The organism is Pseudoalteromonas sp. SR45-6 (genome assembly GCF_014163545.1).
Lineage (GTDB): Bacteria > Pseudomonadota > Gammaproteobacteria > Enterobacterales > Alteromonadaceae > Pseudoalteromonas > Pseudoalteromonas rhizosphaerae.
In genome coordinates this window covers 1-57671 of the sequence record NZ_JACJDM010000030.1, presented here as the reverse complement: position 1 = coordinate 57671, position 57671 = coordinate 1, and the positions used below count along the sequence as shown (strand labels likewise).

49 protein-coding genes (1 of these 49 running past the window's edge) are annotated in these 57671 nt (G+C 40.6%); 19 read left to right on the top strand and 30 right to left on the bottom strand.

The window, feature by feature from the left end:
- A protein-coding gene (locus H5158_RS13655) for a hypothetical protein (RefSeq protein ID WP_182740245.1) crosses the window boundary here: on the top strand, nt 1–1368 show its 3' portion. 387 nt of this gene lie to the left of the window's left edge; only the last 1368 of its 1755 coding nucleotides appear in the window; its start codon lies off the left edge, out of view; the stop codon is at nt 1366–1368.
- A gap of 198 nt (nt 1369–1566) precedes the next feature.
- Here the strand turns inward: H5158_RS13655 and H5158_RS13650 are convergent, their stop codons facing one another.
- From H5158_RS13650 to H5158_RS13635, 4 genes are all read right to left on the bottom strand, one after another.
- Complete coding sequence (locus H5158_RS13650; protein WP_182718565.1) at nt 1567–2841, bottom strand: leucine-rich repeat-containing protein kinase family protein; 1275 nt, start codon at nt 2839–2841, stop codon at nt 1567–1569.
- An 88-nt stretch (nt 2842–2929) separates the two neighbouring features.
- Nucleotides 2930–3643, bottom strand: coding sequence for a YebC/PmpR family DNA-binding transcriptional regulator (locus tag H5158_RS13645; protein ID WP_145233481.1), 714 nt, complete (start codon nt 3641–3643; stop codon nt 2930–2932).
- A gap of 179 nt (nt 3644–3822) precedes the next feature.
- Entirely contained in the window at nt 3823–5892 is a 2070-nt protein-coding gene (locus H5158_RS13640) for a M13 family metallopeptidase (RefSeq protein ID WP_182718566.1), read from the bottom strand.
- 173 nt (nt 5893–6065) lie between these two features.
- Nucleotides 6066–7808, bottom strand: a complete 1743-nt coding sequence (locus H5158_RS13635; protein ID WP_182740248.1) for an ABC transporter ATP-binding protein/permease — start codon at nt 7806–7808, stop codon at nt 6066–6068.
- 222 nt (nt 7809–8030) lie between these two features.
- Between H5158_RS13635 and H5158_RS13630 the strand changes: the two genes are divergently transcribed.
- From H5158_RS13630 to secF, 4 genes are all read left to right on the top strand, one after another.
- Nucleotides 8031–9080, top strand: coding sequence for an NAD(P)-dependent alcohol dehydrogenase (locus H5158_RS13630; RefSeq protein ID WP_182718567.1), 1050 nt, complete (start codon nt 8031–8033; stop codon nt 9078–9080).
- A 127-nt stretch (nt 9081–9207) separates the two neighbouring features.
- On the top strand, nt 9208–9705 hold the full coding sequence (locus H5158_RS13625; RefSeq protein ID WP_182740244.1) for a hypothetical protein: 498 nt from the start codon (nt 9208–9210) through the stop codon (nt 9703–9705).
- 107 nt (nt 9706–9812) lie between these two features.
- On the top strand, nt 9813–11666 hold the full coding sequence (secD, locus tag H5158_RS13620; RefSeq protein ID WP_182740243.1) for a protein translocase subunit SecD: 1854 nt from the start codon (nt 9813–9815) through the stop codon (nt 11664–11666).
- The gene (gene secF, locus H5158_RS13615) at nt 11663–12589 is read left to right on the top strand and encodes a protein translocase subunit SecF (protein WP_149982401.1); all 927 of its coding nucleotides are present in this window, start codon (nt 11663–11665) and stop codon (nt 12587–12589) included. The genes secD and secF overlap by 4 nt, the downstream gene beginning before the upstream one ends.
- A 68-nt stretch (nt 12590–12657) precedes the next feature.
- Here the strand turns inward: secF and ttcA are convergent, their stop codons facing one another.
- From ttcA to ccoN, 11 genes are all read right to left on the bottom strand, one after another.
- Complete coding sequence (gene ttcA, locus H5158_RS13610; protein WP_182718570.1) at nt 12658–13563, bottom strand: tRNA 2-thiocytidine(32) synthetase TtcA; 906 nt, start codon at nt 13561–13563, stop codon at nt 12658–12660.
- A gap of 74 nt (nt 13564–13637) precedes the next feature.
- A complete protein-coding gene (uspE, locus tag H5158_RS13605) occupies nt 13638–14564 on the bottom strand; it encodes a universal stress protein UspE (RefSeq protein WP_182731414.1) in 927 nt (308 codons plus the stop codon).
- Between the two features lie 92 nt (nt 14565–14656).
- Entirely contained in the window at nt 14657–15391 is a 735-nt protein-coding gene (locus tag H5158_RS13600; RefSeq protein WP_145233499.1) for an FNR family transcription factor, read from the bottom strand.
- Nucleotides 15392–15432: 41 nt separating this feature from the next.
- Entirely contained in the window at nt 15433–16104 is a 672-nt protein-coding gene (locus H5158_RS13595) for a sulfite exporter TauE/SafE family protein (RefSeq protein ID WP_182740242.1), read from the bottom strand.
- Nucleotides 16097–16264 carry a cbb3-type cytochrome oxidase assembly protein CcoS gene (ccoS, locus tag H5158_RS13590; protein ID WP_145233504.1) on the bottom strand — a complete coding sequence of 56 codons (168 nt, stop codon included), beginning with the start codon at nt 16262–16264 and terminating at the stop codon, nt 16097–16099. Before ccoS ends, H5158_RS13595 begins: the two co-directional genes overlap by 8 nt.
- Nucleotides 16261–18636, bottom strand: a complete 2376-nt coding sequence (locus H5158_RS13585; protein ID WP_182740241.1) for a heavy metal translocating P-type ATPase — start codon at nt 18634–18636, stop codon at nt 16261–16263. The genes ccoS and H5158_RS13585 overlap by 4 nt, the downstream gene beginning before the upstream one ends.
- A gap of 10 nt (nt 18637–18646) precedes the next feature.
- Nucleotides 18647–19138 (bottom strand): FixH family protein, encoded by a 492-nt coding sequence (locus H5158_RS13580; RefSeq protein WP_182718574.1) that lies wholly within the window; start codon nt 19136–19138, stop codon nt 18647–18649.
- Nucleotides 19139–19286: 148 nt separating this feature from the next.
- A complete protein-coding gene (ccoP, locus tag H5158_RS13575; protein ID WP_182718575.1) occupies nt 19287–20252 on the bottom strand; it encodes a cytochrome-c oxidase, cbb3-type subunit III in 966 nt (321 codons plus the stop codon).
- The gene (locus tag H5158_RS13570; protein ID WP_064667100.1) at nt 20249–20434 is read right to left on the bottom strand and encodes a cbb3-type cytochrome c oxidase subunit 3; all 186 of its coding nucleotides are present in this window, start codon (nt 20432–20434) and stop codon (nt 20249–20251) included. The genes ccoP and H5158_RS13570 overlap by 4 nt, the downstream gene beginning before the upstream one ends.
- A 6-nt stretch (nt 20435–20440) precedes the next feature.
- Entirely contained in the window at nt 20441–21115 is a 675-nt protein-coding gene (ccoO, locus tag H5158_RS13565; RefSeq protein ID WP_149982438.1) for a cytochrome-c oxidase, cbb3-type subunit II, read from the bottom strand.
- Between the two features lie 12 nt (nt 21116–21127).
- Nucleotides 21128–22561 (bottom strand): cytochrome-c oxidase, cbb3-type subunit I, encoded by a 1434-nt coding sequence (gene ccoN / locus H5158_RS13560; protein WP_149982386.1) that lies wholly within the window; start codon nt 22559–22561, stop codon nt 21128–21130.
- A 339-nt stretch (nt 22562–22900) separates the two neighbouring features.
- Here ccoN and H5158_RS13555 point away from each other — a divergent pair, with 339 nt between their 5' ends.
- The 4 genes from H5158_RS13555 to H5158_RS13540 all read left to right on the top strand — a co-directional run bounded on the left by H5158_RS13555 (nt 22901) and on the right by H5158_RS13540 (nt 28927).
- Nucleotides 22901–23323: a hypothetical protein gene (locus tag H5158_RS13555; protein ID WP_259398507.1), complete on the top strand. Its 423-nt coding sequence runs from the start codon at nt 22901–22903 to the stop codon at nt 23321–23323.
- An 822-nt stretch (nt 23324–24145) separates the two neighbouring features.
- Nucleotides 24146–26836, top strand: coding sequence for a TonB-dependent receptor (locus H5158_RS13550; protein WP_182740240.1), 2691 nt, complete (start codon nt 24146–24148; stop codon nt 26834–26836).
- 116 nt (nt 26837–26952) lie between these two features.
- Nucleotides 26953–28308 (top strand): hypothetical protein, encoded by a 1356-nt coding sequence (locus H5158_RS13545; RefSeq protein WP_182740239.1) that lies wholly within the window; start codon nt 26953–26955, stop codon nt 28306–28308.
- Between the two features lie 70 nt (nt 28309–28378).
- Nucleotides 28379–28927, top strand: a complete 549-nt coding sequence (locus H5158_RS13540; RefSeq protein WP_149982382.1) for an HPP family protein — start codon at nt 28379–28381, stop codon at nt 28925–28927.
- A gap of 49 nt (nt 28928–28976) precedes the next feature.
- Here H5158_RS13540 and H5158_RS13535 read toward each other — a convergent pair whose 3' ends face one another.
- From H5158_RS13535 to H5158_RS13500, 8 genes are all read right to left on the bottom strand, one after another.
- A complete protein-coding gene (locus H5158_RS13535; protein WP_149982381.1) occupies nt 28977–29228 on the bottom strand; it encodes a DUF3862 domain-containing protein in 252 nt (83 codons plus the stop codon).
- Nucleotides 29229–29246: 18 nt separating this feature from the next.
- Complete coding sequence (locus H5158_RS13530) at nt 29247–30083, bottom strand: peptidoglycan binding protein CsiV (RefSeq protein ID WP_182740238.1); 837 nt, start codon at nt 30081–30083, stop codon at nt 29247–29249.
- A complete protein-coding gene (gene mfd, locus H5158_RS13525) occupies nt 30083–33556 on the bottom strand; it encodes a transcription-repair coupling factor (RefSeq protein WP_182718579.1) in 3474 nt (1157 codons plus the stop codon). Before mfd ends, H5158_RS13530 begins: the two co-directional genes overlap by 1 nt.
- Nucleotides 33557–33600: 44 nt before the next feature.
- Nucleotides 33601–34494: a carbon-nitrogen hydrolase gene (locus H5158_RS13520; RefSeq protein WP_182740237.1), complete on the bottom strand. Its 894-nt coding sequence runs from the start codon at nt 34492–34494 to the stop codon at nt 33601–33603.
- Nucleotides 34491–35546, bottom strand: a complete 1056-nt coding sequence (locus H5158_RS13515) for an agmatine/peptidylarginine deiminase (protein ID WP_182740236.1) — start codon at nt 35544–35546, stop codon at nt 34491–34493. The genes H5158_RS13520 and H5158_RS13515 overlap by 4 nt, the downstream gene beginning before the upstream one ends.
- Before the next feature lie 87 nt (nt 35547–35633).
- A complete protein-coding gene (locus H5158_RS13510; RefSeq protein WP_182740247.1) occupies nt 35634–36266 on the bottom strand; it encodes a PilZ domain-containing protein in 633 nt (210 codons plus the stop codon).
- Nucleotides 36267–36389: 123 nt separating this feature from the next.
- Nucleotides 36390–39563: an efflux RND transporter permease subunit gene (locus H5158_RS13505; protein WP_182740235.1), complete on the bottom strand. Its 3174-nt coding sequence runs from the start codon at nt 39561–39563 to the stop codon at nt 36390–36392.
- Between the two features lie 14 nt (nt 39564–39577).
- The gene (locus tag H5158_RS13500; protein WP_182740234.1) at nt 39578–40774 is read right to left on the bottom strand and encodes an efflux RND transporter periplasmic adaptor subunit; all 1197 of its coding nucleotides are present in this window, start codon (nt 40772–40774) and stop codon (nt 39578–39580) included.
- Nucleotides 40775–41258: 484 nt separating this feature from the next.
- Here H5158_RS13500 and H5158_RS13495 point away from each other — a divergent pair, with 484 nt between their 5' ends.
- The 3 genes from H5158_RS13495 to H5158_RS13485 are packed head-to-tail and all read left to right on the top strand — an operon-like array spanning nt 41259 to nt 45929.
- Nucleotides 41259–41816, top strand: a complete 558-nt coding sequence (locus H5158_RS13495) for an RNA polymerase sigma factor (protein WP_145233553.1) — start codon at nt 41259–41261, stop codon at nt 41814–41816.
- Nucleotides 41813–42889 (top strand): FecR family protein, encoded by a 1077-nt coding sequence (locus H5158_RS13490; RefSeq protein ID WP_145233555.1) that lies wholly within the window; start codon nt 41813–41815, stop codon nt 42887–42889. The genes H5158_RS13495 and H5158_RS13490 overlap by 4 nt, the downstream gene beginning before the upstream one ends.
- A 40-nt stretch (nt 42890–42929) precedes the next feature.
- The gene (locus H5158_RS13485) at nt 42930–45929 is read left to right on the top strand and encodes a TonB-dependent receptor plug domain-containing protein (RefSeq protein ID WP_409076821.1); all 3000 of its coding nucleotides are present in this window, start codon (nt 42930–42932) and stop codon (nt 45927–45929) included.
- Nucleotides 45930–45986: 57 nt separating this feature from the next.
- On the opposite strand, the gene H5158_RS13480 is transcribed toward H5158_RS13485, so the two are convergent.
- From H5158_RS13480 to H5158_RS13450, 7 genes are all read right to left on the bottom strand, one after another.
- The gene (locus H5158_RS13480) at nt 45987–46382 is read right to left on the bottom strand and encodes a biopolymer transporter ExbD (RefSeq protein ID WP_145233557.1); all 396 of its coding nucleotides are present in this window, start codon (nt 46380–46382) and stop codon (nt 45987–45989) included.
- Nucleotides 46383–46597: 215 nt separating this feature from the next.
- Nucleotides 46598–47041, bottom strand: a complete 444-nt coding sequence (locus H5158_RS13475) for a PA2169 family four-helix-bundle protein (protein ID WP_145233559.1) — start codon at nt 47039–47041, stop codon at nt 46598–46600.
- A gap of 167 nt (nt 47042–47208) precedes the next feature.
- On the bottom strand, nt 47209–48147 hold the full coding sequence (locus H5158_RS13470) for a LysR family transcriptional regulator (RefSeq protein ID WP_145233562.1): 939 nt from the start codon (nt 48145–48147) through the stop codon (nt 47209–47211).
- A gap of 15 nt (nt 48148–48162) precedes the next feature.
- On the bottom strand, nt 48163–49881 hold the full coding sequence (gene aceK / locus H5158_RS13465) for a bifunctional isocitrate dehydrogenase kinase/phosphatase (RefSeq protein ID WP_145233564.1): 1719 nt from the start codon (nt 49879–49881) through the stop codon (nt 48163–48165).
- Nucleotides 49882–49963: 82 nt separating this feature from the next.
- On the bottom strand, nt 49964–50440 hold the full coding sequence (locus H5158_RS13460; protein WP_182740233.1) for a DUF4124 domain-containing protein: 477 nt from the start codon (nt 50438–50440) through the stop codon (nt 49964–49966).
- 76 nt (nt 50441–50516) lie between these two features.
- Nucleotides 50517–52013: a DUF3413 domain-containing protein gene (locus H5158_RS13455; RefSeq protein ID WP_182718592.1), complete on the bottom strand. Its 1497-nt coding sequence runs from the start codon at nt 52011–52013 to the stop codon at nt 50517–50519.
- Nucleotides 52014–52018: 5 nt separating this feature from the next.
- On the bottom strand, nt 52019–52231 hold the full coding sequence (locus H5158_RS13450) for a DUF1414 domain-containing protein (protein WP_016707302.1): 213 nt from the start codon (nt 52229–52231) through the stop codon (nt 52019–52021).
- A 62-nt stretch (nt 52232–52293) separates the two neighbouring features.
- On the opposite strand from H5158_RS13450, the gene yejK reads away from it, so the two are divergent.
- The 7 genes from yejK to H5158_RS13415 all read left to right on the top strand — a co-directional run bounded on the left by yejK (nt 52294) and on the right by H5158_RS13415 (nt 57426).
- The gene (yejK, locus tag H5158_RS13445) at nt 52294–53307 is read left to right on the top strand and encodes a nucleoid-associated protein YejK (RefSeq protein WP_149982371.1); all 1014 of its coding nucleotides are present in this window, start codon (nt 52294–52296) and stop codon (nt 53305–53307) included.
- 298 nt (nt 53308–53605) lie between these two features.
- Nucleotides 53606–54397, top strand: coding sequence for an alpha/beta fold hydrolase (locus H5158_RS13440; protein ID WP_182740232.1), 792 nt, complete (start codon nt 53606–53608; stop codon nt 54395–54397).
- Between the two features lie 342 nt (nt 54398–54739).
- Nucleotides 54740–55087, top strand: a complete 348-nt coding sequence (locus H5158_RS13435; RefSeq protein WP_182740231.1) for a hypothetical protein — start codon at nt 54740–54742, stop codon at nt 55085–55087.
- 233 nt (nt 55088–55320) lie between these two features.
- The gene (locus H5158_RS13430; protein ID WP_182718594.1) at nt 55321–55623 is read left to right on the top strand and encodes a hypothetical protein; all 303 of its coding nucleotides are present in this window, start codon (nt 55321–55323) and stop codon (nt 55621–55623) included.
- A gap of 97 nt (nt 55624–55720) precedes the next feature.
- The gene (locus H5158_RS13425; RefSeq protein WP_182740230.1) at nt 55721–56137 is read left to right on the top strand and encodes an SMI1/KNR4 family protein; all 417 of its coding nucleotides are present in this window, start codon (nt 55721–55723) and stop codon (nt 56135–56137) included.
- A gap of 118 nt (nt 56138–56255) precedes the next feature.
- A complete protein-coding gene (locus H5158_RS13420) occupies nt 56256–56987 on the top strand; it encodes an alpha/beta fold hydrolase (RefSeq protein WP_182718596.1) in 732 nt (243 codons plus the stop codon).
- Nucleotides 56968–57426, top strand: coding sequence for a GFA family protein (locus H5158_RS13415; protein WP_182718597.1), 459 nt, complete (start codon nt 56968–56970; stop codon nt 57424–57426). The genes H5158_RS13420 and H5158_RS13415 overlap by 20 nt, the downstream gene beginning before the upstream one ends.
- The last annotated feature ends 245 nt before the right edge of the window (nt 57427–57671 follow it).

Here is a 57671-nt window from a genome sequence, read left to right as displayed (position 1 = left end):
TATGGCGAGCAAAGTATTCAGTTAAAAGACTCTCCAGTCTCGGTTCCACCACTTACAATGATTGAGCCTGAAATTACAGCGCTTGGCGGGCCACAGATTTGTGAAGTTGATGACTCCTCTAATCTTAAGTTTAAAGTAGCTTGCCGTCCTTATATTGTGGTGTATGAAAAACGTAAATTGTATTTGGTGTTTAGTGAACAAGAACAGCAATTATTGTTTGATAACCCCGACAAAGAGCGGTTAATTGAATCTGAATATTTATGGTTTGATGAGCAAGTTTGGTTTATTACTGAAGGCGCCTCTACGCAATACAAATTACACTCAGCCTCTTTTAATAATGGCCAATTAGGTAATTATAAAGTCCATGATATTAACGCTTCAAGTTTAGCTATTTCAGGCGGTAAACTATTTGCATTAACGTCTTTTCCTGATGGTGTTTATAGTTGGCAAAGTGGTAAATGGAAAGCTGTATCTAACCTAATCAACAATGGGGTTTTGAAAAGTGAATTTATTGCGAATAATCAAGACCTTTATCTAGCGCTTGAAGATAATAATGAGGTTTCATCAAAATCGTATATACAGATCATAAATGCTCAGATCCGAGGGAGAACTGTATTGAGTAAGCAGATCAGTACATTTAGTCATACACCATTTTTTGAATATGATGACATCACTTTTGGTCTAGGTTTTGGTACTGATGAGCAGTTGCTTATAAATGTAATGGACGTCATACCAAGTGCGCGCGATGACGCTGTGTTTTCATTGAATAATGTACGCAATGCTACTATTTGGCAAAATGGTAATAACCAGTTCTTATTTACAAACCAAGACAGTGGTATTGAACAGTTTAAATTCACACGAGAACAAGTAGAGACAAGTACTGCATTCGATTTAACCGCGTTAAGACAAACAACTCCTGATTGGATTGGCGGCGACTTAGATACTTTACTAGCGGGTGATTTTGTAGAGACAGCATCGATAAAATATGCCGTGCTTAAATATTTACGTAAGGCTGATACAGAGCAGTCTGAATTGCAGTTGCAATCACGGTTAAATACCACTCAACCGATCAGAGTTTATAATGAAACATGGCGCACAATTGCGAGTTATGCACGAAGTAATACTAAAAAAATAACTCCTATTGTGAGTGAACAAGGCTATATATTGGTTTATGTAGGTGATGCGTCATCTAATCAATCAACGGGGCAGCTGTGGGCCCTATCAGCGGATAAAGAGTATTTGCTCAAAGATGATGTGTCATGGGAAAGTTATTCAATGAAAGACTTTCATTTTGAGACTATTTCTGAAAAACACCTTGTGGTGTATAGCGAATTTGCCAACGAAGTCATTACAATAACGCTTGATTAACGCTATTTTATTAACCAACTGAGCTTTGGGTGAATTAGTTTGACCAAAGCTCAGTAAAGTTACTGATAGTATAAAAGCATACCAGACACGAAAGCCATATAAGTAGACCAAGGCTTATTTATATTCAGTTTTATTTTATAGCTATGTAGCAAAGCAAGGCGGTAAAGCACGACTCAGAGGTAGAGTCGCGCATAAAAGTTATAGTTTTTCTATTAGTGCTTTAAGAGTTGGTCGTTGGCTCATATCTTCATTCATACATTGTTGAGCAAGTGTTGTTAACTGTGTTGCATCGCTCGTAACTTCAGAACACACGCTCAGTAAATCATCAATTAAGCAGCCAATCGCTCTGACTTCAATACGCTGCATTTGTTGGCGCTGATAGTCGGTCAGAGAGTCTAAGTTAGTTGCTGCGCCAAAGTCACCAAACAATACTGTGTATTCATCGTTTATCATGGTGTTGTGCGCATATACATCGCCATGACTTACGTTATTGATATGTAAGTGGGCAAGGGTGCTGACCATTTGCTTAGCTATGTGTTTAATGGCGTGAGCAGTAAACTGTGTATGCTCAAAAAAGGTATCGCGGGTGCAAGTATCAAGTGACGGCGGTAAGCCGAGGTTTTGATAGTCCTTGCTGATAAGCTCCATAACCAGACCAAGTTGCTCTGGGTTATCGATATAGGCGAGAACGTTTATTAGGTTTTTATGTTCGCCCGCTTGCAAGCAACAGTTTACTTCATCAAGTGGATAGCCATCACTGGTGATCGCGCCTTTAAACAGTTTTAACGCCACATTATTGTGCTGCCACTGTGCTAAGTGAATAATCCCAGACGCACCTTCACCAATTTTTTCAACAAGTGAAAACTCGTTTAGTTGTACGGCTGCTAATTGAACTTGTTGTAAACTTTGTGCTTTATTAAAGTCATTGCCTGCAAAAGCCAGCCAACTGAGTTTTGGTAATTCAAACAGCCAGTCATTAACATCAGTTAAGTTATTCGCAGATAAACGCACGAGTTCAAGCGCTTGGCACTGCTGCATGCTGTGTGGCAAAGTCGTTAGTCGATTACCAGCAAGGGCAAGTTTACGCAGTTGCGTAAGTTCACCAAAAGAGTCTGGCAATTGTTCAATATGGTTGTCAGTTAAAATTAACCATTGTGTCGAAAGCGGCAAACTATGCTCGGCAAATTCACTGATTTTATTGCCTTTAAATGCAATCATAATAAGGGAAGGGCATTTTGCCAATACAGCAGGAATATGCTGGAACTGATTGAATGATAAAAACACCCGCTTTAATTTAGTTAAACTAGCAAATTCGTCGGGCAAATCAGATAAATTATTATTTGATAAATCGAGTACTTCGAGGGTATCTGCAAGGGTAAAAATTTCGTCTGGGAATGTGGTTAGCTCTTCAACTAGTTGTAAACGTTTAGTGCCAGCTAATTTACCACTACGAAGCTGTTCAACGGTATTCAAAATACAAATCCATTTATTTAGGGGTTTAACAATAAGAAAATAAAAAGGCCAATCAAGTTGGCCTTAGTCATAATTTTAGTCAATAAAATTAAAATTGTGCGTTGTGGTACACGTTTTGTACGTCGTCACAATCTTCAAGCATCGCTAAAAAGCGTTCCATTACTTCTACGTCTTCGCCTGCAATGGGTGCTTCAACTTGCGGCACAAAAGAGATCAAATCTTCATCAAACTCAGTAACGCCCATTTCTTCAAGTGCGGTACGGGTGTTGTTGTACTCAGTATGCGGAGCAAAAACAGTGACTTTGCCGGCTTCAACTTCTACGTCAGTAACATCAACGTCAGCCATCATTAGTGCTTCAAGCACGGCTTCGTCATCATCGCCATCAAATACAAAAATAGCTAAATGATCAAATAAGTGAGATACCGAGTTTTGTGCACCAATTTTAGCGTTTGCTTTAGTAAAACATACACGTACATCAGCAAAGGTACGTTTGTTGTTGTCAGTTAAGCAATCAACAATGATCATGCAGTTACCAGGGCCATAGCCTTCGTAACGAGTTGCTGAGTAGTCTTCACCGCCGCCGCCTTTGGCTTTATCAATTGCGCGGTCAATTACGTGTGCTGGTACTTGATCTTTTTTAGCGCGTTCAATTAAACGACGTAGCGATAGGTTGCCATCGGGATCAATACCACCATTTTTTGCGCAAATATAAATTTCTTTACCGTACTTTGAGTAAACTTTAGTTTTAGCACCCGCAGTCTTAGCCATTGAATCTTTTTTGTTTTGGTAAGCTCTTCCCATCTGCGTTTCGCCTTAAATATGTTTTTAAAAGTATAAATTTTGTAGTGCCGTATTCTATACCCAACTCGCTTGGAAATACAGAATTCAGTGGGAATTAAAGTTGCTTTGAGTGAGCAAGCAGCACAAAAAATATAACCCGCAGTTGCGGGTTATATTTTCAATCGAAATGTATCGGGTTATTACCAAATACGTACGCGTTGATCTTCTGGTAAATACAAGGCATCACCCGGTTGTACATTGAATGCTTTGTACCATGCATCGTGGTTACGTGGTGCTTGTGCTCTAAAGCGACCGGGTGCATGTGTGCCACCACGAAGCTGGTTTAACATGCTTTGCTCAGTGCGTTTTTCTTTCCATACTTGTGCCCAGGCTAGGAAGAACCGTTGATCGCCCGTAAGGCCGTCAATAATAGGCGCTTCTTTACCGTTTAGGCTGAGTTTGTAAGCGTGATAAGCCATTGCTAACCCACCCACGTCACCGATGTTTTCACCTAAGCTATTACGACCATTAACGAAGTTACCAGGGATTGGCTCGTATTGACTGTATTGTGCAGCAAGTTGGTCGGCTTTGGCATCAAATGCAGCACGATCGGCATCTGTCCACCAGTTACGTTGTACGCCGTTAGCATCTGATTTAGAGCCTTGATCGTCAAAACCATGGCCCATTTCATGACCAATCACGGCACCAATGCCACCATAGTTTACTGCCGGATCGGCATTAGGATCGAAAAATGGTGGTTGTAGAATTGCTGCAGGGAATACAATTTCGTTAAACGAACTGTTGTAGTAAGCGTTAACACGTTGTGGTGTCATGCCCCAGCGGTTACGGTCGGTTTTTTGCAATTCTTTTGCAGCGCTTTCAGCTCGGAAAAACTCGCGGGTATTTTTGATGTTGCCCATCAAATCATTGCTACTTATGCTTAAACCATCAAATGATTGCCATACATCGGGATAGCCAATTTTAGGCACAAACGCAGCGAGTTTAGCGCGGGCATTTACTTTCGTTTCTGCTCCCATCCAGTCTAGGTTGTCAATACGTTCGCCCAGAGCTGTTCGCAGGTTTTCTACCAATGCTGACATTTGTTGTTTTGATGATTCAGGGAAGTAGCGTGCTACATACACTTTACCAATGGCAAAACCTAATGAATCAGTGCTCGACATTTGGCTGATAGCGCGTTTCCAGCGTGGGCGAGGCTCTTGCTGGCCATTTAGCTCTTTTCCGTAAAATGCGAAGTTAGTATTGAATACATCTTCAGACAGTAGCTCTGCATTAGAGCTTAGTGCGTGATAGGTTAAGTAATCTTTCCATACAGTAACATCTTCTTGATTGATCAATGCAATCATGGCTTTGATCGGCTCTGGTTGCGATACATTTAACTGTGGTACTTGGTATCCTGTTTGTTCAAAATACAGATCCCAATTAAAATCAGGATAGCTAGAGCTCAGCTCGCTGCGTTCGATTTGATTTAGGGTAAGGTCGCGGTTACGACGTTTTTCTCGTGGCCACTGGCCTTGTGCTATTTTGGTTTCAAGGGCTAAAATTGCCTCAGCACGTTCAGTTGTATTGTCAACACCTGCAAATTTAAGCATGTCGGCAATATGGGCTACATAAGCAGTACGAGTTTTAACAAAACGTTCTGAATCTTCAAGGTAGTAAGAACGATCTGGTAAACCTAAGCCGCCAGCACCTAATGACATTTCATATTTATTTGGGTCTAAGCGGTTAAACCACATGCCACCACCAATAGGCGAGTTAACGCCCGTTAACCACGATTGGCCAAACAATTTGGTTAGATCATCGGTTGATGAAACGTTACTAATTTCCGTTAGTAGTGGTTTAATTGGCGACACACCAAGCTTATTAAGGGTATCGGTATCCATATACGCGTTATAGAAATCGGCAACTAACTTTTCTTCAGTATTTAAATCTTTTCGGGCTGCGATCTCTTCAATAATTGCCTTAACACGCTCTTCGCTGCGCTCTGCCAATCCTGCAAATGCACCGTAGCGAGTTTTATCGGCAGGCATAACGTAGTTGTCATACCATGTGCCACTGGCGTACATGAAAAAGTCATCACCTGGTTTTATGGCTTCATTACGGGCTGTTAAATCTACCCCAAAGCTACCTAATTCAGCTTTTGCTGTCTGGGTTTCGGCACTAGGCTGCTGTTGCGCTTGTGTTGTTTTAGGCTCTGAACAGCCGGTCAGAAATGTGGCAGCAAGTGTTGCTGCAATAAGTGTTTTCTTCATTGGATTTCCCTGAATGTAATTTAATTATTTTTATCTCACGTTTTTCTAACTCGGATTGTTATTGATAACCTAAAAACAGACAAACTTTTGAGGTGAATTACTTCTCAGTTAGGTGAAACAACAAGCAACGCGACATACAGTGTGTATCCCGCGCCGAAGATGAGTCTCCATGTTTATGCTGTTTTTTGTTGAAGTTCCCACATGCGCGCGTATTCACCATTGAGGGTAAGTAACTCATCATGTTTACCTTGCTCGATCAGCTGGCCCTCTTTGAGCACAATAATCGTATCTGCATCTGTTATTGTTGATAAGCGATGGGCAATAACTAAACTGGTATGATTAGAGGCTAGTGCAGACATGGCTTTTAATATTGCTTGCTCGGAATGAGAGTCTAGCGCTGATGTTGCTTCGTCAAAAATGATAATAGGGGAGCGTTTTAAAATGGCTCGGGCTATGGCAATGCGTTGTTTTTCACCGCCTGAAACTTTTAAACCTCGTTCACCAACGAGGGTTTGATCACCTTTATCTAAACTATCAATAAAGCTGCGTAAATGCGCCATATTAATAGCATTATCAATGTCTTGTGCTGTAGCATCTGGACGGCCATAAGCAATGTTGTCGCGAATGCTGGTATTAAATAACACAGTATCTTGTGGCACAATGGCAATCGCTTGTCGCAAGCTGTTGAGTGTGACGCTAGTAAGTTGTTGACCATCAATATGTATTTCACCGCTGTCAATATCATAAAAGCGATACAGTAAACGGGCTAGGGTGCTTTTTCCTGCACCGCTGGCGCCCACCACCGCGACTTTGCTGCCTGCTTTAATAGAAAAACTAAGCTGCTTAATGATAGGTCTTGATGGATGGTAGCCAAAGTTAACGTTTTTAAATTCTATATCAGCGTGTTGTATATTGAGCTGTTGTGCATTTGCTTTATCTGAAATGAGTGGTTTACGGGTTAATAGTCCGAGCATATTTTCAAGGTCGGTTAAGGCGCGGCGAATTTCTCGATAAACAAAGCCTAAAAAATTGAGCGGTAAAAATAATTGGATCATATAGGCGTTGATCATTACCAACTCACCAATAGAGAGTGTGCCTTTAACCACTTCAATACTAGCAAGCCACATTAAGGCGGTGATCGCTGCTGCTATGATCAAGGCTTGACCTGAATTAAGGGCAAGCAACGATAAGCGGTTTTTAAGCCGGGCTTGCTCCCAACTAGCTAAAAAACCATCATAAGTTTGTGCTTCATGCTTTTCATTATTAAAATATTTAACGGTTTCATAATTAAGTAAGCTGTCAATAGCACGGCTATTACTATTATTGTCGGCTTGGTTTGCTTCGCGAATAAAGCGGTTGCGCCACTGTGTTACAACAACCGTGAAGGTAATATATAAAGCCACTGCAAGCAGGGTAACTACGGCAAACCACGGCGAAAATAAAGTTGCAAAAATAATCGCAACTACGGCTATTTCAAATAAAGTTGGCACAATATTGAACATTAAAAAGCGCATTAAGAAGCTTAAGCCACTGGTGCCACGCTCTATATCACGGCTAATGCCGCCAGTTTGCCTATCAAGATGAAACGACAACTCAAGGCTGTGTAGGTGATTAAATACTTTTAGGCCAATATGGCGCATAGCATGTTCAGTTACACGACCAAACAACGCATCACGTACTTCACCAAAAAACACACTCGCAAAACGTAGTCCGCCATACAGTAACAGTAAAGCTATGGGTACGATGACTATATTTTGTAAACTTGGATCAACACTGTCGATTATTTCTTTCAGCGCCCATGGCATCAATAAAGTGGCACCCTTTGCGGCGATCAATGCCAGTGTTGCAAGTGTTACACGGCCTTTAAAAGCAACTAAGTAAGGCCACAAGGTGACAATGCTTTGCTTTAAATTCATCGCATCATGATGTTTTATTGCTTCTTGTTTACCCATTCCGCGCATATTTTCTCTAACTCTATTAAGTCTGCATTAAACTTTTTCTAGTAGCCTAGAGTATAAACTTTAACAGTTTGTATCTAGGGCTATACTACTAACAGCACATAGTACAGTTTAGGCAGCTTAAGACAATGTTTTAGAGTGGTTAATTAAACTCAGTTTTTAACAAAGAAGGGAAAGCAGATGAAAACTATCGGATACGCAGCAAATCAAGCTAATACGCCATTAGAGCCATTTCATTTTGAAAGACGCGATTTGCGCGATGAAGATGTTGCGATTGAAATCTTATATTGCGGGGTGTGCCATTCAGATCTACATACCGTAAATAATGATTGGGGTGGTACTAGTTACCCAATTATACCAGGACATGAGATTGTCGGTCGTGTCGATGAGGTTGGCAGCAAAGTGACTAAATACAAAGTTGGCGATAATGTAGCAGTTGGTTGTATGGTTGATAGCTGCCTTGAGTGTGACCAATGCCACAAAGGCGAAGAGCAATTTTGTCGCGAAGGCATGGTCGGAACTTATTCAGGAAAAGATCGTATCACTGGTGAATCAACCAAAGGTGGCTACGCCAAACACATTGTAGTGCGCGAAGAGTTTGTTTTAAACGTTCCAGAATCACTTGATCTTGCTAAGTGTGCGCCAATTTTATGCGCGGGTATTACCACTTATTCGCCGCTACGTACTTTTAATGTCGGGCCTGGAAGCCGAGTTGGCGTTATTGGCTTAGGTGGGTTAGGCCATATGGCAATTAAAATCGCAGCGGCAATGGGTGCCCATGTGACAGCTATTAGTCGATCAGATGATAAAAAACAGCAAGCGTTGGAATATGGTGCTGAAGGTTTACTGGTATCTAAAGACGAACAAGCCATGAAAGCATACGCTAATCAGTTTGATGTGATCATTAATACTATTCCAGTTAAGCATGACTTTACCCCTTATATGCCCCTATTAGATATTGATGGTACTCAAGTATTAGTCGGACAAGTGGGTGAGATGGCTGAATCAAACTCGGTGCCATTATTATTGGGGCGTCGCCGCGTGGCTGGCTCTTTGATTGGTGGTATTGCACAAACTCAAGAAATTCTTAATTTCTGTGCGCTGCATAATATTTTACCGGAAGTAGAGATGATCAACATGGCAGATATTAATCAGGCTTTTGAACGCTTAAAAGAAGGTGATTTGTCTCATCGTTATGTCATTGACATGTCCTCACTTGAAGTCGCTTAATTATCGACTGTGATTTTTGGCCGTAAGTAGTTTTACTTGCGGTTTTTTTTGTTCAATTGCAAATTAGCTATTGAAATAGGGCAATTACTCCCCATTTATAATACCAGCTTACTATTTAGATAATAAAATGATCCGTTTTCGCTTAGTCCTTACTGTATTACTGCTGTTTACTGCACTTTTTAGTGTGCAGGCTAATGCTGTGAGCAACGCTGAGACTAATGTGAGCCAGCCTACCGCTTTTTTTCAGTCGGCGATGTTATCTGATTTGAGTGTTTTAGAGGTTAAGGTATTTGATACTTCAGTATCAGATAGCACCCCTTTTATCAAGAAGATACCAATTACGGCGGCTGATCAACAAACAGAAGGCGCGGGGTTTGAGTCTTTACAGCCACGCTTTTCAGCGAGTAATTCATCGTTATTTCTGTATCAAAGCCAAGTTGAGCCAAGTTATGTGGCAATATTTGAGTTTTTTGTACCTAGCCTTGCGCGCCAACTTTACTTACAACCCCTTGAACCGCCAATAACATTACCTTGGTTTGTAGCCTACGAAGGTAAAAAATCACGGATTAGTGGTTGGAAAGACGCCAACTTACAATACCGTGCAGTACTTACTTACTTCAGTTAACTCTTCCTACTAATTTTTTCGATGTTTTAGTCATTCAACTAAAGCAAATAAATTACTGCGCCTATGAGGCGAGAAACCGATGCTTGCATTGGTTTAAAGGAAGCAATATGTTAAAAAATTCATCAAAAAAACCGCAGCTACAGCGTTTTAAAATAAGCTATATGGCGATGTTTTTGGCGCTGGTATTATTAGCTATCAGTGCCTTACCAAATTTATATCCAGCAAAATCGTGGCTGCATCTGAGTACAACGCAGAGCCAGCCACATTCACAGCAGTTACTAGCGAATACTCCTTCGCAAAAATCTGTTATTGATTTTTTAAATCAACATGGGTTTCTGGTTGAGCAATCAATTCAAGTGGCGCAAAACAGCCTTTCATTAAATGTGTTACTACAAGAGCCAACCAAAAGTGCCGCAGCGCAACAAGCGTTAAAAAGTGAATTTACGCAGTTGAATGCAAAAATAGTCACGCATCAAACAAGTCCCGATTGGTTACAAAGCTTAGGATTAGCACCTATAAAATTAGGTCTTGATCTTAATGGTGGTGTGTTATTTGTATTAGATGTTGATTTAGTGAAAGCGCAACAAGAGCAACTTGATAGTGCGTATGAACAAACTAAAACAATTATTCGTGATGAAAAAGCCAGAGGTGTTCGTGTACAAAAAAATGCCCATGGTTTTGAATTACACGCGTTGCCTGCTGCTAAAAGTGACTTAGCCGCAGTACAGGCGAATGTTCTAAAGCGTTTTGAGCGTTTAATGGCAACTGCGCATTCACAGGGTAATCTAACAACGGTTGCATTTAGTTTTAGTGAACAAGGTAGTAATGCGTTTGATAAAGAAGTAATGAGTCAAACCTTAACCACTTTAAGAGGCCGTATTGAAGAATTAGGCATTACTGAAGCAGTTACCCAGCGCCAAGGTAAACAACGTATTCGTATTGAGTTACCCGGTGTACAAGATCCAAGTGAAGCAAAACGTATTATAGGTGCAACAGCGTCGCTTGATTTTTATCAGCTTAAAGAAATCGGCGGAAAAACCTTTAACCTGCAAAATGGTGGCTCGATCAATTTAGACCCAATTGCTATTTTTTCGGGACAACACATCAATAATGCCCATGCAGGGCGCGATGAATGGGGCAAGCCGCTAGTGCAACTTAGCCTTGATAGCCAAGGTGGCGAGGCGATGTCAGCATTTTCAAAACGTAATATCGGTAAACCAATGGCAACGGTGTATTCTGAATATTATAAAAATGTCAAAGGTGAAGTAGTTAAAAAAAGTGAAGTGATTAATGTTGCCAATATAGCTCAACATTTGAGTAGCCAATTTAGTATTACTAATATGCAAAGTCCACAAGCGGCGCAGGATTTAGCATTGCTATTACGTGCAGGTTCATTAACTGCGCCGGTGACAATCGTACAAGAACAAACCATTGGGCCAAGCTTGGGCGCAGATAACATACATAATGGGCTCGCGGCCTTAATGTTGGGAATGGGTATTACATTAGCCTTTATGGCGCTGTGGTATCGCCGTTTAGGGCTGGTGGCAAATATTGCCTTATTATTGAATTTAACAGCTTTAGTAGGATTAATGTCACTGCTGCCTGGCGTGGTGCTAACTTTACCGGGCATCGCCGGGCTGGTACTGACAATCGGAATGGCTGTTGATACTAATGTTATTATTTTTGAGCGGATCAAAGAAGAGCGCCGTAAAGGCCGAGCACCATATCAAGCGATAGAGCAGGGCTACCAACAAGCATTTGCGACAATTTTTGATGCTAATATTACCACTATGATCACGGCAATTATTTTATATGGTATTGGCTATGGGCCAATCAAAGGCTTTGCAATTACGCTGGCGTTAGGGCTAATAACTAGCGTATTTACCGGGGTGTATGTTTCTAAGGCGTTGAGTCAGACTTTGTATTTAAAATTGGCAAATAAGCGAGGAGCTCGCGCATGAGCAATTCAAATGAAAAAATGAGCACCACAACCCGCTTACGTTTATCGGGGTTGGTTTTATCTATCCTACTAGTGCTGCTCTCTGTAATAGGGGTTGCTACAAAAGGATTGAATTTCGGCCTTGATTTTACTGGTGGCTATTTAACTGAGTTTACCACTGCAGTGCCAATTAGTGAGGCTGAGCTGGCGAAAAAAATTAGTTATTATCACCATGATGACTTTACCTTAAGCGCTCAATCTAGCCAGCACTTTCAGTTAAGAGAGGCAGAGCAAGCCAGTACATCGCCTTGGTTAGCAACGCTTACGCAAGATGAGACATTGGGTGCTGAAGTGTTGTCATCTTCTTACTTAGGCTCTCAAGTTGGCGATGAATTATTTGAACAAGGCTGTTTGGCATTATTTGCGGCAATGGTTGCCGTGATGATTTATTTAGCGCTACGCTTTGAGTGGCGTTTAGCGTTGGGATCGGTTGTGGCTTTAATGCATGACGTGGTGGTGGTAGTTGGTTTATTTGCATGGTTACAGCTTGATTTTAACTTAACCGTGTTAGCGAGTTTACTGGCAATCATTGGTTATTCATTAAATGATTCAATTATTGTCGGGGACAGGGTACGCGAGCTACTGCGCTTAGATTCCACAACACAACAAGCTAGCGTGAATACGGTGATCAATGAATCAATTAAGAGCACTTTGACCCGTACTTTGATCACCTCAGGCACTACTCTTGCAACAGTGGCGAGTGTGTGGTTATTGGCTGGTGCGCCGTTACAGGGGTTTTCTATCGCACTATTTGTAGGAATTGTTGTGGGAACATTATCGTCAATTTGTATTGCTGCAACGTTACCGCAGTTACTTGGTTTAAGACATGAAAACTATCAAGTTAAGGTCGATGAGCAAAGCCAAGCGTTGATGGATATGCCGTAACTGACTTTATCAACGAAAAACAAAAATGCCGCGATATACGCGGCATTGTTATTCTTTAAGTTAATTTGTTAACTTAAATTAATTGTCACAACATCAGCTGTTTCATCATCGTTAAGTACAGATTGTTTTGGTATGTCTGGTTTATCAAGCGCTATATCGCCGCCATCAATTACTTCACCGGTTTTTAAGTTGGTGAAATCAAATAACTCATTATCTGCTAGATGCGAAGGCACAACATTTTGCATTGCAGTAAAAATACTCTCAATACGACCAGGGTGCTCAATATCCCACTGTGCAAGCATCGCTTTGGTATGTTTGCGTTGCAGATTTTCTTGTGAGCCACACAGATTACATGGAATGATAGGGTATGCTTGGCTGATAGCATATTGTTCAATATCTGTTTCTTTACAGTAGGCTAATGGACGAATTACCATGTGCTCGCCGTTATCGCTCATTAATTTAGCTGGCATGCTTTTTAGTTTGCCACCATAAAACATATTTAAGAATAGGGTTTCGATCATATCGTCGCGATGATGACCTAAGGCGATTTTAGTGGCCCCCATTTCATTTGCGGTACGATATAAAATGCCGCGACGTAAGCGTGAGCATAGCGAACAGGTTGTTTTACCTTCAGGAATAATATCAGTCACTATACTGTAGGTGTCTTCTTCAACAATTTTGTATTCAATATTCTGAGTGTCTAAATATGCTGGCAATACATGTTCAGGAAAGCCTGGTTGCTTTTGATCAAGGTTAACAACAAACAAATCAAATTTAATAGGTGCAACACGCTGTAAATGCTGCAGCATGTCAAGTAGAGTATAACTGTCTTTTCCACCAGAGAGGCACACCATGATACGGTCGCCTTCTTCAATCATATTGAAGTCCATCACCGCTTGACCGGTTTGACGACGTAAGCGTTTTTGTAACTTAGATAAGCTATGTTGAGCTTTGGCTTGAACAGAATGCGACATTACGCCCCCTTTAGAACTATGGGTAAAATAAAGGGGCGTATTATATGCCTAAAGTTTCAATCAACAAAATTTATTTAATCTTTTGCCAGCGGGCTCACATAGCCATCGGGTTTTAAGGCTAATACGTCACAATCAAGGCTGTCAATGACATGCTCTGCGGTGTTACCTACTAAGGCTGCACTTAATCCAGTGCGGCCAACCGTACCAATTACCACTAATTCACTATTAAGGCGCTTTGCTACATCCGGGATCACGTCCTCTGGTAAACCTTCTTCTATGACACAGTTTTGCTGGGCGATTTGATGACTAGCTGCTAACTCATGGGTTGATTCTATATGGTGTTTTTTAACCGACTCGTTATAAATACTGGGGTTAAACTCAGGGATTTCAATTGCAATGTTTACCGGTGTCGCAGGATAGGCGTTAACGATACTAAGGCTTGCGTTAGCCAGTTCACATAAAAACTGCGCATCTTGAATAATACGATGGTTTAAATCAAGGTGCTGTTGGTTTTCACTTACAGCGTTAACAGCAGCTAAAATATTACCCTGCGAAGGCCAAGCGTGCTCTTTTACCAATAATACCGGGGCTGGGCATTTACGAATTAAATGCCAATCGGTTGGAGTAAAAATTACTGACTTAAGTGTATCGTGCTGGTGAGTTCCTTTTACAACCAAATCAAACTGTTGGTCTATTACCGTATCGATGATCGCTTCATAAGTGCGATTATGCCAAACCACTTGGCTGTTAATATCGACGTCTGGGTAATGTTGCAAAATTTCATCCAGCCATAACTGACGGTCTTTAACGACGGCATTGCGCATTGCCTCGCGCTCATCGCCAGAGAGCATGGTCGTCATCTCATAGGAAAAATCATAAATGCTCATAAAAGCGGTGATACTGGCACCGGACTTTTTGGCTAATTCGATAGAGCGAGATAAACCATGCTGAGACTCAGCGGTTGGATCAATAATGGCGAGTATTTGTTTGATGGTGTTCATAAGCTGCTCCTTTAACTACTTTATAGCTAGAGTGTAACGTATAACGTGAGTAGTTAAAGTAACAGCTAACAACTTGTTGCGCTAGATCAAGTTTATTTTGGGTGAATTGCTGCAGCTGCGGATAACCCATCACTATCTAGAATAGTGATAAATTTACCTTCCACTTTTATTAAAGCAGCTTTTTGAAAACGACTCAGTAAACGACTAATCGTTTCAACGGTTAAACCAAGGTAATTACCAATTTCACCCCGGGTCATGGTAAAGCGAAACTCTTTACGAGAAAACCCGCGTTCGCCAAAGCGATTTGACAAGTTGTAGATAAAACTAGCTAAGCGCTCTTCGGCTGATTTTTTATTCAGTGACAAAAACATTTCTTGGTCGTAGTTAATTTCACTGCTCATCAGGCGCATAATCTGCTGGCGTAGTTTTGGTAATTTACCCGCTAGATCATCAAGTGTTTCAAATGGAATTTCGCATACCATTGAGGTTTCGAGCGCTTGAGAAAAGCTTTGGTGTGCCATTTTATTTATTGCATCAAAGCCGATTAAATCTCCTGCGAGATGAAAGCCAGTAATTTGTTCGTCACCTTGCTCTGAAAGGGTGTAGGACTTAAATGAACCAGAACGAACAGCAAAAATAGCGTTCAGTGGCGCTCCTGATTCAAAAAGAAAATCCCCTTTATGTAATGGTTTTTTACGCTCAATGATTTCATCAAGTTTATCCATTTCTTGCCCATTGAGGGTAAAAGGTAAGCACAGTTGACTTATGCTGCAGTCATTGCAGCTGATTGTGCAATTATTTTTGGCTTTGTTTTGATATAAATCCATTAGTTCAGTCCATTAAATGTTGTCACATTAATTTGTTAAGATTAATGCAGCAGCTTGTCAGTTGCAATGATAAGTAAATAAATCCCGTACCAAATAAGTACACTGCCCAGTGCTATTCGTGCCCATGGGTGATTTAATACTTTATGTAATACTTGTGCGCCCATGCCGATACTTAACATCGCGGGAAACGTACCAAGCGCGAAAAATAGCATGACTAGAGCGCCATCAAGGGCTGTGTTGCTGGTCATCGCCCAGGTTAGCGCTGAATAAACTAAACCACAGGGTAACCAACCCCATAATGCGCCATAAGCTATTGCTTTTGGTAATGAGTTGATTGGCATTATAAAACGATTTAGTTTTACCAAGTGCTGCCACACCAAGGTTTTCCCTAGCGATTCCAGCCATTGTAAGCTTGCGCCTAACCGCATGATATACAAGCCAACCAAAATCATAAACAGGCCACTTAAAAACGCTAAAATTAACGCGAACCAATGACTTTGGGTGGCAAAATGGCTGCTGATCCCAGCAACGAGCGCCCCTGCGAGCATATAACTGCCGGCACGACCGATGTTATACGCAATGGAGTACTGCAATGGCCGGGTTTTATCTGTAGCTAATTGTAAGGAGCTGGCAATACCACCACACATTGCGATGCAATGTCCGCTGCCAATAAGGCCCATGATAAAAGCGCTGAAAAATAAGGGGTCAATCATTACTTTTTTTGTGCTGCTCTTTATCATCTTCAAACAAAATGCTGTGACCTTGTTTGTTTAAATCTGAAAATTGTTCACCGCGAACGGCCCAAAAAAACACCCCAATCGCGATCAGTACAAATAAAATAGCAATTGGAACTAGAATATAAATTATACTCATAATTTTAATAACCTTAGTGAGTTACTGATCACAATGATGGAACTGGCAGACATCCCAATCACAGCCATCCAAGGTGCAACTAGGCCTAATGCCGCAAGCGGTAAGATTGAACCATTATAGAGCAATGAAAGCGCTAAATTTTGCTTTATTATTCGGCGTGTTTTTTTCGATACCGTTAATAAATGCTCGATAGCGGCTAAATCACTATTGAGTAATACCACATCGGCGGTGTTTTTGGAAATATCAGCGCCGGTTTCCATTGCGATAGATAAATGCGCGCTATTAAACACTGGACTGTCGTTGACACCATCTCCTACCATTGCCACGATTTCACCTTGGCTTGACCACAGCTTCACTTCGCTTTGTTTATCCTCTGGTAGACAGCCTACTTTAAAGCTATCAAGTTTGAGCTTCTTAGCAATTTGTTGCCCTGCATTTGAGGCGTCCCCAGTTAGCATGTGACAGGTTAAGCCTTGCTGTTGCAAAGAGGTGATTAAGTTTGCCGCATTACTTTTCACTTCATCTACAAAGTAAAAATTAGCAACTGGTTGTTGATCAATGTAGAACGTTGCTTGAGCATTACTTTTTTTACTGTTGAACCAACCACTTTTACCAATTGCATAGTTATGATTGTTATCTTCACCGGTGATGCCACAGCCAGGAAGAATTCTAATATTCGTTAAGTCGCGCTGTGCGGGTGTAAACTCATTAAATGCAGTCGCTATAGGGTGTTCGGAGTAACTTTCAAGTTGCGCTGCAAGAGCCAAAATCTGTTTTTTAGATAAAGAATTTGCTAATAAGTCCACAGCATCTAGGCTAAAACGCCCCTGTGTTAACGTGCCTGTTTTATCAAAAGCAACGCGCGTTAATTGTGGTAGTGTTTCTAGCACATGAGACTGCTTAATGAGTATCCCTTTGCGGGTTAAGGTAGCCACCGCGCAGGTTAAGGCGGTTGGAATTGCTAAACTTAGCGCACATGGGCAAGTTGCAACAAGGACCGCAATGGTGATCCAAAAGGCATGTTCAGGGTCAACTTGATACCAGCCGATGGCGGTAAGTGAGGCAAATACCAGCAAACAGGCAACAAACCATTGTGCCACTTTGTCGGTGATTTCCACCAGTTTAGGACGGGTGGCAAGCGCACTGTGCTGCAGTTTAATTATTTGGTTTAAAAGAGTGTTTTGACCAATTTTGTTGATAAGAATTTCAATTACACCATCATGATTTACGGTACCGGCAAAAACTTGATGATCGATGTACTTATTAACTGGTAAATGCTCACCTGTCATCATTGCTTCATCAACGGTGGTGCTGCCAGTGCAAATAACACCATCTGCTGGAATTGTTTCCCCGGCTTTAATTAAGACTCTGTCACCGAGTTTTAATTTTTTAGCTGCAATAATATGTTCGTGGCCGTTTTCATCCAAAGTACGGGCTGTAAGTGGTAATAACTTTTGTAAGTTAGCAGTAAACTCACTGGCTTTCAGTCGAGCCCTAAACTCTAAATATTTACCTAGCAATAATAAGAAGGTGAACATACAAATTGATTCAAAATACACTTCGCCCACGGCCATCACTGTGGCGTAACTACTTGCGCCATATGCGCCAAAAATAGCCAGGGATACAGGAAGATCCATGTTTAACTGCTTGGCTTTTAAGCCATTAATTGCATTGGTTAAAAAGGGCATAGCACTGTATAAAATAACCGGTGAAGCGAGTATTAAGCTGATCCATCGAAAATACTGTTCAAAGCTTTCTTCCATGCCAGAAAACATGCCAAAGTACATGGCGAAAGCAAACATCATCACTTGCATGGTCATTAAGCCTGCTACGCCGAGCCTGCGTATATACGCTTTAGCAACTAGCTGCTTTTGACTTGCTTCAACATCGACTTGAAACGGGTAGGCCTTGTAGCCAATTTCTAATAACGATTTGATAATGTCGCTTAATGGTGTCTGATCTTTATGCCATTGGATCATCGCGCGGTTTGTTGATGTATTTACGTCAACGCGTTTGATTGCGGGTATGTTTAACAGTTGCCTTTCAATCAACCATGCACAGGCAGCGCAAGTGATCCCTTCAACGGTCAATAACACTTCACTGATATCGTTGGTTTGAGAAATAAACTCGTCTTGAATATCTGGGTTATCGTAACTACTAATAAATGCTAATTGCTCAGGAACTAGCTGTTCTACTTTACCAGCGCGCACGGTTCTGAATTTATAATAATCGGTCATGCCTTGAGCAACAATCGTCTCGGCAACGGTTTGACAGCCTATGCAACACATCGGTTGCGCGCTACCGTCTATAACAACAGTAGCGTTAAAACCCGATGGTACACTTTCAAGGCAATGAAAGCAGTTATTAGACATGATGGGGTGACTACTTATATTCAGGACTTATGGCAATACTTTGCTCACTTGGCAAAGTGATGTTTTCTTTTAATTTCCAGCTACCGTCTATCGGCTCAATAAATACAGTATAAGCACCATCAGTATATGGTTCGACAATTGCTGTAAATTCACCATTCGCATTTGGGGTTAAATGAGTACTAAAGTCATGAGCCTGAATCGTTCGGTGATAAAACGATAGTTTTAATGAGTGGATATTACTGGTGTCCCCCTTATTGAATTTAAAGCTGACTTTATCAGCTTCGATTAGCAAGTCACCATGTAAATATAACGCTTTAGCTTTCTCGAATTTGCTCAGTTCTAAGTTAATTGCTTTGCCTTTTTTATAGTAATCATCAACCACCATATCAGGACCATTGCCGATCGCAGTTATAAAAAGGGAAATACAACCAATGATGGCAACTAGCGGAAAAAAGATTAAGAACCACGGCCAGAAATTTTTATACCAAGGAGTAGGGGTCATAAATACACTTAATTAGTTTACGATAAGGGCATTTTATAGGATTTAAGTTGAAAAAACTAAAAAAAAGCCTCCAGATGGAGGCTTTTTTGATCTGAATTAATCTATTGAATTAAAACATTAAAATATAAACATTCTATTAACGTTTTAGTTATTTATCTTGCGATAAACTATAAACGTATGCAGTTAATAGATGAATTTTTTCTTCACCTAAAATGTCTTTCCAAGCTGGCATAACACCGGCACGACCGTTGTTAAGTGTTTCTTCAACAGCACGTTGAGAACCACCATATAGCCAGATGTTATCAGTTAAGTTAGGTGCACCAAACGGTAAATTATGTGCAACTGAACCTTTACCATCAGCACCATGACACGCGGCACACATTGCAAACTTAGCTGCACCTGCGGCTGCGTCTTTTTGGTTAACGGTACGACCTGATAAACTTAGTACATGAGCAGTCATTTCTTTAACGCCTTGCTCACCCAATGCAGCACCCCAAGGTGGCATTGCAGCAATACGACCATGTAACAGTGTTTCTTTGATTTTATCTGGCGTGCCACCGTACAACCAATCTTTATCAGTTAGGTTAGGGAAGCCTTGACCACCACGGGCATCAGAACCATGACACTGCGAACAGTTTTGTGCGAATAAACGCTGGCCAATTTCCAGTGCTTTTTCATCAGTAACAAGCGTTTCGATATCTTGCTGAGCATAAGCGGCAAAAATAGGACCAAAACGCTCATCTGCAGCTTCATATTCTTTATCAAGCTTTACAAATTCACCATTCGCTTTGGCTTCTTCAACTGCTTTTTTAGATTCAGCTAAAGAGGTAATACCTTGGTTAGAGCTACTCCATTTAGCAATACCTTCCCAATTACCTAAACCTGGGTATGCTGCTAAGTAGTAAACTGACCATACAAATGTTGCAAAGAACATGTAAGTCCACCACTTAGGTAGCGGATTATTTAGTTCTTCAATACCATCAAATTCGTGCCCGCAGCTTTCACCTTCTTTAACACCAGTGTAGTTTGTTAAATTCCACACTAGTAAGCCAAAAATGATAAATAAGCATGCAAGGGTTAATACAATAACCCATATACTCCAAAAGCTAGTCATTTCTCAGACCCCTTTTCCTCGTTAGAGATTGTATCGTTGTGTTTTTTCTCATCTTCAAAGATGACATTAGCGGCGTCTTTAAAACGAGTTTTACTACGCTTGCTATATGCCCACACAACAATGACAATAAATAGTACTAAAATTACCAGAGTTAAAATGCCTCTGTATGTTCCGTAATCCATAATTAATTACTTCAAGTGCGTGCCAAGTTGTTGCAAATAAGCGATAAGGGCTTGTATTTCTGTCGCACCTTTACCGTCATTCATTGCATCAACTTTAGCAACATCAGCGATTAGTTCTTCATCACTACCATATCCTAAACCAGGGTGAGCTGGGTTTTGTGGATTAATAGCAAATGTATCACGGAAAATTTTAAGCTTTTTCAGAGTAAGGCTAGTGTCAACACGATCCTCTGCTAACCAAGGGAAACCTGGCATGTTTGACTCAGGAACCACAGCACGTGGATTCACTAAGTGAGCATAATGCCAGTCATCCGAGTAACGTTTACCTACGCGTGCTAGGTCAGGACCAGTACGTTTAGAACCCCATTGAAATGGGTGATCCCATACTGATTCACCAGCAACAGAGTAGTGACCGTAACGTTCTACTTCATCACGGAAAGGGCGGATCATTTGTGAGTGACAGTTATAACAACCTTCACGTACATAGATATCGCGGCCTTCCATTTCCAGCGCGTTTAGTGGACGTAAACCATCCACTGGCTTTGTTGTATCGTCTTGGAACATCAGTGGAGTGATCTCTACTAATGCGCCGAAGCTGATAGCAAAAACAGTCAAGATAGCCATAAGGCCGATATTTTTTTCGACTATTTCATGTTTGTTTTGTGAATTTTTATTGCTCATCATCTCACTCCGTTATGCTAATTGTGCTTGCGCATCTAATTTCAACGAATCATTCTTCGCTGAAATTGTACGGTAAACGTTATAAGCCATAACCAGCATGCCTGTGACGATGAATACACCGCCTAAGAAGCGCATAACATAGAAAGGATGTGATGCTTGTAGCGACTGTACAAAGCTGTACATTAATGTACCGTCGGCATTTACTGCACGCCACATTAGACCTTGCATAACACCTGAGATCCACATTGCTACAATGTAAAGTACAACACCCACAGTGTGTAACCAGAAGTGTGTATTAACAAGTTTCACGCTATACATACGACCTTGTGAAAATAACGCAGGGATAAGGTGGTAAATAGCACCGATAGAAATCATTGCAACCCAACCAAGCGCACCAGAGTGAACGTGGCCAACAGTCCAATCAGTGTAATGAGAAAGAGCATTAACTGATTTAATTGCCATCATTGGGCCTTCGAAGGTCGACATACCATAGAAAGACAACGATACAACTAAGAAACGTAGTACTGGATCAGTACGTAGTTTATGCCATGCACCAGATAACGTCATGATACCGTTGATCATACCACCCCAAGATGGAACGAATAAGATGATTGACATCACCATACCTAAACTTTGTGTCCAATCAGGAAGTGCAGTGTAGTGTAAGTGGTGAGGACCAGCCCAGATATACAGTGATATCAATGCCCAAAAGTGAACAACTGATAAACGGTATGAATAAACTGGACGACCAGCTTGTTTAGGCACGAAATAATACATCATACCCAAGAAACCAGCTGTTAATAGGAAACCTACAGCGTTATGACCGTACCACCACTGAACCATAGCATCTACTGCACCGGCGTAGATTGAGTATGACTTAGTCAGTGATACTGGTACTGCCATGCTGTTAACAATATGAAGTACTGCAACAGTAATGATAAAGCCAGCATAGAACCAGTTAGCAACATAGATATGAGACACTTTACGTTTAGCAATGGTGCCCATAAATACAACTGCATAGGTAACCCAGACAATAGCGATTAGAATATCGATTGGCCACTCAAGCTCAGCATATTCTTTTGAACTTGTTATACCTAGAGGTAGAGTGATAACCGCAAGTACGATAACTAACTGCCAGCCCCAAAATGTAAAGGCGGCTAATTTGTCGGAAAGAAGGCGCGTTTGACAAGTACGTTGAACAACATAATAAGATGTTGCAAAAAGTGCACTGGTACCAAATGCGAAAATAACTGCGTTCGTGTGTAACGGACGTAGTCGAGAGTATGTTAACCATGGTGTATCAAAGTTAAGTGCTGGCCAAGCTAATTGGGCAGCAATCAGAACCCCAATACTCATGCCAACGATGCCCCAAATCACTGTCATAATAGCGAATTGGCGTACAACCTTATAGTTGTACTCAGTTTGTGATGCTACTGTTTGGCTCATTTTCTGGCTTCCGCTGCAATAAATGCGTTTAGAAATGAATTACCCACTTTATAAAGTGGGGCCTACTATTATTCTCAAGTATGTTATCAAAAAACCCTCAATGCCTTGACTGCTTCAGAAAACAAACTCGAGAAACCCTTATTTTTGCGGGGAAATGATAAAATTTTTGGCCTAAAAAAGATAGGTCAATTGCATAAAATTATGACATCAATCAATTTTTCACATGCAGTTGGCTATTTTTTGACACACTTTTGTACATTTGTGTAAGAATTTTGTTCAGTGGTTGTATTTTAACAGTACGCTGATTAGTATCGGCCTTTAATTTATCTAAGGAATACTATGCCAATTAAGCTTTTAGTTGTGTTTTTAAGCGCATTGCATATGTTAATGGCGTGTGGCCCACAACCGCTAAGTATAGAAGCGCAAACCCAAGATGCAAGTTGTCGGCCAAATCAGTTATGCGAGTATGATAATCAGGTGAAAATTTGGTTGAGTGAGCAACAAATAACACCAGAGACGCCTTTTGAAATACATTTATCGTTACCAAGCACATTGTTAGTTCACAGTGCTAAGCTTGAAGGTATCACTATGTATATGGGATATATTCCAGTGTTGTTTGAGCCGCGTAATGATATTTTAGTCGCGCAAGGTATGGTTGGCATTTGTTCCGAGCGTAATATGACCTGGAAGTTGACACTCGAAGTTAAAAATCCACAGGGCCAATTTAAGCAGATATTTTATTACTTTGATGCGATTTATTGATATCAGTTTAATTCATATTAAATCGGATTGTTGGTTAAGAAGTTTGCTACCCGAAGCTTAGAGTATAGAGTTACGAACGTTCGTTATCAATTATTCTACCCATCCATACACGCAATTTTTGGTACCTTCTTTAGCTAAGTATTAGCTGACTTCATGCATTAATAATGCACTGGACCCATTTTTTTAATTGAACCTTTAACCCATCAAAACACTTCAAAGCAATATTTACTGAAATAATACGCTAAACATTAAGTTGAGTATCTATTTGTAAATCAGAGTTTTCAGTTTAAGTCTCGCCTCGTTTTTATATTTTCAGTTAAATTTATAGAGTGCGCATAAAACCACCTTATTTTGACATTAAGCTGCAATGAACAAAGCTAAAAACCACTACATTGCTATCAAAAAAGTTGCATAGAGCTTAAATACGCAAAATTATTGCATAACTATGGTTAGCAGTTGTTGGTCAGTTTTGCAGTTTTAATAAAATGATGTGATTAACTTGTGAAATTTTCTGATTTAGGTATTTTTTATACGTTAATTACATATAATTACAAAATCCATTAGTTTGATTTCATACATGTTTAAAATGTTTTTGTTTGTCCTTAAGTTTATGAACTTAAAGTGTATTAACTAGTTAACAATGAAACATTCATTAACTAACGTACCTGTTGCAGGTTTATCAATAATCACAAAGATAATTATTGACCACTCATTCAGATTTCATTCAGTTAAATCCGCCTAAGTTGCCATCGCTGACTCGATATTCTCAAATAAAACGAGCGCTACCTGAGCAAGGTATTTCTCCAACAAGTAGGGTTTCACATGAAAAAATCTATGATTGGCTTAGCTGTTGTCACAGCTATTCCTATGTTTTCAACAATGCAAGTAGCAGCAGCTGAAAATGCGGCGCAAACTATCGAAAAAATTCAAGTAACGGGTTCTCGCATTAAGCGTTCAGATATGGAAACCGCTAGCCCAGTTACATTAATTGGCGCCGATGATATTAAAGCAATGGGTGCAACAAGCATCGATAGCGTATTACAAAAGATGACCGCTACAGGCGGCGCAATGACAAACCCTGGTGTTAATAATGGATCTGGCGGTAACGCATCGATTAACCTTCGCGGTTTAGGTTCTCAACGTACTTTAGTGCTTGTTAACGGTCGTCGTATGATCAACTCAGGGACTGGTGCAGCGTCTACCGTTGATTTAAACACTATTCCAGTATCAATGATCAAGCAAATTGAAGTACTTAAAGATGGTGCTTCTGCTGTTTATGGTACTGATGCTGTGGCAGGTGTTGTAAACATCATCCTTAAAAATGACTTTGAAGGTTTAGATTTAAATGTAAACACTGCAATGACTTCAAAGCATGATGCAACTGAAAATTCAATTGATTTTACAGTTGGTACTTCTTTTGATAAAGGTAACATTGTTTTTGGTGCTCAGTACACTAATCGTGGCCAAGCAAGCCAAAGTGATCGTGACTTCTCAAGCTGCCCACTACTAGAAGGCGCAAATGGCCTATATTGTGGTGGTTCTTCATTCAGCGAAGGTGGACACATTCAAAGTAATGTGACGGCTGATATCTTAAATAAAGATGGTGAATTAGAGAAAACAGGTGTTGCTAACGACAGTGGTTTAAGTGGACTAGGCGGTACTTTACATCGCTACACAACAGCAGCTGATGCATACAACTACTCAAAAAGTAGCTATTTATATACACCAATGAATCGTTTAAATATTACGGGTCTTGGTACATATGAACTTACCGACGATACAAGTTTCTTCAGTGAATTCACTTATACTAAACGTTGGTCAGAGCAGCAGTTAGCTCCACAACCAATTAACTTTGCATTTAACTACGATCCAAGCACTATGGGTAATAGCTTATTAGGCCAAACGTATGATAAACGTCAAGTTGTTAATAATGCGTTTGTAGAAGATGCAAATGGTGATTATGTTACAACGCCAACCAACTACGCTGCAGGTGACCCAATTAGCTACCGTCGTCGTATGAGCGAAAGTGGTACTCGTAACTACACCCAAACTGTAGATACTGTGCGCATAGTTGTTGGTGCTGAAGGTGTAATTAATGATTACTCTTGGGATCTTTCTGCAAATTTTGGTCGTAACGATTCAGTAAGTAAAACCAGCAATCTTCACAATGTTTCGGCGTTAAAAGCGGCCGTAGATGCTGGCACATTTAATCCTTTAAATGAAGCTGATTGGGCTCAAGCAAATGTAAATCCTTATATTTACAAAGAACAAGAATCAGGTGGCAGCCAGTTATTTATCGTTGCTGGTTCACTGTCTGGTGAGATGTTTGAACTACCTGCAGGTTATGCTGCATTTGCTGCTGGCGTAGAGCATCGTCAAGAAAAAGCATGGCAAGATCCTGACTCAATTGCTGCACAAGGTCTAGGTAATGATCCTCGTATCGATCCAACAAGTGGCGGCTTTGATGTTGATGAAGCTTATGTCGAATTTGCAATTCCATTATTAGCAGATGCACCTTTAGCGCAAAGTGTTGAATTAAGTGCGGCAATTCGTGCTTTTGATTACAGCACCTTTGGTTCAGATAATACTTGGAAGTTAGGTTTAACTTGGAGAGCAACAGACGAGCTAATGATGCGTGCTGTGCGTTCAACAGCTTTCCGTGCACCTACTGTTGATGAATTGTATTCTGGTAAAGCAATATCTTATGATGGTGTAACTTACCCTGGCGCAGACGATCAAGCTGAAGTTACTGTTGGTGGTAATACAGCTTTAACTCCAGAAGAAGCTGATACATTAACATTCGGTATTGTGTATGAGCCTGAGTGGATTAGCGGCTTTTCAATGACAGTAGATTACTACGATATTGAAATTGAAAATGCGATCAGTACTTACACTAGTCAATTCGTTGTTGATCAATGTATTAATCCTAGCGGCACAGGTACTACACTGTGTGAAAATACCGGTGCATTTATACGTCCAGATGGTCGTATAGTATTTAATAACCAGTTACGTAATATCGGTTCTGAAAAAACATCAGGTATTGATTTAAACTTAGCGTATTCATTTGATGCATTAGGTGTAGCTTGGAAAGCAGGCTTAGATACAACATATTTAGACGAGTATGTAGTAGACACTGGTGCTGTGATTGATTACCAAGGCTACGTTACAAATGGTAGCGGTGGTTTTGCAGATCTTAAGTCAAACTTCCACCTTACAGCAAGCAGTGATAGCTGGGATGCAACGTATGAAGCCCGTTATATTGCCGGAATGGATAGCTTTACATGTCGTAATGAACCGGGTAAATGTATTGCACCAACGACTCCATCTATTGTATACCACGATATAAGTGGCTCATATATGATAAATGATATCGTGAGTGTTTCAGCTGGTGTAAATAACTTATTTGATAAACAACCACCTTATTACTCAGGTAACTACGATTCAAATACTGATCCGTTCACATATGATGTATTAGGTCGTCGTTTCTTTGCTGGTGTGAATGTTAAACTTTAATCAGTAAGTAACTTTGATTTTATCTAAGGCCTAGTTTTTACTAGGCCTTTTTTTATTGAACAAATGAAAGTGTGGCAGTAAACTAGAGGCATCTTTTTACTTATTAGGAGAGCTGATTGCTAAAACAGGATGAAAACTTATCCTTTATAATTGAACCTGAATTGAGCCCGCGCTCTGAACAGCGCATTGATATGTATTTTTCTATTCCGAATGAAATGGGCATCAATCCGCAAACGTTAACAGAAGAATCGTATTTTAATAACCACTTCAAATCGTATTTAGCGTATAACGCCAATAATATCCATTTACCTTTAGTGCGCAGTCGCTTTGTTAGTAAAAATAAAGGTGAACAACAAGACTATCGGCAAAACCTCAATTTGTATTGTTATCAAGTCCGCCTAGCGATTGATACCGATATCAAAGATACCTTGAAGATTGAAGAAGTTGATGAGTTTTATCAGCGCGCTATTGAATTATGTGAACAAAGTCAAAGCTTACTTAAAAAACTAAGGCGTTACACACCAGATGATGAAAAACTGATCTCGTTTTATACCAATGCAGATAACTATCTGAGTTGGCATATTGAGCAGTCGTTTTTAAAATTACTTGACGAAGGGCCTCGTAGCAGTGATTTCGCGAAAGAGCGTAATGATCTGATGAATTTTTGTAAAGCCGAGCAAGATTATCGACATGAGCTGCAATATAACTCGGAATCAACCCTTCAGGATGCAAACCGGATCACCAATAAGATGCGTCTTTTACAGCGTTTGATTGAGCATGGTGTGGTGTTAAATCGTAATACTCGTTACCTTAATAGTTATTTAAAACGATTGGTTAAAGGAACCGTTACAGCGATTATAATGGCGCTTGTTATGGTTGTGGTTCTGAATGCGCGGATCTCATTTACCGAAGTGACTGCGACATTAGTGATCATTTTGGGCGCTATTTACGGGATGCGAGAAATTTTTAAAGAAGACATAACACGAGTTATTTGGCGAGCCATTGTGAAAGGGCGGCCAAAATGGCGGTTTCAATTTCGAAATAGTGTAACCAAAGATAAAATAGCTACACAATACATCTGGCTTGAATATACACGCTTTAAACATATTCCAGAGGATGTACGAAAAATATTTTCAAAACGACGTCAACAAAATAAACAAGCAGCGCAATGGCTGCACTTTGCCAGTGAAATTCGGGTTAATGCAAAAGAGTTTTTACCTGGTTATGATAGCTTGCAACAGACCTTGCAGTTTAGTTTAGCGGCGTTTGCGCGGAACTTAAAAAAAGGCGAAGGTAAACTGTATCATCTTGATAGTAATAAAATATCAAAACAAAGTGTGGAGCGCCGCTATCAACTAAATGTAGTGCTTTCATATCAAAATGACGAAGAGATAAAGTATCAGCGTTATAAAATCACTTTAAATAGAAGTAAAATTGTTAGTATTGAGCTTATTTATAGCGAAATGGAATAAAAGTTGTCGTCGATTTTCTTATCTATCAGGTATTATCTCCCTCATTTTACACAGCTTGAGGGGAAGTGATATGCGCTTTCTGATTTCCAGGATGGCCGCAACCAGTCAATGTCCACCACGTAAACCAATGAGTAAAATTATGTGGTCTTTACTTGGGTCATTTTTGGGCATTTATTTGGTTGCTATAATTGGTAAAAGTTTACAGTTTGATCCGTTAACTAATTTATTTTTAATTGGTTCTTTAGGTGCAACTGCAGTGCTTGTTTACGGTGCGCCATTAGCGGAGTTTTCTCAGCCGCGCAATCTTATTGGCGGTCATGCTCTCAGCGCGTTGGTAGGTGTGACTGTGGCAAAACTGCTAACTGCTGATTTAATGTTGGCAAGTGCTTTGGCTGTATCATTATCAGTTGCAGTTATGCACTTAACACGTACTTTGCATCCTCCCGGTGGCGCTACTGCATTGATTGCGGTTATTGGTGGTAATGGTATACAACAGCTTGGTTATTACTATGTGCTTAGCCCTGTGTTGTTTGGTACGACAATTATGCTGTTAGTTGGGTTGCTAGTTAATAATTTATCACGCAATCCTAAACGTCATTATCCTGTTTATTGGTGGTAATAATATTAAGTCAGTAGGTAGTAAGTTTGTTACTACCTACTGCAATGGTTTATTTTTCTAAACCAGTTTTACTGTACAAAGATACTTTGTTTGACACTAAGGTTATTTCAATGTTTTTACTGTCATCGCCCCATGTACAATTTGTGTGTAGGGTTTTTTCAACACAATTATCAGCACTGCCTAAAATAGCTTCTACTGCAGTTTTATCCATGCCAATTTCGATTTTTTCGTAGTTCTCTAAGCTTACTTTTGAGCAAGCTGCTAGGCTTAATGCTGCAGCAATAATTAAAAGCTTTTTCATTCGGTCATCTTCCTTTATTTAGTGTTTGAATTTTCTAATTTGTACAATCATGCCCATTTTAGGATGGTCAAAATAATGAATGTCGCCACTTATAACACGTTTGAATTGTGCGAACCGAGCGTGTTGGATTTCACCGTTGGCTTGTCTTTCATTCACATCAAAACTGGCGTTAATAAATAAATAATGGCGCAAGTAAATATTAAAGCTACCGTCTAGCTCCCATTGATCCGCAGCTTGTTCAACTACTGGGGCTATGCTCTGATTGGTGTTGACTAAACTAATAAAGTCATTATTTGTATACTGTGGCGTTTGTGCAATCACAGGTGCGCGTAATAATTTACCGCCAAACAGTTTAATGCTTTCAGAGCGAGATTGGCTCGCACCTTCAAAACGCCATCCGGTATGAAGTATAGGCTTGAGTCCTTTTCGCGCCAGCTCTTGCTGTTGTGATATAAATTGTAGCTGTTCGGGAGCAAGTAAGTAGGTTTGCTCCATATCGTCTTTAACAGGCGCTATTGGGCTAAGTGGCAGTGCTGAGTAACTGTGTAGGAAGTCAATACTGCCATCACATAAATTAGAGCGATTGGCACCAATCACAGAATCGGTTAATGACTGTGAATTAAAGCGAGTGTCGCCGTTGATACACTCCTGTTTAGCTTGCGCAGTATAAAGTGGTGTCAGTAAATCAACGCTACGCTTAGCCTTAATTGGCTCTTTGTCTAAGCTAAAATCCTCTTGCAAATAAGGGGCAGGGCGCTGTTTGAATATCAGTACTTCTACTTCAAACCAACGTTCTGCAAATGCTGTGCTACTAAATACACAACACAATAGGATAAGAGATTTTTTAAGCAACATTAATGGCTAACCTTTTTTTCGAAATCTGCAATCATTGCAGTGACCATTTTTAAGCGTTCGCGGGCATTCGCCTCATCGATCGCAAAGCGCAACTTATTTGCACCATCCATTTTATACACCTTAGGTGCACTTTGTATCAAACCTATAATGAAGCTAGGGTTAACCTTAGTATGTTGACTAAACTCAAAATAGCCACCTTTTGGATTTGCTTCAATTTTTTTAATGCCTAATTCGCTGGCTTTGAGTTTCAGTTGTTGCAAACTAAATAGGTTTTTAGTTGCATCAGGCAGCAGGCCGAAGCGATCAATCAGCTCAACTTGTAATTCGTCCATATCATCTAGGTTAGCGCAGCTGGCAACCCGTTTGTAAATACCTAGTCGCGCATTCACATCGTGAATATAATCTTCAGGCAGTAAAGCGGCTAATTTTAAGTCCACTTCACTTTGTTGTTGTAGCAAGTTATCAAGGGTAGGCTCTTTGCCTTCACGAAGAGATTTCACAGCTTGCTCAAGCATTTCCATATATAAGCTAAAGCCGATGGTCTGCATTTGTCCTGATTGATCATCACCAAGCAACTCACCAGCACCACGGATCTCTAAATCGTGGGTTGCGAGTGCAAAACCGGCACCTAAATCTTCCAGTGACTCGATGGCTTCAAGGCGTTTTACAGCATCTTTCGACAGCCCTTTAGGATTACCCGTTAATAAGTAAGCATAAGCTTGATGATGGCTGCGACCAACTCGACCCCGTAACTGATGTAACTGCGCCAAGCCTAGTTTATCGGCTCTATCCATAATAATTGTGTTTGCTGTGGGGATATCAATTCCCGTTTCAATGATGGTAGTACATACGAGTACGTTGTATTTCTGGTGGTAAAATTCGCTCATCAGTTGTTCTAAATCACGTTCGCGCATTTGGCCATGGGCAGAAGCGACGCTTGCTTCAGGTACCCACTCACTAATTTCTTCTGCCACGCGGTCAATAGTTTCAACGTTATTATGTAAAAAGTATACTTGGCCACCACGCTTTATTTCCCGCAATACCGCCTCTCTGATCAAATCTGCATCGCGTTGACGAACAAATGTTTTAACCGCTAAGCGTTTTGCAGGAGGGGTAGCGATGATTGAAAGATCACGCATACCACTCATGGCCATATTTAATGTACGTGGGATAGGTGTTGCAGTGAGTGTTAAAATGTCAACATCGGCACGCAGTGATTTTATCTTCTCTTTTTGACGTACCCCAAACCGGTGTTCTTCATCGACAATGAGCAAGCCAAGATCTTTAAATATAATATCGGCTTGGATCAATTTGTGAGTACCAATGACGATGTCCAAGGTACCTTTAGCCATTTTTTCTAGGGTGTCTTTTTGTTCTTTAGGTGAATTAAAGCGAGACAGCACACCGACTTCAATGGGTAAGTCGGCAAATCGATCTTTAAAGTTTTCAAAGTGTTGTTGTGCAAGCAAGGTAGTTGGTACTAAAACGGCTACTTGTTTATTGTCGTTTACAGCAACAAAGGCGGCGCGCATCGCAACTTCAGTTTTGCCAAAACCTACATCACCACAGACTAACCTATCCATTGCTTGTTTACTTTGCATATCACCTAGCACAGCTTCGATAGCGTTACGCTGATCGTCAGTTTCCTCAAATGGAAACCCATCGCTAAAGACGCGATAAGCAGCACCATCAAGTTTAAAGGCATTCCCCGGTTTTGCTTGGCGCTGGGCGTAAATATCGAGTAATTCAGCGGCCACATCACGTACCTTTTCCGCCGCGCGTTTTTTCGCTTTTTCCCAAGCATCAGATCCCAGTTTATGCAGCGGTGCACTGGCTTCTTCGCCACCAGAATAACGACTGAGCATATGCAGGGCTGACACTGGCACATACAACTTTGCTTCATTGGCATAGGTAATGGTTACAAACTCAGTGATCAGTCCCGCCGCATCAATCGTTTGCAGACCTTGGTAGCGGCCTACACCATGATCCAAGTGTACAATCGGTTGGCCAACTTTAAGTTCAGCTAAGTTACGGATGAGCGCATCTTGGCTAGCTTCGTATTTATGTTTACGACGGCGACGCTGCGATACTTTAATGCCAAGTAATTCTTGTTCAGTAACAATGGATAATGCGGGCTTTGTACCAAGTACCACACTTTGTTCTAGTGGGCTGACAATTAAGCCAACATCGCTACTACTATTTACAAATTCATCGAATGATGAAAACTCTTTAAACTTTAAGCCACTGGGTTTAAGTATAGCGAGCAGAGATTCACGGCGACCATCGGATTCTACTGACAGTAAGATACGGCCTTTTTGTTTCTTTTGCGCTGCTACATAATTTATAAATGCTTGATAGGGTTCATGTAGTTTATGATCAATGCGTATTGCGGGTAACTCGCTGGTGACTAGATTTTTATTGCCTGCTTTTGTCGCGAGTTTTGCTTGCGATAACCGAATGCGAGCAAAGTTGCCTAAATTTTCAAACAGTTCATTAATGGGTTGATAAAGTGCAACTGGCTCAAGTAACGGGCGCAGTGGATCGACTCGACGGTTTTCATAACGCACATTAATATCATGCCAAAAATGCTCCGCAGCATCTTCTAAATCTCCCAGTTGCATCACTGTTGCAGTATCTGGCAGGTAATCAAAGATAGTGGCTAATTGCTCAAAAAACAGCGGCATATAATATTCGATACCAGCAGGCCAATTGCCTTTGGTCACTTGCATATACACGGAATCTTGCGATGAGCTGGCACCAAATTTTTCACGGTAGTTTATTCTAAATCGTTCAACATCGGCTTCGTTGGTAGGGAACTCATGAGCAGGTAGTAATTCAATTTTATCGACTTTTTCATCCGAGCGTTGGCTTTCAACATCAAATAAACGAATGGTATCAAGTTCGTCATCAAGAAAATCGAGTCTAAATGGATGCGGACTGCCCATTGGGTATAAATCAACAATCGAGCCACGAATGGCGTATTCACCATGCTCCATGACTTGTTGCACATGTAAATAGCCTGCTTGCTCTAAGTTACTGCGAAGTTTGTGGGTATCGAGAATATCACCGACTTTAAAATTAATGGTTGAACCATAAATAAACGAAGCAGGGGCGGTACGTAGCATCAAGGTAGACACAGGCACAATTAATACACTTTGTTGTTCTTTTTTTAAAGTATTTAAGGTGGCTAAGCGCGATGAAATTATATCTTGATGGGGTGAGAAATGATCGTAAGGCAACGTTTCCCAATCAGGGAATATCATTACTGGATGCTCGGGGAGCAAGCACTCCAACTCTGTTTCAAGGCGCAATGCACTGGGTGTATCAGGGGTAACAATAAGCACTAAGCCAGCTTGTTGTTTAACTCCTTGTGCAATGGCAATACTTAAACCACTGCCAGTGAGTTGCCCCCATTGAATTTTATCTTTTTGAGATTTTACCCAAGGCAAGGCTGCCCATTGCGCAAACGCCATTTACTACTCCTTTAATGCGCCTCAACTGAGGCGCTAATTTATTCTTAATCGCGATATATTTTGGTTAAATCGTGGTAATGATCTATACGACGGTCGCGTAGGTACGGCCAAATGCGTCTTACATTTTCAGAACGCTTTTGATCAAGTTCAACAAGTAACAGTTGCTCATCAGTGTTGTTGGCTTCTGCTAGCAGTTCACCTTGAGGACCCGCTATAAACGAGTTACCCCAAAATTGAATACCATCACTTTGACCACTTGGATCACTTTCATGACCGACACGATTACAACTAATCACGGGTACGCCATTGGCAACCGCATGTGCGCGTTGCGATATTACCCACGCATCTTTTTGACGTGTTTTCTCGCCTTCGTCATCACGTGGATCCCAGCCAATTGCGGTTGGGTAAATTAATAGTTCAGCACCGGCCATTGCCATTAAACGCGCAGCCTCTGGAAACCATTGATCCCAACACACTAAGACACCAAGTTTGCCGACAGAAGTTTGAATTGGTTCGAAACCTAAATCACCCGGAGTGAAATAAAACTTTTCGTAAAAGCCTGGATCGTCAGGGATATGCATTTTACGGTATTTACCCGCAATTGTGCCGTCTTTTTCAAGCACTACCGCAGTATTGTGATAAAGCCCTGTGGCACGTTTTTCAAATAAAGAGGCAACAATAACAATGCTTAATTCTTTTGCAAGCTCAGCTAAAGTGTCGCTACTTGGGCCAGGAATAGTCTCTGCCAAATCAAATACATCAACATCTTCGGTTTGACAAAAGTACAGACTGCGATGTAATTCTTGTAACACCACCAGTTGTGCGCCTTGGCTTGCGGCATCGCGAATACCGGCAATTGATTTTGCCATGTTTTGTGCGGCATTATCACTGTTACTTTGCTGCACTAAGGCAACGGTTAAATTTGCAGGGCTGCTCATAATGATGCTCCAGCTAAAAATCCACGGGGTAATTGCATAGTAATGCAGTGTAAACTACCAAATTGATGAATAATTGGTAAGCAGTTTACGCCTATTATTTGATGCTCAGGGTAGGCCGTTTGAATTTGTGCTAAGGCTAATTCGTCATTGGCATCAGCATAAATAGGCACAAGTACAGCTCCATTAATGATTAAATAATTTGCGTAGGTGGCAGGTAACCTGTCGCCATCATCATTAAATACGGCTTTTGGCCATGGTAAATCAATTAAGGTATAAGGTTTACCTGTTGTTGTTTTAAAACCTTGTAACTGCTTTTCCATGGCATCAAGAGCGCTGAAGTGTTGGTCATTTTTATCATCACACTTTACATACACTAAGGTATCATTAGGCGCAAAACGCACTAAAGTGTCGATATGACTGTCGGTATCGTCACCGGCTAAATAGCCATGATCAACCCATAAAAAGTCGGTGGCGCCAAGTTGTTCACGCAAGCACTGTTCAATGTCTTGTTGGGTTAGATTTGGATTACGATTTGGATTAAGCAAACATTCACTGGTGGTCAATAGTACACCGTGTTGATCAATCTCTACACCGCCACCTTCAAGAACTAAATCAAGCGCTTGGTATTGATTGCGCGTATCGGCAAGTTGTTTAACTAGTACCGCATTAATTTTATTATCTAATTCACTGGTAAATTTATTACCCCAGCCATTAAAGGTAAAATCAACAATTTTTAGTTGGCTATTATCAGCAACTGCGGCGCAGGTTAATGGGCCATGATCACGTGCCCACGTATCGTTACAGGGAGTAACAACAAAATGCACGCGGCTCAAATCAACAGCGTTGCTATGCAATAACTGGCTAATGTGTGTTTTTAAGGCTTCATCATGAGCGATGATCACTAATTGCTCTGCATTACAAATATGCTGACATAATTGCACGTATACAGGCTCTACAGCGGTTAAATTGTCGCACCAATCAGTGGCTTGGTGTGGCCAAGTGAGCATAACGGCGTCTTGCTCAGCCCATTCGGGTAAAAGTCTAAAGTTCATGAATTTAATAAACAAACAAAGGTGCTATTAGTTTAGCATTTCAACTATAGCCAAGCCACTTCAAAATGAGGGTTGCTAGTATCTATATTATTCTGGTTTTGTTGGCTCTGTTGTGTCTTGGTTATCAAAGTTGTCGCTTTCATGTTGCAGCAGCTGACGCTTTTTCAGTTGTCTGGTTTGTGCATGTAAACTAGCACGTACCACAAGTTCTTGATCAGTATCGCGGATGGCTTTAAAAAGTAGGGTGTATTGGTAGTGTTCATCGTCAATCTTATTAACCGCAACTACCTCGGTATAACAATAAATAGCAGAGGCTTCATGCTGTAAAAATAATTTAGTGCGAAATACTTGGCCAATAGAGTAGACTTTTGTATCGGTTAGTTTGACACCGCCACCGCCGTAGCTATCACAATAAATGGCGTTATCTTCGGGCTGCTCTGAGGCTAATATATGGCTCATGATCAAGTCGATTTTACGCGATTGTGCTTGTAAAAATACGGCAAGCTCTTGTGCCAAATCACCAAGGCTACGCAATGGTCTTAACGAGCTTTGCTCTAATTCACTAACCTCATTGGCCAATTTAAATAACGGTGGGATATCTGCTTCTAGTTGCGCTAAGGTAGTAGGCACTTTGCTATCGTCAACAGCAAATAAATTTACTCGATTACTTTCATCAATCTGAAAGTACTGCTCAAACTCGGTTAATTTTTCACTATTCATCATAAGGCTCCTCGACGCAATAGTTTAATAGTAGCGCCGACAGTATAAAATTGCTAGTTATCAAATTACCATAAAAAAGGGCAAACCACTGTTTGCCCTTATATTTTTGTAGCTGAGCTTAAATCATAAATTACCCTCTTGGGTGTCGACATGTTCACGCTTGTGGTGGCTTGCAATTTCATCGGATAAATCTGCTCGCGAGCGTTTTTCAGTAAGTTTGCGCTCAGTTAACCAATAAAAGAACAGTGGTACAAAGAACACGGCAAGGAAGGTTGCTGCCATCATGCCGCCCATAACGCCAGTACCAACGCTATGACGTGCACCTGCACCGGCGCCTGAGCTCAATACTAATGGCACTACACCTAAAATAAAGGCCATCGAAGTCATGATGATGGGTCTAAATCGAAGGCGGGCAGCTTCAAGTGCTGCAGCGCTTGCGCTCCAACCTTGTTGATGTTTCATCAATGCATATTCAACAATCAAAATGGCATTTTTACTGGCTAAACCAAGTAAGGTCACTAAGCCGATTTGGAAGTACACATCGTTAGTCATGCCTACTAACCAGATTGATACCAATGCGCCAAAGGTTCCAAATGGCAATGCTAGCATCACCGATAGTGGCAATGACCAACGCTCATATAGTGCTGCAAGGATTAAGAAAACCATGATCACCGCAAGGCCTAAAGCAATTCCTGTGGTACCTGAGCTGCGTTTTTCTTGATACGCAGAGCCGGTCCAGTCGTAGGTCATATCCGGTGGTAATACTGCTTTTGCAATACGTTCAACTTCAGCAATTGCTTGGCCAGAGCTGTAACCGGGTGCAGCATTACCGAGCAGTTTTACCGCAGGCAAGTTATTATAACGATTTAGATTTTCTGGTCCGCGGCTATATTCAATATTAGTAAACGCAGACATAGGGACCATAGTACCTTGACTGTTTTTTACATAAATTCGTCCAATGTCATCAGGCTTCATTCTAAATTCAGCTTCTGCTGACATGAGTACTTGCCAAGCTCGGCCAAACTTATTGAAGTCGTTCACATAATAAGTACCCAGTGTGCCGGCAAGGGCTGTAAAGGCATCGTCAATTTCAATGCCCATTGCGCGGGCTTGTTCACGATCTACATCAACTTTAAGTTGCGGTGCATTTGGTCGCCACAACGTTTGTAGGCCACTTAAAATAGGGCTTTTTTGTGCTTCAGCCATCATTAAACCCATGGCTTGTTGCAGTTTTTCTGGGCCACCTGCGCCTTTGTTTTGAATATAAAATTCAAATCCGCCAGTGCTCCCTAAACCAAAAATAGCAGGGGGGTTAAACGCTAAAACAAGTGCTTCGTTGATATGCGCAGTTTTCATAAACAGCTCATTAACCAAACTTTTAGTATCAACCTCTCGTTCATCCCAATGTTTTTGGGTGACGAATAAGGTGGCTGCACTGTTTTTATAACCGCCGCCAATAAAATCAAAGCCTGTAAATGCCACCACATTTTCATTGGCAGGATTAGATTGTACGGCGCTAATAACTTCAGCTACTACTTTTTCTGTACGCTCAAGGGATGAGCCGTCAGGTAAGAAAATAGCTGAAATATAGTAGCCTTGGTCTTCATCAGGCACTAATGAACCTGGAGTGCTTTTCCAAAGGCCAATGGTAATTGACACCATACCAATCATCAGCAATAAACCTAATGCTCCTCGGCGCACCATAAAACCAACAGCACCCACATACTTACTGGTTATTTTAGTAAATACACGGTTGAACCATAAAAAGAAGCTTGCGGTCTGTTTATGCTCTTGTTTTAAAATAAGCACACATAAAGCAGGGGTCATTGTTAGTGCAACTATGCCAGATAAGCTCACAGCAATTGAAATGGTGATCGCAAACTGACGGAATAGTTCGCCAGTTAAGCCACCTAGAAATGCAATTGGCACAAACACTGAGCAAAGTACTAGAACAATAGCAACAACAGGTCCTGATACTTCTTTCATCGCTTTTATTGCGGCTTCATGGGCGCTCACATGCTCTTCGTGCATGATACGCTCTACGTTTTCAAGTACCACTATGGCGTCATCCACTACGATACCAATAGACAGTACCATACCAAATAAAGTCAATGAGTTAATAGAATAACCAAGCATATACATGCCAGCAAACGTACCAAGTAATGACACCGGTACGGCAAGAGTTGGGATCAGTGTGGCGCGCCAATTTTGTAAAAATAAGAACACCACTAAGAAAACCAGTACCATTGCTTCAAGTAGTGTTTTCACTACTTCGCGGATCGAGACTTCAACAAAACGGGTGGTATCGTACGAATTTAAGTGAGCAAGTCCAGTGGGAAATTGCTGAGTTAACTCTGCTAATACGCCATTAACTTCTGCTGCTACATCAAGTGCATTGGCACCAGGTTGTAGGAAAATACCTAATAGTACAGCTTCTTTGCCGTTGATAGTGCCTCTGAAGTTATAATCTTTTGCACCAAGTTCAACACGGGCAATGTCTTTTAAACGTAAGCTACTGCCATCAAGGTTTGAACGAATAATGATTTCTTCAAATTGTTCAGGCTCTGATAAACGCCCTTGAGCGGTAACACTGTAAACCAGCTCTTGCGCTGATTGTGAAGTGGGGGTTGCACCAATCGAACCGGCTGCATATTGAGAGTTTTGGCTGCGAACTGCCCCTGCGACTTCTTCAACAGTAACACCGAGCTGACTCATTACATCAGGGCGCAGCCAAATACGCATGGCGTAATCTTTCGCACCAAAAATTTGTACACTCGTTGTACCAGGAACACGTTTAATACGGTCTAAAATATTCAGGGTGACATAGTTTGAAGTCCATAGACTATCACGAGTGCCGTCCGGTGAATAAAACGCATGAACTTGCAAAAAACTCGATGAACCTTTTTGCACCACCACGCCTTGGCGCCGTGTTTCTTCAGGTAAACGAGCTTCAACTTGCTTTACACGGTTATTGACGTTAACTGCTGCTTGGTCAATATCGGTGCCAATTTCAAACGTTATTTCAATGGTTGTTGCACCAGAGCTGGTCGAGGTTGAAGACATATACATCATACCTTCAACACCGGTAATCGCATTTTCAATCGGCGCGGCTACGGTTTGTTCGAGTACTTCAGCCGACGCACCCGGATAGGCTGCTGTCACTTGCACAACGGGTGGGGCAATTTCAGGGTATTGGGCGATCGGCAAGCTGCGCATGGCAGCCAGGCCCGCCAGCACAATAACAATTGAGATCACAAACGCAAAAATAGGTCTGTCGATAAAATAACGAGAAAACATAAAACTCCCTGCGCCTATTCTGCGCTTACGTTGTTTGTTGCATTGTTAACGGCCACTGGCATGCCTGGAAAGAAAATCTTTGCCATACCATCGATGATCACTTCATCGCCTTGCTGTATGCCTGATTTAATCAACCAAAAGTTTTTATCACCTTGATTATCTGGCTTTTGGATCCACTCACCTACTTCAACGGGAGCTGGGCGCGCAATCGTGCCGCCTTGTTCATTTTTAGCGACTACATAAACAAATTTACCAGTGCCATTATCAAGTACCGCACGTTGCGGTATTACAAATGCATTTTTGCGTACCGCACCACTTAACATCACTCGCACAAATTGACCTGGGCGAAGTTCAAAATCAGTGTTGGGGATAATTGCTTGTAGTTCGCTGGTGCCGGTATTTGGATTAATACGTACATCGGAGAAGTTAACTTTGCCACTTTTATTGGAGAGTGAACCGTCTTGCAATTTAATGCTCGTGTGCCACTGACCTTTTTCTGGCAGCGATAATGAGCCATTTGCAACATCTTGACGCATTTGTAATTGTTCACGCTCAGAAATACCAAATCGTAAACGAATAGGATCAAACTGGGTAATTTGCGTTAATAATAGATCGGGACCTGATACAAAAGTACCTACCGACACAAATTCACGGCCCACCACTCCAGCGACAGGTGCTTTTACTTGCGCATATTCTAAATTCAGTTGGGCTTCTTTTAATGCAACTTTCGCGGCCTCTAACGTCGTGTTAGCAATATCTTGGGTGGAGCTGGCGTTATCATAATCCCGTTGTGAGACTGATTTCTCAGCACGTAGTTTGGCTAATCGTTTCACTTCACGTTCGGCTTGCACTAAAGATGCTTTTGCACCATTAAGAGCTGCTTGCGCTCTTTCAACCGCCAATTGATAGGGGGCTAAATCCACAGTGAAAAGTGACTGACCTTGCTTAACTGTCTGGCCTTCATCAAAGTTACGAGATTCTAGGATCCCCGTTACTCTGGCACGTACTTGAACTTCTTTAGAACCTGATAAGGTTGCCGGTAGTTCAATAGTGAATGGGGCATCTTCATAGGTTGCTATGGTTGTTGCCACAGCTGCTGGATGCATTGCTGCTTGTTCGGCTTTAGGTGCTTCACTACAACCTTGTAGAAACAACGAAGCCGAGGTAAATAAGAATAAAGATAATTTTGATGGTGCGAAAGACAGACGCATGGTTACTCCACAGTTCCAATTGTTAAGTATAAATAATATGTAACATTTTATAAGCTAATAGCATGACATTCTGTTGATTTTATCATCAGCTTGACTTACGTGGTGCTTAATCCATTTAGCTTAGTTAAATACGAGTGTATACCTTAAATTTTTACAGGTATATGCTGGTGTTTATTTTTTTCATTGCATTTTAAAGAGTGTAGAACATATTAGGGCTATATGAACCAAGTCGCAGCAACCGTGGTTTTTAAAGCGTAATTTAGTTTAATAACTAAATAATTGAGCGCTTTTATGCGCCCCGCAATAAAGCTGTTTATAAAATAATGAAGTCATTGTTTTGTATGACAATAGCTTAATTATGACGTGCTGTAAGTGCTTTGTTAGCGAAACTGCTTTAATAACCACAAAATTAACAAATTGCCTTGTAATTGGCGCTAAAACTCGTACCCTAGGCGTAATAATAATAGCAAGGGTAAAGTTAATAATGACGCGCAAGCCGACATTATCTACAACATTTATTGATCTGTCTTCACAGTTGCGACGTTTTGTTTCGCGGATTGTACAACCAGATGACGTGGAAGATATAGTACAAGAAACCTTTGTTAAGAGCTATCAGGCTGATTTAAAACAAGATATTAAATATACGCGCAGTTATATGCTAAAGACTGCCAAGCATTTGGCGCTTAACCATATTGCTAAATGGGATAATCAGCATTGCGATTCATTAGATACCTCTGATGATTATCAGCAGTCGTTGCGATCTATGCAGCTTGAGGATGAAGTGACCTCAAAAGAGCGCTTTTTACTGTTTTGCCGTGCTACTGAGCAACTAAGCCAGCCAGTGCGAAAATGTTTTATTTTAAAGAAAGTATATGGCATGAGCCAAAAAGAAATCGCAGCGCAAATGAAGTTAAGTGAAAGTACGGTTGAAAAACATATTGCCAAAGGTCTGTTACAATCTATGCGCTACATGCAGCAACATGAGCAGTTAGGTGAGCACAGCAGTGCCACTATTGAACCTGCCAGGAGGGTGGGAAAATGAGTAATATTCATCAATTTTCGTCTAAAGATGCTATTCAAGCAGATGCCAGTCGTTGGATAAGTGCTATGGATAGGGGCTTATCAAAGCAAGAACGTATGCAATTTCAGCACTGGGTGCAACAAAATAAAGCTCATCAAGATGCGGTATTTGAGTTAGCCCAGTTATGGGATGAACTGAGCGTATTAAATGAGTTGAGTAGCTTATTTCCCAATAAAAATAGCATCAATAAGCCTGCCCGCAGAGAAATTAATTTTTCGATTGCGGCAAGTGTCTTTGCCGCATTGCTAGTTGCCAGCTTTATATTTGTTGGTATTGAACAGTGGCCAACAACACCACAAGAACAAGCCAAGTACAGTAAAATTTACCGTACTAAAGTCGGTGAGCAAGCAACGTTTGTGCTACCAGATAGTACGATAGTGCAATTAAATACCAATAGCTTATTAGAAGTTGCGTATACAAAAAACCGCCGACAACTGATTTTAAGTCGAGGCGAAGGGCGTTTTAATGTTGCTAAAGATGCCGCACGTCCATTTACGGTGATGGCGGGCGATAAGTCATTTACCGCACTGGGGACTGTTTTTAATGTGCAACGTAATGCAGCATCGGATCTTGAGTTGGTTGTTACTGAGGGTAAAGTGATGATCACGGATCCTTCGGTTGCAGTAAATGCTGATGATTTTGTTCAATTGCAAAGTGCTAGTAATGATACCGACAGTGTGAAAAAAATTAATGCTAGTATTGTTATCTCTGGCGAAAAAGCATTAATTAAAGAAAGCATTACTAAGCCAATCAAACGGTTAACACAAGATGATGTACAACGGGATCTGGCATGGCAACAAGGTATGCTAATTTTTAATGGCGAGTCGTTAAGCGAAGCACTGCAAGAAGTGAGTCGCTATACCGCAACGCGTTTTGAACTTGCTGATCCTGCATTAGCTTCTTTAAAAGTGGCTGGGGTGTTTAAAGCCGGTGATATTATCGGTTTACTTGATAGCCTGCGCATCAATTTAGCCATTGAGCATGAACGTTTAGGTGAACATATCGTAAGCCTAAAACACGGTGATCACAGCTAAGCTTATGCTTGCTCTTTGATTTAAAGTGTCAGAAGTTACAATGGTAAATATAAAAAGTAAAAAAATAATTAATAAAAAAATAGGATTGCATAGCGGATTATTCTTTCTCAACTGTTTGTATAAGTTGCGCAGTAACCAAACGTATCCAATTTGTGGGTTAATTGTATTAGCACCTTTAGTATTTAGCCTAAATGTTCAGGCTGAGGCTGCAAATCCACAGATGGTACAATTTGATATAAAAGCGCAGCGAGCAGATCAAGCATTGATAGAGTTTGCAAAACAAACAGAACAAACCGTGGTTTTTTCGTTTGACTTAGCAAAACAATACCAAGCTCAATCAGTGTATGGTTATTACACTCAGTTAGAAGCGCTTAGTACAATGCTGAAAAATACTGAACTCGATGCGGTTGTTGATCAAAATGGTTTACTGAGTATAAAACTCAAACAAATCAATAGGAATGATAACAACATGAGAAAGCTTTCAGGGGTCAGTGCTGCTGTAATACCACTTTTAATGGCAACCAATAGCCAAGTTGCTAATGCACAAGAACAAGCCGCTCAAGAAAATATTGAAAAAATCGCCATCGTTGGTAGCCGTGTAGCAGGGCGTTCGGTCGAAGACTTACCCGTACCTGTTGATATTTTAAGTGCTGAAGCGCTAGAAAATACCGGACAAACAGAAGTCGGCCGTATGTTACAAGCTATCGCACCGTCTTTTAACTTTTCAAGTTCATCGATCAGTGATGGTACTGATGCACTACGACCTGCCACTTTACGTGGCTTAGGGCCAGATCAAACATTAGTACTTATCAATGGTAAACGTCGTCACCAAGCCAGCATTATCCATATTAATACATCTGTAGGTCGTGGTACTGCAGGTACAGATATGAATGCGATCCCAGCTGCTGCAATTAAACGTATCGAAGTGCTACGTGATGGTGCGGCTGCACAATATGGTTCAGATGCGATTGCGGGTGTTATCAACATCGTATTAAAAGATGCTGATGAAGGCGGTAAAGCCGCAGTTAACTATGGCCAGTATTCTGAAGGTGATGGCGAAACCGTTACGATTGATTTTAATAAAGGCTTTGCCTTAGGCGATGATGGTTATTTAAATACCACTGTCAACTACCGCGACCGTGCACCTACAAATCGTGCCGGTTTACATGGCTCTTGCCAGTTTTATGGTTGCACAGAGCTTGATGATGGCACGCTGTTAGCGGGCGATCCTCGTGAGCTGACTGCACCACGTGATACGTTTAGAATTGGTGATGCAGACTCGCAACAATTTGCTTTAACGGTGAATACCGGTTATGAACTTGCTGGTGGTGAGCTCTATGGCTTTATTACTTATTCAACCCGAGATAACGAATCAGCCGCGTTCTTCCGTCATAATGCCAATGCTGATGGCAACCCAGTTTTACAAGATGGTGATGCGGTGATCCCGATGGGCTTCTTGCCAATGATCAACACCACCATTGATGATATATCGTATAACTTTGGCTTTAAAAAAGAGTTTGATAATAGCTCTAGTCTTGACCTGTCATACACCTATGGTGAAAACAGCATCGATTATACCACTAGTGACACTATCAATGGTTCATACGCTAATTTATTACGTTATGATCAAGGTTTAAGTGCTGATGATATTCGTGCCACTATTCCTCGCCAAGCGTATGCGTATGGCATGGAGTTATCACTGCAAACAATCAATCTTGATTTTACACAAGACTATGATAATTTTTCACTGGCAATGGGTGCCGAGCTTCGCACCGATGAATATCGTATTTTAGAAGGCAGTGAATACGCTTACCGTGATTATGATACTAATAATGGTGTTAATATTTACGATGGTATGAGCGGTGGTATTGGCAGCGAAAATGCAGCAGGTGGTACTCAAGGTTTTGGTGGTTCATCGCCGGAATCTTCTGTGGATGAATCACGTGATGTGATTTCGTTTTACCTTGATGCTGAAACTTACATTATTGATGATGTAATTATCTCTGGCGCACTGCGTTACGATAACTACAAAGGCTTTGGTGATACGGTTAACTTTAAGTTAGCGGGTAACTGGTCGGTGACTGATGACGTTTCACTGCGCGGTGCGGTGAGTACTGGTTTTAGAGCACCATCAATGCAGCAATTGTATTTCAATAATATCAGTACCCAGTTTGTAGTTGGTCCTAATGGCGATCTAATTGCAGAAGAAGTTGGTACTTTTAGAAACGACAGCACACTTGCACAGAGTATTGGTATTCCAAAACTTAAAGAAGAAAAGTCACAAAACATGAGCTTAGGTATTGTGTATAACGTGACGGATAATATTAATGTTACCGTTGATTATTATTCAATTGATATTGACGACCGTATTGTGATCAGTAACCGTTTAGGTAAAGGGTTGTCATCAACGCTAGATGCTGCATTGGTTAGTTCTGGCGCAGGTGCAGGGCAGTTTTTCTTAAATGGTGCAGATACCGAAACGCAAGGTGTGGATTTTGTTGCGACATGGAACACGGAAGGCTTAGGCGGTACCCTAGATTTTACATTAGCGGCTAACTTTACTGAAACCGATGTGGTTGATTTATTTACTCCTGCGGGCAGTGGTTTGGAAACGATCCCTGTCGAAGATGTATTTTCTTCGCAAGAAACCTCAATCATCGAAGAATGGCAACCACAAGACAGAGTAAACTTAAGTGCATTATATCGCCTTGAAGATTGGACGGTAAACTTATCGCTCAATCGTTATGGCGAATACACGGTTGAAGATGGCGGTCGCCAGACTTACGGCGCTGAAATTCTTACCGATATAAAAGTAAATTATTTTGTCACAGACAACTTGTCACTAAATATTGGTGCAAACAATTTATTTGACGTTTACCCTGATAAAAATACCATAGGTAATTCTCGCTCAGGCACAATTGTTGATGCTTCTGGTAATACTATTATCAGTTCAACCGGTGTATTTGAGTACTCACGCCGTTCAGCACCATTTGGTTTTAACGGTGCTTACTACTATGTAGGTGCTGAATACCGATTCTAAAAATAACTTCTCCTACGTTATTTAGTTTTGAAGGGCCGTCTGGCCCTTTTTTTGCTTTTAGTGTGATGTGAGTGCAATGGGGTAGTTATCATACTCTTTGATATTATTCATTACTGTCATTAAAGTTTGATGCGTACTGTTTTCGTCAGCGGCTATTTGTACTGTGGCGATATTATACTTCGCAGCAAACATCGCAAGGTTAGTGGCAACTTGGTTTAAGTCAATTAATCGCCCCGCAAAATACACCGCATTGCTTTGGTCAATACTAAAATGAGCACTTTTAGTTTGTTTATCAATACTGGGTTTATCTACAGGCCGTTGCAGCTCTATTGCCACAGGTTTTACAAATGAAGTTGTAACAATAAAAAATATTAAAAGTATAAATACAATATCAAGCATCGGCGTCATATCAACGTCAGCGTTTTGTGGGTTTACATGTTGTTTATTTCTCATAATGGAACCTTGTTATTTTTGATAAAATGCTGCGGCGCCACAGCGGGATAGTAGGTACCTATTAATAAGCCTAGACGATTAAAATCATGCTGTGGTTAAATAAATATGCTATTTTTATTAATTATTTGCATTATTTTGTTATAAAAATCATTTAACTATAATTATGAGCATAAAAAAGCCCAGCGCGTGGCTGGGCTTTCATTTAAGCATTGTGGTTAATGCTTCTGCATACGGCTCATCTCCGTATGACAGCTTTGCATGGTCAGTAATACTTTAGCGAGGGCGGCTTCACAATCGTGCGGTTGTGGTTTTTTCATGGCAGCTTTAATTTCTTCAAGTGTTTTATCTTCCACTTCTTCAAGCTCTTTGACATAAATTTGGTCGTTGTTGGCACTAAATTTTGTGATCAGTGCGGTATATGCTCGGCGAGCTTCAACAGCAAAAGACGAACCATCTTCTCGTTCACCTTGCTGATTAATAGCGTAAGGCTGTAAGTTTTCAACGCTGACTTTACGTGCGTCTATCATACGCTGAAATAGCGCACCAATGGCTGGATCTTGTACTTTTTCCTGCGCCTTTTCATAAAAGTCGATGCCGCTGTTCATTACTTGGATAATGTCAGTGATATGATTTACTTCGTTTCCTTGCTGGGCATTCATAATATTGACCTCTTTAAGTTAAATGAATATTAAAGTTCAAGTAACTTAAAGCAATTGCCATTCCATTTTTAAATTATTTTAACATCATGATTATTAATACTTTTAAATTGATGTTTGCTTACTTGAAAATACCAGTAAGCAAATTTTACAGGGCTTTTGTAAGAGCGTTACTTTAATTCATCTGCAACTTCGGCTACTTTTTGGCGTAACCAAATATGACTGGCATCTCTGTGAAGTAATGGGCTCCAAATCATATCTAACTCAAATGGTGGTATAGGGAAGGGAGGCTCCAGAATTTGCAAACCAGGATCATCTAAATAAATATTAGCGGCTTTTGAAGGGAGTGTCGCAATCAGGTTCTTCTCTTTCGCTAGATGTATTGCAACGTGGTAATTACGGGTGAATGTGGCAATATTTCGGTGTTTACCAAAGTGGGCGAGCGCTTCATCAACCCAGCCAAGTTTTTGTACGTCTTTAGGATCCATACCAACCCCGACACCAAAACCTGTTTTACTTACCCAAATATGCCGAGCTTTTAAATAACTATCGAGGCTAAAATTTTCAATGATCGGGTTGTCAGCTTTTACTAAACAACAAAAGCTATCTTTCCAAATACGTTTGTGATGAAACGACTGCGGTAGGTTTTCGAAACGATTTATTGCCATATCAACTTTACCGTTTTCTACATCATGAAAAGTAACATCACTTGGAGTGAGAATATCGAGTGTGGTATCCGGCGCTTCATCGTGTAATTTACTCAGTAGCTTAGGTGCTAAGGTGCTGGCAGCATAGTCACTGGCCATAATCCTAAATACCCGTTTGCTTTGGCTGGCCTCAAATTCACGGTTTGGTGCAAGCGTTTCTTCTAATGTCATTAAGATGCCACGGATCACCGGCTGCAATTCAATAGCTCGTTCAGTGGGCACCATACCATCACTGGTGCGTACTAAGATCGGATCGTTAAACAGGTTACGTAAACGTTTTAAACCATTACTCATTGCCGGCTGTGTAATGCTAAGCTGGTTTGCGGCGCGAGTAACATTACATTCGCGTAATAATGTGTCGAGATAAACGAGTAAGTTTAAATCTATTTTACTGATATTCATTGTGTGTCCTTTCGTCTACCATTGATGGATAAAACGCTGCGCTGCTGGATAAGGGTAGATATGGCTAACGACCCCTGCTTTTATATTTCGTTGCGCTTGCTGCCAAAATGCGACGTCTAATAGTTCTGGATGTGTTTGGCTGAAAACTGCTTTGTATTGCGGGTTCGGCATTACAAAAGTGCATAACTGCTCTGGAAATACATCTTGTGGTGCCACAGAGTAACTTTGCTCATTGGTTAAGTAGTCATCATAACTTTTGGCTTTAGGCAGTGCTCTAAAGTTCATGTCTGTTAAATATTGCACTTCATCATAATCATAAAAAATAATGCGTTTGTGTTTACTGACACCAAAGTTTTTAAGCAACATATCGCCTGGGAAAATATTAACGGCGATCATTTCCTTGAGTGCTTGGCCATATTCTGCAATGGCAACAGCGGCATCTTCAGTATTAGCTTTTTCTAAATATAAATTCAGTGGCGTCATGCGTCGCTCAATATACATATGTTTGATGATCAGTAAGTCGCCTTCGATGATCATTGATGAACCAATAGTTTGTTTAAGCTGTGCAAGCAATGTAGCGTTAAAACGCGCAACAGGGAATACGACGTTAGAATACTCTATGGTATCTGCCATACGACCAACCCGATCATGGCTTTTAACTAATTGGTAGCGTTTGAGAACGGTATCGCGGCCAAATGGTTTACTTTCACCAAATTTGTCTTTAATTATTTTAAATACATAATCAAATGAAGGTAGGGTAAATACCATCATCACCATGCCCGGTGTGCCAGGGGCAATCACAAAATCATCACTGGAGCGTTGTAAATGGGTTAAAAACTCGCGATAGAACTCGGTTTTACCTTGTTTATGAAAGCCAATGGCATTGTAAAGCTCTGCTAAGGTTTTGTTGGGCATTAGTTGGTTTAAAAACCGAACTAATGCGGAAGGAGCGTGGGTTTCAACCATAAAATAAGCACGAGCAAAGCCAAAAATAACCCGCATTTGCGATGAGTTAGTCAGTAAAGCATCGAGATACAGACCTTGCTCTTGATGATGTAACACCGCAATAATAAATGGCTGCACACCACTTTGTGATACTACACGGCCGACAATATAGGCTGCTTTGTTGCGATAAAACGGCGTTTGTAATATGTCAAAGCGCATTTGCCACGCACGGTGATGGGTGTCGGGTGCTTGTTTATAAAACGCTTTTACTAAAAGTCGTATATCGCGCTCTAAATTAACAAAATCGGCTTTAAAATCAAATTGATTAATTATTTTACGGATAGTGGGCTTTAAGCCGTCTACAACAGGAAAGTAGCTGCGGTATTCTGCTTCTACAGGAAGCGCAGGAGCATCTGCCAAGGTGGCTTTTACAAAAATAAAATCATTATTAAAATAACGTCGATGAAATAAGCGGCAAAACACAGAGTTATAAAATGTTTCGGCTAATTCTGCTTGTGGATGAAACGTTAAAAAGTGCTGGTAGATTTGTTTTGTTTGCAGCCAGAGTGATTCATCCAATTGATTGGCTAATTGCTGATTTTGTAGTTGCTGGGTGGTTTCGTTAACCCGATCATCGTAATAAGTGATCCGCAAGCGACTAATGTCGTGCATTTTTGTCCAGTTTTTATTTGCAAATGCCAGAGGTGCTTGTGCGGTGATCTGCTGAAATAATTTATAATGCTTTTTAAAGCCATTTAAAATTAGCTCGGCAATGTTTTGTGGTTGCATGAACGGGTACTCCAAAATGACCTGTAGAGTATATGCTCTACACATGTTAAGAGTATGCTATATATTGGTAAAACCCAATAGTTTATTCATAACGTTTCAGTTTTTTTTCGAGTGCGGAGAGCTGTTTGGTGGTCGTTTTGGTGTTTTTGGCAAACGTTTTATTGATCACTTTTAGCTGCTTTTTTATCTCTTTACTCAGCTTTTTTTTATCATCATCACTCATTAAACGATTTAGCCTTTGCAGTTGCTCGTATTCAGCGCGATCACGGTCACGACTCAAAATGGCGAGTTTATATTTAACACTGCGTATCTCAGCGTTGAGATTACGAATAATTTGTTCACGCTCAAGGGAGTTAAGCGCTTTGACATGATTTACAGTAGCCGGAGTGACGTTGGGCGACACTGCTATTTTATGTTGCGTTGCCTGCCCGCCACAGGGGAATTGGCTAAATGTAGTGCCTCTGTCGGTTACGCACTTGTAATATTGATCTGCGGAAGCCGCCTGATCAGCAACAAATAGCAAACTAATAAAAATAACGAAAAGAGTACACAGTTTCATTACGCTAGCCTTCCCTAGTTAGGGCATAATCATATATGAAAACTATAACCTAACTTGGGTAAATTGCCAGTAGCAGTTATTCGGTAAAGGTTTTTAGCTTTTTAATGCTTTGTGCTAAAAACGGAATATCTAAACCTTGCTCTATTGAAAAGCCTTGTGCAGCAGAGATATTTTTATAATTACCATCAGAATCAATTAATGTAATACGGTCTTTCTTATAGGCAATAAATACGCCTTGCGAATAATTAACGCCCATATCGCCTTTTTTGTTATACAAATTAACGCCTAGCATGCTTTGCTTTGCGATATCAGCACAATTTAAATATTGGCCAACGCTTGTGGCAATTAAATCGCTTGGTTGGATCAAGCCTTCAGTACGGGTTACTTTTCTATCCGTGCTGTATAAAGATGAAGCACTCACAATACCGTGATCAACATCGGCTAAACTAAATGCAAATACTTGATTGACTCCCTCACGAAGCGCAGTGTTTTCATCGGCGTTAATGATACGAATTGCTGCATCACCCGCTGTTGTACTATTGATATAGTTAAAATCATTAAAGCCACTGACACTAATACTACGACGATTACTTTGCCACACCGGCAATGTTTGCTCTGTCATTAAGGCTGGCTTGTAGTATGCAGGTAAACCGTAAATCAAGCTAAATAGCACATCTTGATGATGAACGGGTTGTAAAAGCTGCTCGGTTTTATTTAAATTTTTGTGCTGTTTAGCAAAATTAGTTAACGCAGGCGCAGAGCTAAACACTAAAATATCGACTGTCGCAGCAGTAAATTCTTCACAGCGAGCAATTGGTGTTGGAGCCGTGTAATCTACATTTTGTGTATTAACCTTTACGTTATGCGCTTGCTCGTAACTTTCAATATCAAGTAAATCATTTTTTGCCAATAAACTTTTTGCTGTCGTTGGGTAGGACAAGGGTAAGACATTATCTTGCTTAGTAATATCAAACTTCAAATTTGCATCAGCCCAAATATGAATACTGTGACTCATCGCAAAACAGACTAATAACAATGAGCTGGCGTAACGAGCAAATTTATATTGTTTTAAGCGGGCTAAATGGTGCCATGTATAGTTACTTGCTAATAATTGAAATGCAAAAATAAGCATCACAATTCCGCCAGCGAGCAGGGTTGTCAGCGCTGGAGAGCTGGTTAAACGATGCCATAATAAGGTAATAATTTCAGGTAATGCAGAGCTACTTAAATGGTAGCCTAAATTAAAATACACATAGGCATCAAGCGTCAGTAGTGATGCACCACAGGTGGCAAGTATTGCTGCCATACCGCGGATATGACGTGGGTAAGGAAATATTAAACTTAGCGGAAATACCGTCAGCACAAAGGCAATAAAGGTAATAAAACTAGTGTGGCTAAGCCATGTCACTAGCATATAAAGCATACCCATAAAGCTGGTGGGAGGAGAGTCAGCAAATAAGTAACTTAAACTTATAAGCAACACTAAGCCGATATTGGCAAAAGTAAACAAATGCCCCCAACTTAATAATTGACTCGCTTTAGACGAAAACTGATTGTGCTGCGATAAATTCATAAAGTCTATTTAACCGATTGCGCAAGTGCTTTGGCAAAATTGTCTGCAACCGCTTGTCTTTTCCCTGTTGGTACATGCTCTTTTAAGATATGCGTGATAGAATTTCCTAAACACATAAGACTTAAATCAACCGGCGCATTGTGCTTAGTTAACACATCAATGAGCTGATCGACGATTTGTTCTACTTCATCATTAGAATATTTTGATAAGATTGGCATCAGTTGGTTCAATAAAAGAGTTATATTCTCACATTTTAACACCAGAGGCGTGAAAAACAAAGATGGCAATAGATGTTAAAAAGTTAGTCGTTCATTATGTAGACAAAAAAGACGACGATACGCAAATTCATTTGCGCAATGACGAAATGGCAGTGAATGATAAAGTCGCTGTATTCATCGAGCAACTTCATCACGCATACAACGGCAAACCAGGTAAAGGGTACTGTGCTTTTAGTGGTGATAAAAACTCTGTAGTTGCATCAGCCATGCAAAGTTACCGCAATAGCGAGCTTGGCTTTTGGCACATGACAGAGCAAGCTTCAGCTGTACTTAAAGAGGAACTTGATAAGTACGCGTTTAACGAAACTGGCTATTTAGTATTTTGTCATTATCAATACGTAGCAACCGATTATATGCTGATTGCAATGATCAACATCAAAGAGCATTACTCTATTACCTCTGAGCTTGATTTAGCCTCGTCACGCCATTTAGATATTTCCCGCATGCAACTAGCTGCACGCATCGATTTAACTGCGTGGGACACCCAAGCAGAAGACAATCGTTATATCTCATTTATTAAAGGCCGAGCAGGGCGCAAAGTCGCCGACTTTTTCTTAGACTTTTTAGGTTGCGAAGAAGGCATAGATCCTAAACAGCAAAGCCAAGTAATGCTCAATGCAGTTGAAGATTATTTATCAGAGCAACAATTTGATAAATCTGAAAAAGACGATCTGCGTAAACAAGTATTTGATTACTGTAATGACTGCGTTACTACTGGTGAAGATGCTAACGTCAGCGAGTTATCAGCAACGCTCACCAAAGGTGACGACAACCCATTTGAAAGCTTTTGCAAAGAGCAAAGCTATGACCTAGAAGAGTCATTCCCGGTCGATAAAAAAACTGTTACCAGTATGGTTAAATTCTCTGGCCTTGGCGGCGGCGTGAGCATCAGTTTTGAGCGCAAACACTTAGGCGAACGGGTAATGTACAATGAGGCCACTGATACGTTAGTTATTAAAGGTATACCGCCGAACCTTAAAGACCAATTGCAACGGTTTATGGAAAGTGAAGACTAGCGCTTTAAGCCATAAGCCATAAGCGGTAAGTTTTAAGCAGATTTGAGTTAGTTGAAAGCGTGGTGTTTACACCGCGCTTTCTTGTTTTTGCTGTGTGCCGAAGCATAGTTACAGTCGATACTAAATTAATTAAGCTGTCTGAAAAAACCACCGCGAATAAGATTATTACTCTAGCTTTTAATACAAAAAATAATTGAACCAAAATAGTAACTTGGCTATGGTTCATTAATAAAAGTGAATTTAAAATGAGTTTATCTACAGGTTTAGTCGTTAAGGAGGAAAAGTCAAATTTGGATTGATGCTTTGCTATTTTTTTGTCACGGCAAGTGTGTTTGCCAAGCCTAGTTTTATTAAGGTTAATGGCTATGATGTTGAGTACGAAATCGCGGGGAGTGGCAAGCATACTGTATTTTTAGAGGCTGGTGGCTCTGCGGGGTTGTCTGATTGGGAGCCGGTTTTTGAAAAGTTTGCAAAGGAAGCCCGCATCATTCGTTATTCAAGAGTTGGTAACGGCGGTTCTACGCAATTGAGAAAAAATTACAGCTCGGAAGAGTATGCAAACGAAGCTCTCATGTTACTTGAAGCGTTACACGTTGAAAAACCAATCGTCTATATTGCTCATTCATATGGTGCTTATACCGCAAGACGATTCGCTGCAACTTACCCTGAGTGGGTTTCAGCCCTCATGCTGATTGAGCCTGCTTCGGAGCGTGATGTTGATATCATGCGCCAAATTGATCTTGCAAAAGCTGAGAAAGAAATAGCACAAGTGAAATTAGACGATATGGCCAATGGTATGTCCAACCAGTATCTGGACTTTTGGGCGAAAAGACCATTGCCAGATTATCCACAGATCCCAGATATTCCAGTAACCGTTATTGCATCCGTGAAAAAGTATAAAAATCCGCCATTACTCTTTTTTACCGATGAAGGCCGAAAAATGTGGGGCGAATTGCATTCAGCTTGGGCTGAGTCTTTTCCACAAGGTAAAGCTGTATTAACTGATAAGAGCTATCATTATCCTCAAAATGATGAACCAGATAGGGTGGTGCAAGAAGTAATTGAACTGTTAGGCAGAATTAAAGACTAACTTTGATCCATGAGTAAACATTAATTTAAAATAATGAATTATGAGTATTGAGTTACTTCAGACAATGTAATGGTCATAGTTATATTTGGCGCAAAGCTTTGAAAAATTAACGCCTATAAATTCGTTTTACCTAAAACTGGCCAGGTGTATTCGGTTAGTTTTGATAAAAATGAAGGGATAATTGAGGTTCAGGGGTTTCGAATTGAAATGGCAGAAGTGTCTTGCCATAGTTTGGTAGAGTTTGGGAGTAATAGGCTCTATTTATTGTAAATTCACTTAATGAGCGCATATTACCTGACTGATTTGCCATGGGTTCTGATCAGATAAAAATAGGGTATTAAAATGGAAGTTTTAGAATTTCGTCAACGACTACAAACTATACTTGTAAACGAACTAAAAATGTGGAGACATCGGCTGTGCAATCAAACAATGTTAGTTTTCGATTTTGGATGTTTTGCATGGCATGGCTATTTTGAATTGAGCTTTTTAACGAACGATGAACCAGAGATGGAAATGTTTTCACGAGACGTAGACTTTATGGCACAGTGGAGACTATACGATTTCACATCTACGTACCTCTCCAAGTGGCCTCAAGCTACTGAACTGGCAATTGAAATGCAACAAAGTTATGAGTCTGCAAGCGAGCCATCTGCTAAAGCAGACGAATTCTTTCTGCATGTGCTGCTGTAGTTAAATCTAGAGAAGTCAAAGAAGTGTTGGCAACATACTCGCTAGCGAACGATTTTGAAATGCGCGTGTTAAATTCAGATGATACTTCAAATAAGAACTATTGTAACTTTAATACCTAAGAAGGCCCTGTATAATCCTTCTAAGGTTGTTATACCAAAGAGTAGGATGCTATGAGGATCACTGAGCACGCTAGAGTGCTAAAAATTGCTAAGCTCAATTTGACGAGTGGCTTAATGAAGCTCACTCTAGGCGGTTTTGTGCACGAAGACCTTGAGTTTAGGTGCAATAAACCAAAGTATTATCTTGAACCAGACGGGTTTTCATCACCTGGTTTAGACGTAATTCCGCTGTGGGAATCAGACGACATGATAACAGGTTTTTATTTTGAGGGAGCGACGCCTGTTTTCATCGTATATTACATCGATAGCCCAAGTGCAGTTAGAGAAATTGGCCGCAGTGTCGACGAGCTGATTAATTATCTTGTAGACGAATATGCAGAGAATGAAGAACAAGTGCGAAATGTGTTATCAAACTAAATATTGCATAAAATCGACATCTCGGTTACCACTTTTGTGCTGTTTTGTTGTTTAAAGCTACCACGTTTGATAGGTATTTATAAGTCAGGAAAATACAATGCAAATTGAAGAAGTCATAGCACTATTAAAAGAAAAGAATGAACCGGTCCCAAAGCCTTTAATATTACCAACGGAAGACGAAGTGTCTTGTGCTGAAAAAGACTTATCTTTTAAATTTCCAGCTCAATATCGCAAGTTTATGCTTGAAGCTAGTTGCGTTACTTTCGGTGTAAGAGAGCCAGGTTTAGTACTACCAGATTTACAACCGTATTGTTGCCTAAGAAGAATGACAAAAGATGGTCGTCAATCTGGAGTTCCTAAGGATTTTATTGTTTTCTGCGAAGAGAATGGAAATTATTTCACCATAAATGAAAAAGGTAATATTGGATACTACGATCATGATGATCTTACACACAATCTACACAATGGTGATTTCAAAGATTGGGTGATAGAAAATTGGTTAGAGTTAGAGTAAGTGCCTGCTGCCGTTTTAGCGTTTCATATTTTTTGCTCATGATTTTTGTGCACAAAAGCACTTGGCCAAAATCAAAGTTCAAGTATTTGAATGCTAACGTTGGGTGCTGAATTTAAATATGAAAATTATACTGCTTCCTGGCCTTGACGGGACTGGCCGTCTGTTTGCTAAATTGACAAAAAACTTGCCTGAAAATATAAATACTGAAGTGATCTCATATGAATCACTTGAAGGCGTAACTTATGCTAAACAAGCGGCAGAAATAGCAAAGCGTTTTAAAGATACTGATATTTATATTGTCGCGGAGTCTTATTCTGGGCCGGTGGCTTATGAGCTTTATAAGCTACTTGGCAGTCGTGTGAAAGGCATCGTATTTTTGGCCAGCTTTATCTCAGCGCCTTCTTTGTTATCTAAGTTGGCAGGCTTTTTACCCGTTAGCTTACTGTCAGCAAATTATTTAAGTAAAAAGCTACTTTATCTGTTTGGTTTTAGTTTAACGGGTAGCCAAACGTTGGTTTATCCCGTATTTGCTTCGCTGCAAACAGCGAATAAACGTAAACTCAAATTAAGATTAGGCAACATAGCTGGCCTTTCAAAACAACAGTGCGAGTTAGATTGCCCAGTGACTTATATTCGCCCTAGTAGAGATTTACTGGTAAGCGTGAGTGCGGTGAAGTACTTAGCGTCAATGTGTTCCAGCTTCAGCCAAGTTGAGATTGAAGGCGGACATTTTATAGCGCAATCAAACCCTGTAGCATGTGCTAAGGTTATTTGTGATACATTCAACGTAGCATCGGCGTTGATAAAATTGAACTTAAAGGAAGATTATAATGGACAGTACATCTCATAAAACAAAAGGCCATTGTCGTTGTGGACAGGTAAAGTTTGAAGTTAGCGCAAAGCCAATGATCACTATGGCTTGTCATTGCACTGGCTGTCAGAAAATGACGTCTAGCGCATTTAGCTTAAGCTCATTATTTCAGCGAGCTGCCTTTTCTATTACATCTGGAGCGCCTGTTATTGGCGGGCTGCATGACAGTAGTACGCAGCACTTTTTTTGTGGACATTGTATGAGCTGGTTATTTACCCACCTAGAAGGTTTGGATGATTTTGTAAATGTTCGCTCAACAATGCTAGATGACTCTCGCACCTACAAACCATTCATTGAAACTTACACGGATGAAAAACTTGAGTGGGCTAGTACGGGGGCAAAGCACAGTTTTTGTAAGTTTCCACCGCAGGAAAAGTTTCCTGAATTGCTGCATGAGTATATGCTAAAACAAGGATAAATATAGCATTACCCTTCATGCGCTTTTTATAAATAACAAGTGCAATGTGATGTTTGTTTTTCCATCACTATTTATCTAGTATCTCTGCTTAGGCTAGTCTGCTTTAGCTAGAACCTAGTAATACCAATCTGCATAAAGATTAAGTCAATTTTATCCAGTCTCTAGAGCATATGCTTTTAACCGTATCAGGAACAGAAATGAATTTATTCCACGCTTGCGAAACCTGTTCGACTATTTCTTCATAA

Excerpts from the sequence above, each read along its gene's own strand:
- H5158_RS13645 (WP_145233481.1), bottom strand. The coding sequence starts at position 3,643 with ATGGGAAGAGCTTACCAAAACAAAAAAGATTCAATGGCTAAGACTGCG.
- H5158_RS13640 (WP_182718566.1), bottom strand. The coding sequence starts at position 5,892 with ATGAAGAAAACACTTATTGCAGCAACACTTGCTGCCACATTTCTGACC.
- H5158_RS13635 (WP_182740248.1), bottom strand. The coding sequence starts at position 7,808 with ATGAATTTAAAGCAAAGCATTGTCACCTTGTGGCCTTACTTAGTTGCT.
- H5158_RS13630 (WP_182718567.1), top strand. The coding sequence starts at position 8,031 with ATGAAAACTATCGGATACGCAGCAAATCAAGCTAATACGCCATTAGAG.
- H5158_RS13625 (WP_182740244.1), top strand. The coding sequence starts at position 9,208 with ATGATCCGTTTTCGCTTAGTCCTTACTGTATTACTGCTGTTTACTGCA.
- secD (WP_182740243.1), top strand. The coding sequence starts at position 9,813 with ATGTTAAAAAATTCATCAAAAAAACCGCAGCTACAGCGTTTTAAAATA.
- secF (WP_149982401.1), top strand. The coding sequence starts at position 11,663 with ATGAGCAATTCAAATGAAAAAATGAGCACCACAACCCGCTTACGTTTA.
- ttcA (WP_182718570.1), bottom strand. The coding sequence starts at position 13,563 with ATGTCGCATTCTGTTCAAGCCAAAGCTCAACATAGCTTATCTAAGTTA.
- uspE (WP_182731414.1), bottom strand. The coding sequence starts at position 14,564 with ATGAACACCATCAAACAAATACTCGCCATTATTGATCCAACCGCTGAG.
- H5158_RS13600 (WP_145233499.1), bottom strand. The coding sequence starts at position 15,391 with ATGGATTTATATCAAAACAAAGCCAAAAATAATTGCACAATCAGCTGC.
- H5158_RS13595 (WP_182740242.1), bottom strand. The coding sequence starts at position 16,104 with ATGATTGACCCCTTATTTTTCAGCGCTTTTATCATGGGCCTTATTGGC.
- ccoS (WP_145233504.1), bottom strand. The coding sequence starts at position 16,264 with ATGAGTATAATTTATATTCTAGTTCCAATTGCTATTTTATTTGTACTG.
- H5158_RS13585 (WP_182740241.1), bottom strand. The coding sequence starts at position 18,636 with ATGTCTAATAACTGCTTTCATTGCCTTGAAAGTGTACCATCGGGTTTT.
- H5158_RS13580 (WP_182718574.1), bottom strand. The coding sequence starts at position 19,138 with ATGACCCCTACTCCTTGGTATAAAAATTTCTGGCCGTGGTTCTTAATC.
- ccoP (WP_182718575.1), bottom strand. The coding sequence starts at position 20,252 with ATGACTAGCTTTTGGAGTATATGGGTTATTGTATTAACCCTTGCATGC.
- H5158_RS13570 (WP_064667100.1), bottom strand. The coding sequence starts at position 20,434 with ATGGATTACGGAACATACAGAGGCATTTTAACTCTGGTAATTTTAGTA.
- ccoO (WP_149982438.1), bottom strand. The coding sequence starts at position 21,115 with ATGAGCAATAAAAATTCACAAAACAAACATGAAATAGTCGAAAAAAAT.
- ccoN (WP_149982386.1), bottom strand. The coding sequence starts at position 22,561 with ATGAGCCAAACAGTAGCATCACAAACTGAGTACAACTATAAGGTTGTA.
- H5158_RS13555 (WP_259398507.1), top strand. The coding sequence starts at position 22,901 with ATGCCAATTAAGCTTTTAGTTGTGTTTTTAAGCGCATTGCATATGTTA.
- H5158_RS13550 (WP_182740240.1), top strand. The coding sequence starts at position 24,146 with ATGAAAAAATCTATGATTGGCTTAGCTGTTGTCACAGCTATTCCTATG.
- H5158_RS13540 (WP_149982382.1), top strand. The coding sequence starts at position 28,379 with ATGCGCTTTCTGATTTCCAGGATGGCCGCAACCAGTCAATGTCCACCA.
- H5158_RS13535 (WP_149982381.1), bottom strand. The coding sequence starts at position 29,228 with ATGAAAAAGCTTTTAATTATTGCTGCAGCATTAAGCCTAGCAGCTTGC.
- H5158_RS13530 (WP_182740238.1), bottom strand. The coding sequence starts at position 30,083 with ATGTTGCTTAAAAAATCTCTTATCCTATTGTGTTGTGTATTTAGTAGC.
- mfd (WP_182718579.1), bottom strand. The coding sequence starts at position 33,556 with ATGGCGTTTGCGCAATGGGCAGCCTTGCCTTGGGTAAAATCTCAAAAA.
- H5158_RS13520 (WP_182740237.1), bottom strand. The coding sequence starts at position 34,494 with ATGAGCAGCCCTGCAAATTTAACCGTTGCCTTAGTGCAGCAAAGTAAC.
- H5158_RS13515 (WP_182740236.1), bottom strand. The coding sequence starts at position 35,546 with ATGAACTTTAGACTTTTACCCGAATGGGCTGAGCAAGACGCCGTTATG.
- H5158_RS13510 (WP_182740247.1), bottom strand. The coding sequence starts at position 36,266 with ATGAATAGTGAAAAATTAACCGAGTTTGAGCAGTACTTTCAGATTGAT.
- H5158_RS13505 (WP_182740235.1), bottom strand. The coding sequence starts at position 39,563 with ATGTTTTCTCGTTATTTTATCGACAGACCTATTTTTGCGTTTGTGATC.
- H5158_RS13500 (WP_182740234.1), bottom strand. The coding sequence starts at position 40,774 with ATGCGTCTGTCTTTCGCACCATCAAAATTATCTTTATTCTTATTTACC.
- H5158_RS13495 (WP_145233553.1), top strand. The coding sequence starts at position 41,259 with ATGACGCGCAAGCCGACATTATCTACAACATTTATTGATCTGTCTTCA.
- H5158_RS13490 (WP_145233555.1), top strand. The coding sequence starts at position 41,813 with ATGAGTAATATTCATCAATTTTCGTCTAAAGATGCTATTCAAGCAGAT.
- H5158_RS13485 (WP_409076821.1), top strand. The coding sequence starts at position 42,930 with ATGGTAAATATAAAAAGTAAAAAAATAATTAATAAAAAAATAGGATTG.
- H5158_RS13480 (WP_145233557.1), bottom strand. The coding sequence starts at position 46,382 with ATGAGAAATAAACAACATGTAAACCCACAAAACGCTGACGTTGATATG.
- H5158_RS13475 (WP_145233559.1), bottom strand. The coding sequence starts at position 47,041 with ATGAATGCCCAGCAAGGAAACGAAGTAAATCATATCACTGACATTATC.
- H5158_RS13470 (WP_145233562.1), bottom strand. The coding sequence starts at position 48,147 with ATGAATATCAGTAAAATAGATTTAAACTTACTCGTTTATCTCGACACA.
- aceK (WP_145233564.1), bottom strand. The coding sequence starts at position 49,881 with ATGCAACCACAAAACATTGCCGAGCTAATTTTAAATGGCTTTAAAAAG.
- H5158_RS13460 (WP_182740233.1), bottom strand. The coding sequence starts at position 50,440 with ATGAAACTGTGTACTCTTTTCGTTATTTTTATTAGTTTGCTATTTGTT.
- H5158_RS13455 (WP_182718592.1), bottom strand. The coding sequence starts at position 52,013 with ATGAATTTATCGCAGCACAATCAGTTTTCGTCTAAAGCGAGTCAATTA.
- H5158_RS13450 (WP_016707302.1), bottom strand. The coding sequence starts at position 52,231 with ATGCCAATCTTATCAAAATATTCTAATGATGAAGTAGAACAAATCGTC.
- yejK (WP_149982371.1), top strand. The coding sequence starts at position 52,294 with ATGGCAATAGATGTTAAAAAGTTAGTCGTTCATTATGTAGACAAAAAA.
- H5158_RS13440 (WP_182740232.1), top strand. The coding sequence starts at position 53,606 with ATGCTTTGCTATTTTTTTGTCACGGCAAGTGTGTTTGCCAAGCCTAGT.
- H5158_RS13435 (WP_182740231.1), top strand. The coding sequence starts at position 54,740 with ATGGAAGTTTTAGAATTTCGTCAACGACTACAAACTATACTTGTAAAC.
- H5158_RS13430 (WP_182718594.1), top strand. The coding sequence starts at position 55,321 with ATGAAGCTCACTCTAGGCGGTTTTGTGCACGAAGACCTTGAGTTTAGG.
- H5158_RS13425 (WP_182740230.1), top strand. The coding sequence starts at position 55,721 with ATGCAAATTGAAGAAGTCATAGCACTATTAAAAGAAAAGAATGAACCG.
- H5158_RS13420 (WP_182718596.1), top strand. The coding sequence starts at position 56,256 with ATGAAAATTATACTGCTTCCTGGCCTTGACGGGACTGGCCGTCTGTTT.
- H5158_RS13415 (WP_182718597.1), top strand. The coding sequence starts at position 56,968 with ATGGACAGTACATCTCATAAAACAAAAGGCCATTGTCGTTGTGGACAG.